This is a genomic window from Nucisporomicrobium flavum (assembly GCF_016464385.1).
Classification (GTDB): domain Bacteria; phylum Actinomycetota; class Actinomycetes; order Mycobacteriales; family Micromonosporaceae; genus Actinoplanes; species Actinoplanes flavus_A.
In genome coordinates, this window is the sequence record NZ_JADMLH010000016.1 from 170,830 (window position 1) to 217,532 (window position 46,703).

Annotated in this window: 46 protein-coding genes and 1 riboswitch (1 of these 47 running past the window's edge); of the genes, 23 read left to right on the plus strand and 23 right to left on the minus strand. The window is 72.2% G+C overall.

The genetic code is table 11. The annotated features are described in order from the left end of the window. The 3 genes from IT780_RS31180 to IT780_RS31190 form a co-directional block, all read right to left on the minus strand. Positions 1 to 2,124: the 5' portion of a lipopolysaccharide biosynthesis protein gene (locus tag IT780_RS31180; protein ID WP_199515396.1), read on the minus strand. It extends 471 nt beyond the left edge of the window; only the first 2,124 of its 2,595 coding nucleotides appear in the window; the start codon lies at positions 2,122 to 2,124; the stop codon falls past the left edge of the window. Between the two features lie 145 nt (positions 2,125 to 2,269). Then, the gene (locus IT780_RS31185) at positions 2,270 to 2,776 is read right to left on the minus strand and encodes a GrpB family protein (protein WP_199515397.1); all 507 of its coding nucleotides are present in this window, start codon (positions 2,774 to 2,776) and stop codon (positions 2,270 to 2,272) included. Beyond that, positions 2,773 to 3,879, minus strand: coding sequence for a magnesium and cobalt transport protein CorA (locus IT780_RS31190; RefSeq protein ID WP_199515398.1), 1,107 nt, complete (start codon positions 3,877 to 3,879; stop codon positions 2,773 to 2,775). Before IT780_RS31190 ends, IT780_RS31185 begins: the two co-directional genes overlap by 4 nt. 222 nt (positions 3,880 to 4,101) lie before the next feature. On the opposite strand from IT780_RS31190, the gene IT780_RS31195 reads away from it, so the two are divergent. Then, positions 4,102 to 5,130, plus strand: a complete 1,029-nt coding sequence (locus IT780_RS31195; protein ID WP_199515399.1) for a helix-turn-helix transcriptional regulator — start codon at positions 4,102 to 4,104, stop codon at positions 5,128 to 5,130. A 140-nt stretch (positions 5,131 to 5,270) separates the two neighbouring features. Continuing rightward, positions 5,271 to 5,837, plus strand: coding sequence for a riboflavin biosynthesis intermediates N-glycosidase (gene ybiA, locus IT780_RS31200; protein WP_504739628.1), 567 nt, complete (start codon positions 5,271 to 5,273; stop codon positions 5,835 to 5,837). A 21-nt stretch (positions 5,838 to 5,858) separates the two neighbouring features. Here the strand turns inward: ybiA and IT780_RS31205 are convergent, their stop codons facing one another. Continuing rightward, complete coding sequence (locus tag IT780_RS31205) at positions 5,859 to 6,650, minus strand: ATP-binding protein (protein WP_199515401.1); 792 nt, start codon at positions 6,648 to 6,650, stop codon at positions 5,859 to 5,861. Between the two features lie 134 nt (positions 6,651 to 6,784). Here IT780_RS31205 and IT780_RS31210 point away from each other — a divergent pair, with 134 nt between their 5' ends. The 3 genes from IT780_RS31210 (at position 6,785) to IT780_RS31220 (ending at position 8,940) form a co-directional block, all read left to right on the plus strand. Next, the gene (locus tag IT780_RS31210) at positions 6,785 to 7,540 is read left to right on the plus strand and encodes an ArsR/SmtB family transcription factor (protein ID WP_199515402.1); all 756 of its coding nucleotides are present in this window, start codon (positions 6,785 to 6,787) and stop codon (positions 7,538 to 7,540) included. Next, complete coding sequence (locus IT780_RS31215) at positions 7,537 to 8,379, plus strand: LLM class flavin-dependent oxidoreductase (protein WP_199515403.1); 843 nt, start codon at positions 7,537 to 7,539, stop codon at positions 8,377 to 8,379. The genes IT780_RS31210 and IT780_RS31215 overlap by 4 nt, the downstream gene beginning before the upstream one ends. 72 nt (positions 8,380 to 8,451) lie before the next feature. Further along, the gene (locus IT780_RS31220; protein WP_199515404.1) at positions 8,452 to 8,940 is read left to right on the plus strand and encodes an NUDIX hydrolase; all 489 of its coding nucleotides are present in this window, start codon (positions 8,452 to 8,454) and stop codon (positions 8,938 to 8,940) included. Positions 8,941 to 8,949: 9 nt separating this feature from the next. Here IT780_RS31220 and IT780_RS31225 read toward each other — a convergent pair whose 3' ends face one another. Further along, the gene (locus tag IT780_RS31225; protein ID WP_199515405.1) at positions 8,950 to 9,492 is read right to left on the minus strand and encodes a GNAT family N-acetyltransferase; all 543 of its coding nucleotides are present in this window, start codon (positions 9,490 to 9,492) and stop codon (positions 8,950 to 8,952) included. Positions 9,493 to 9,605: 113 nt separating this feature from the next. Here IT780_RS31225 and IT780_RS31230 point away from each other — a divergent pair, with 113 nt between their 5' ends. From IT780_RS31230 to IT780_RS31240, 3 genes are all read left to right on the plus strand, one after another. Continuing rightward, on the plus strand, positions 9,606 to 11,072 hold the full coding sequence (locus tag IT780_RS31230) for a beta-N-acetylhexosaminidase (RefSeq protein WP_199515406.1): 1,467 nt from the start codon (positions 9,606 to 9,608) through the stop codon (positions 11,070 to 11,072). A gap of 274 nt (positions 11,073 to 11,346) precedes the next feature. After that, positions 11,347 to 13,353 carry a M48 family metalloprotease gene (locus IT780_RS31235; protein WP_307831476.1) on the plus strand — a complete coding sequence of 669 codons (2,007 nt, stop codon included), beginning with the start codon at positions 11,347 to 11,349 and terminating at the stop codon, positions 13,351 to 13,353. Between the two features lie 200 nt (positions 13,354 to 13,553). Continuing rightward, positions 13,554 to 14,051 (plus strand): hypothetical protein, encoded by a 498-nt coding sequence (locus IT780_RS31240; RefSeq protein ID WP_199515407.1) that lies wholly within the window; start codon positions 13,554 to 13,556, stop codon positions 14,049 to 14,051. 9 nt (positions 14,052 to 14,060) lie between these two features. Here IT780_RS31240 and IT780_RS31245 read toward each other — a convergent pair whose 3' ends face one another. Genes IT780_RS31245 through IT780_RS31260 form a run of 4 tightly spaced genes read right to left on the minus strand, consistent with a single transcriptional unit; the run spans position 14,061 to position 17,307 of the window. Continuing rightward, positions 14,061 to 14,477: a nitroreductase/quinone reductase family protein gene (locus IT780_RS31245; RefSeq protein WP_199515408.1), complete on the minus strand. Its 417-nt coding sequence runs from the start codon at positions 14,475 to 14,477 to the stop codon at positions 14,061 to 14,063. A gap of 7 nt (positions 14,478 to 14,484) precedes the next feature. Continuing rightward, entirely contained in the window at positions 14,485 to 15,471 is a 987-nt protein-coding gene (locus tag IT780_RS31250) for a helix-turn-helix transcriptional regulator (RefSeq protein WP_199515409.1), read from the minus strand. Between the two features lie 28 nt (positions 15,472 to 15,499). Continuing rightward, positions 15,500 to 16,651 (minus strand): hypothetical protein, encoded by a 1,152-nt coding sequence (locus IT780_RS31255; RefSeq protein WP_199515450.1) that lies wholly within the window; start codon positions 16,649 to 16,651, stop codon positions 15,500 to 15,502. Positions 16,652 to 16,662: 11 nt separating this feature from the next. Next, the gene (locus IT780_RS31260) at positions 16,663 to 17,307 is read right to left on the minus strand and encodes a hypothetical protein (protein ID WP_199515410.1); all 645 of its coding nucleotides are present in this window, start codon (positions 17,305 to 17,307) and stop codon (positions 16,663 to 16,665) included. Positions 17,308 to 17,610: 303 nt separating this feature from the next. Here IT780_RS31260 and IT780_RS31265 point away from each other — a divergent pair, with 303 nt between their 5' ends. The 4 genes from IT780_RS31265 to IT780_RS31280 are packed head-to-tail and all read left to right on the plus strand — an operon-like array spanning position 17,611 to position 22,124. Then, positions 17,611 to 20,754 carry a sensor histidine kinase gene (locus IT780_RS31265; RefSeq protein WP_233413781.1) on the plus strand — a complete coding sequence of 1,048 codons (3,144 nt, stop codon included), beginning with the start codon at positions 17,611 to 17,613 and terminating at the stop codon, positions 20,752 to 20,754. Beyond that, entirely contained in the window at positions 20,755 to 21,171 is a 417-nt protein-coding gene (locus IT780_RS31270; RefSeq protein WP_199515411.1) for a roadblock/LC7 domain-containing protein, read from the plus strand. Between the two features lie 4 nt (positions 21,172 to 21,175). Continuing rightward, positions 21,176 to 21,547, plus strand: a complete 372-nt coding sequence (locus IT780_RS31275) for a DUF742 domain-containing protein (protein ID WP_199515412.1) — start codon at positions 21,176 to 21,178, stop codon at positions 21,545 to 21,547. Beyond that, positions 21,528 to 22,124, plus strand: coding sequence for a GTP-binding protein (locus tag IT780_RS31280; RefSeq protein ID WP_199515413.1), 597 nt, complete (start codon positions 21,528 to 21,530; stop codon positions 22,122 to 22,124). The genes IT780_RS31275 and IT780_RS31280 overlap by 20 nt, the downstream gene beginning before the upstream one ends. A 230-nt stretch (positions 22,125 to 22,354) precedes the next feature. On the opposite strand, the gene IT780_RS31285 is transcribed toward IT780_RS31280, so the two are convergent. After that, a complete protein-coding gene (locus tag IT780_RS31285; RefSeq protein WP_199515414.1) occupies positions 22,355 to 24,031 on the minus strand; it encodes an AfsR/SARP family transcriptional regulator in 1,677 nt (558 codons plus the stop codon). 147 nt (positions 24,032 to 24,178) lie between these two features. Here IT780_RS31285 and IT780_RS31290 point away from each other — a divergent pair, with 147 nt between their 5' ends. From IT780_RS31290 to IT780_RS31300, 3 genes are all read left to right on the plus strand, one after another. Further along, on the plus strand, positions 24,179 to 24,982 hold the full coding sequence (locus IT780_RS31290; RefSeq protein WP_199515415.1) for a hypothetical protein: 804 nt from the start codon (positions 24,179 to 24,181) through the stop codon (positions 24,980 to 24,982). A 91-nt stretch (positions 24,983 to 25,073) separates the two neighbouring features. Beyond that, the gene (locus IT780_RS31295) at positions 25,074 to 26,132 is read left to right on the plus strand and encodes a lactonase family protein (protein WP_199515416.1); all 1,059 of its coding nucleotides are present in this window, start codon (positions 25,074 to 25,076) and stop codon (positions 26,130 to 26,132) included. A gap of 250 nt (positions 26,133 to 26,382) precedes the next feature. Further along, the gene (locus IT780_RS31300) at positions 26,383 to 28,080 is read left to right on the plus strand and encodes a VWA domain-containing protein (protein WP_199515417.1); all 1,698 of its coding nucleotides are present in this window, start codon (positions 26,383 to 26,385) and stop codon (positions 28,078 to 28,080) included. Positions 28,081 to 28,153: 73 nt separating this feature from the next. On the opposite strand, the gene IT780_RS31305 is transcribed toward IT780_RS31300, so the two are convergent. Further along, a complete protein-coding gene (locus IT780_RS31305) occupies positions 28,154 to 29,284 on the minus strand; it encodes a PP2C family protein-serine/threonine phosphatase (RefSeq protein ID WP_199515418.1) in 1,131 nt (376 codons plus the stop codon). A gap of 50 nt (positions 29,285 to 29,334) precedes the next feature. Here IT780_RS31305 and IT780_RS31310 point away from each other — a divergent pair, with 50 nt between their 5' ends. After that, positions 29,335 to 29,805, plus strand: coding sequence for a MarR family winged helix-turn-helix transcriptional regulator (locus IT780_RS31310; RefSeq protein WP_199515419.1), 471 nt, complete (start codon positions 29,335 to 29,337; stop codon positions 29,803 to 29,805). Here the strand turns inward: IT780_RS31310 and IT780_RS31315 are convergent. Then, on the minus strand, positions 29,802 to 30,938 hold the full coding sequence (locus IT780_RS31315; RefSeq protein WP_199515448.1) for an ROK family protein: 1,137 nt from the start codon (positions 30,936 to 30,938) through the stop codon (positions 29,802 to 29,804). The genes IT780_RS31310 and IT780_RS31315 overlap by 4 nt on opposite strands. 89 nt (positions 30,939 to 31,027) lie before the next feature. Here IT780_RS31315 and xylA point away from each other — a divergent pair, with 89 nt between their 5' ends. From xylA to IT780_RS31330, 3 genes are read left to right on the plus strand one after another with little or no spacing between them, the layout of a single operon-like run. Further along, positions 31,028 to 32,215: a xylose isomerase gene (xylA, locus tag IT780_RS31320; protein ID WP_199515420.1), complete on the plus strand. Its 1,188-nt coding sequence runs from the start codon at positions 31,028 to 31,030 to the stop codon at positions 32,213 to 32,215. Positions 32,216 to 32,248: 33 nt separating this feature from the next. Then, complete coding sequence (xylB, locus tag IT780_RS31325; RefSeq protein WP_199515421.1) at positions 32,249 to 33,664, plus strand: xylulokinase; 1,416 nt, start codon at positions 32,249 to 32,251, stop codon at positions 33,662 to 33,664. Then, positions 33,633 to 35,081: an MFS transporter gene (locus tag IT780_RS31330; RefSeq protein WP_504739627.1), complete on the plus strand. Its 1,449-nt coding sequence runs from the start codon at positions 33,633 to 33,635 to the stop codon at positions 35,079 to 35,081. The genes xylB and IT780_RS31330 overlap by 32 nt, the downstream gene beginning before the upstream one ends. Here the strand turns inward: IT780_RS31330 and IT780_RS31335 are convergent. The 7 genes from IT780_RS31335 to IT780_RS31365 form a co-directional block, all read right to left on the minus strand. After that, complete coding sequence (locus tag IT780_RS31335; RefSeq protein WP_199515423.1) at positions 35,059 to 36,687, minus strand: glycoside hydrolase family 13 protein; 1,629 nt, start codon at positions 36,685 to 36,687, stop codon at positions 35,059 to 35,061. The two genes, IT780_RS31330 and IT780_RS31335, sit on opposite strands and share 23 nt — an antisense overlap. A 9-nt stretch (positions 36,688 to 36,696) precedes the next feature. After that, entirely contained in the window at positions 36,697 to 37,416 is a 720-nt protein-coding gene (locus IT780_RS31340) for an HD domain-containing protein (protein ID WP_199515424.1), read from the minus strand. A gap of 43 nt (positions 37,417 to 37,459) precedes the next feature. Then, positions 37,460 to 38,371, minus strand: coding sequence for an MHYT domain-containing protein (locus IT780_RS31345; RefSeq protein WP_199515425.1), 912 nt, complete (start codon positions 38,369 to 38,371; stop codon positions 37,460 to 37,462). A gap of 196 nt (positions 38,372 to 38,567) precedes the next feature. After that, positions 38,568 to 38,714 carry a GPGG-motif small membrane protein gene (locus IT780_RS31350; protein WP_199515426.1) on the minus strand — a complete coding sequence of 49 codons (147 nt, stop codon included), beginning with the start codon at positions 38,712 to 38,714 and terminating at the stop codon, positions 38,568 to 38,570. Between the two features lie 135 nt (positions 38,715 to 38,849). Next, positions 38,850 to 39,593 carry a metallophosphoesterase family protein gene (locus tag IT780_RS31355; RefSeq protein ID WP_199515427.1) on the minus strand — a complete coding sequence of 248 codons (744 nt, stop codon included), beginning with the start codon at positions 39,591 to 39,593 and terminating at the stop codon, positions 38,850 to 38,852. Continuing rightward, complete coding sequence (locus IT780_RS31360; RefSeq protein ID WP_199515428.1) at positions 39,590 to 39,841, minus strand: hypothetical protein; 252 nt, start codon at positions 39,839 to 39,841, stop codon at positions 39,590 to 39,592. Before IT780_RS31360 ends, IT780_RS31355 begins: the two co-directional genes overlap by 4 nt. A gap of 1 nt (position 39,842) precedes the next feature. Continuing rightward, on the minus strand, positions 39,843 to 40,424 hold the full coding sequence (locus tag IT780_RS31365; RefSeq protein ID WP_199515429.1) for a nucleotidyltransferase: 582 nt from the start codon (positions 40,422 to 40,424) through the stop codon (positions 39,843 to 39,845). Positions 40,425 to 40,599: 175 nt separating this feature from the next. On the opposite strand from IT780_RS31365, the gene IT780_RS31370 reads away from it, so the two are divergent. Next, a complete protein-coding gene (locus IT780_RS31370) occupies positions 40,600 to 41,397 on the plus strand; it encodes a dTMP kinase (protein ID WP_199515430.1) in 798 nt (265 codons plus the stop codon). On the opposite strand, the gene IT780_RS31375 is transcribed toward IT780_RS31370, so the two are convergent. Continuing rightward, positions 41,394 to 42,080, minus strand: a complete 687-nt coding sequence (locus IT780_RS31375; protein WP_199515431.1) for an SDR family NAD(P)-dependent oxidoreductase — start codon at positions 42,078 to 42,080, stop codon at positions 41,394 to 41,396. The genes IT780_RS31370 and IT780_RS31375 overlap by 4 nt on opposite strands. Before the next feature lie 522 nt (positions 42,081 to 42,602). Between IT780_RS31375 and IT780_RS31380 the strand changes: the two genes are divergently transcribed. Further along, a complete protein-coding gene (locus IT780_RS31380) occupies positions 42,603 to 43,604 on the plus strand; it encodes a sigma-70 family RNA polymerase sigma factor (protein ID WP_199515432.1) in 1,002 nt (333 codons plus the stop codon). A 70-nt stretch (positions 43,605 to 43,674) separates the two neighbouring features. Here IT780_RS31380 and IT780_RS31385 read toward each other — a convergent pair whose 3' ends face one another. The 3 genes from IT780_RS31385 to IT780_RS31395 form a co-directional block, all read right to left on the minus strand. Beyond that, positions 43,675 to 44,601, minus strand: a complete 927-nt coding sequence (locus IT780_RS31385) for a C40 family peptidase (RefSeq protein ID WP_307831478.1) — start codon at positions 44,599 to 44,601, stop codon at positions 43,675 to 43,677. Positions 44,602 to 44,646: 45 nt separating this feature from the next. Then, positions 44,647 to 44,775, minus strand: a riboswitch (cyclic di-AMP (ydaO/yuaA leader). 213 nt (positions 44,776 to 44,988) lie between these two features. Further along, entirely contained in the window at positions 44,989 to 45,315 is a 327-nt protein-coding gene (locus IT780_RS31390; RefSeq protein ID WP_199515433.1) for a DUF3817 domain-containing protein, read from the minus strand. Positions 45,316 to 45,330: 15 nt separating this feature from the next. Continuing rightward, positions 45,331 to 45,750, minus strand: a complete 420-nt coding sequence (locus IT780_RS31395) for a hypothetical protein (RefSeq protein ID WP_199515434.1) — start codon at positions 45,748 to 45,750, stop codon at positions 45,331 to 45,333. Between the two features lie 79 nt (positions 45,751 to 45,829). Here IT780_RS31395 and IT780_RS31400 point away from each other — a divergent pair, with 79 nt between their 5' ends. Together IT780_RS31400 and IT780_RS31405 are read left to right on the plus strand one after the other, a co-directional pair. Continuing rightward, positions 45,830 to 46,075 (plus strand): DUF6158 family protein, encoded by a 246-nt coding sequence (locus tag IT780_RS31400; RefSeq protein ID WP_199515435.1) that lies wholly within the window; start codon positions 45,830 to 45,832, stop codon positions 46,073 to 46,075. 14 nt (positions 46,076 to 46,089) lie between these two features. Continuing rightward, positions 46,090 to 46,665, plus strand: coding sequence for a DUF1360 domain-containing protein (locus IT780_RS31405; RefSeq protein WP_199515436.1), 576 nt, complete (start codon positions 46,090 to 46,092; stop codon positions 46,663 to 46,665). The last annotated feature ends 38 nt before the right edge of the window (positions 46,666 to 46,703 follow it).

The window sequence follows — 46,703 nt, forward strand, 5'->3', positions numbered from 1 at the left end:
CTTGTCCAGGTAACGCCGCGCGTCCGCCAGGAACGTCCCGCCGCTCAGGTCCGGGTCCAGCCCCAGGTCGCGCAGCGCGACGGCGAACGCGGCGAAGGTGATCGCGGAGGTCGTCACGCCCGGGGCGTGCTCGTCGCGCCACACCCGCATCCGGCCCAGCACCTCGGCCGACCGGGCCGTCTCGACGGTCAGGTCCGCCGTCCACGGGCGCAGCTCCGACTCCTCCGGGTGCGGCGGCCGGGCGAAGCTCAGCCCCTGCTTCCAGCGCGCCGGCTTGGTGCCGAACTGCTTCCACCAGGCCTTCGGCAGCGCCCACCGGTGCCGCCGAGAGGGGGCGATCACCGCGGCGCGCTCCTCGCCGGCCGCGCGGACCAGCTCACGCAGGAGCGTGTTGACCGGGCCGGCGTCGCCGTACGCGTGCGCCACCTTCATCGCCACGTACCCACCGCCGGCCAGGATGCGGACCGGGTGGTGACCCCGCGGCTCCGCCTGCAGTTGCCGGGTCATCGCGTCGAAGTCGACCGGGCCGTCGCCCAGGTCGGTGACGGCCTCGCGGACGTACCCGGCGAACGCCTCGGCGTCCAGGTGCAGCCAGCGCGCCCCGCTGCGGTCCAGGCGCGACACCGCCCGGTGCGTCGGGTCGGCGGCGTGCAGGCCGATCAGCGCGGCCCGCAACCGCTCGGCGGTCACCCCGGTCAGCGGCCCGACGGTACGGATGTACTCGAGCGGCAGCCACGCCCGCTCGTGCAGCGTGAGGCTGGTGGTGGACACGACATCTCCTTCTTCGGCGGCAGCGGTACGGGCGAAGACCACCCGCAGGACGGTCGGCGCGACCAGCACGGTCTCCACCGCCATCACCACGGCGACCCAGGTGACCAGCTCGGTGAGGCTGCCGCGGCTGCCGCCGTACCAGGCCGCGAGCAGCTCGGCGACCCCGGCGAACACGGCGAAGATGCCCGCGCCGCGCACGGTGCCCTGCACCCGGGAGATCGCCAGGAAGAAATGGTGGAAGACGAACGGCACGTAGGTCAGCGCCAGGATGGTGAGCGCGGCGCCGGCGGACTTCGCGTACGCGGCGCCGAACAGCGACATGATCGGGTCGGCCGCGACGGCCACCACCAGGGAGACGGGCAGCCCGCCGCCGAGGCAGATGAGCAGGCCCATCCGTACCTTCGAGCGCAGCGCCGCCCGGTCGCCGCTGGCCACCGCGAACAGCGTCAGCGCCACGTTGCCGGGAACCATCGCCAGGAACGACAGCACCATGAAGGCGGTGTAGAAGGACGCGTTCGCCTCCGCCGACAGCACGGCGGTCACCACCAGCGGCAGCGCCGCCCGCGGCAGGTACGTCGCCAGGTTCAGCAGGTTGTGGTCGAACGTGGCCCGGCCGCGCCCGCGCAGCAGCGACGCTCTCGGGCGTACGGAATCGACCATGTTCTTGCGCCGCAGCGTGCGGCCCAGGACCGCGACCGACAGCACCATGCCGGCCACCCAGGTCAGCAGCAGCATGCCGCCGTCGAGGGTGAGCGGAAGCAGGGCGAGCACGCCGAGCAGCACCAGCTTGACGACGGAGAACCAGGCGTTGCGCATGAGTTGCAGGGGGCCCTGCAGGAGCCCGACCAGCGCCTCGTCCAGCACCAGCGTCATCGCGTTCAGCGCGATGCCGAAGACCAGCAGCACGGTCGCGGCGGTGCCGCCCAGCGCCTCCCGCAGGCCGGGCACCGCCCAGTGCGCGAGCCCCACGTAGATCAGGCCGCCGACCGTGGCGGCGCTGCCCGCGACGAGCAGGCAGGTCGAGATCAGCTCCCACTTGCGGCCCCGCAGCGACGGCAGGTCCGAGATCAGCATGGTGCCCATGCCGAACATCCCGATCGTGCCGATCAGCGTCATCGCGGACACCGCGGCGGAGGCCTGACCGACCGCCTCCGCCGGTGCGGTACGGGCGGCCAGCCACCAGTACGCGAACCCGAACAGCGAGGTGAGCGCCGTCGTGGCCATCAGCGAGCCGGCGTTCAGGAAAAGATCGAGGTGCCCGCGCAGGACGGTGACGAGCCCGCCGCGGCCCGGACCCTCGGGCCCGGGATCGAGGCTCTCCGGTACGGCTTCGGTAACCGAGGTCTGCTGCACAAGCAGCAACGGTAGTTACGGTCAGTGTTCGCCTGCCACGGCAAACCGGGGCACACCCGTTGTTCCGTCCGGACTGGAGACCGGGCGCTCCGGAGGAGGGGACCGGGACCGAACGGCCGAGGTTTGTGACGGGTGTGACCTGGAGTTATTCCTCCCAGACCGGAACCGGGGGCAGACCCCGCTCGGCGCGGGCGGCATCGGTCAGTTCCTGGATCAGCCGGGTCTTACCGCGCGTATACGCATCGCCCGGGCCGTACCGGTCCATCAGCTCCCGCTTGAGCGCGGCGTAACGGTCCCTCGCCTCCGGGTACGCCAGGAGGTGGTCGCGCAGCAGCCGCTCGTTGCGCGTCGGCCAGCTCTCGGCGGTCACCACGTGCAGGTGGTACGCCGTGCTGTCGTAGTCCTCGCGCCGGTAGAACAGCCGGGCCGGCATGTCGGTCGGCTGCAGCCGGTAACCGAGGCTCTGCAGCGCGGGATCGTTGACCTTCGCCAGCTCGTCCAGCGCGGCCATCAGATCGATGACCGGTTTCGCGGCCAGGCCGGGCACGGCGGTGCTGCCGACGTGCTCGACGGCGGTGAACAGGGGCGCGAGGGTCAGGCACGCCTGCCGGCCCAGCTCGGACCAGCGGTCGTCCGGCTCCGCGATGGTCACAACCAACCCACCTTCTTCAATCGGCGGTACAGCACGACCGCCGCCACGGCCATGAGCGCCAGCGCGCCGAAGTAGCCGTACCGCAGCCGCAGCTCGGGCATGACCTCGAAGTTCATCCCGTACACCCCGGCGATGGCCGTCTGCGCCGCGGCGATGGCCGCCCAGGACGCGATCTTGCGCATGTCGTTGTTCTGATCCACGGAAACCTGCGCGAGGCGGGCCTGCAGGATCGAGTTCAGCAGCTCGTCGAAGCCCGCGACCCGATCCACCGCCCGCGCGAGGCGACCCCGTACGTCCACAAGGTACGGATACAGGCCGTCCGGCACCACCCCGCGGTCGAGCAGCCGCTGCAACGGCTCCTGCAGCGGCAGCACCGCCCGCTTGAACTCCACCATCTCGCGCTTCAACTGGTAGATGTGGGCGACGTCCGGCGCCCTGTCCAGCGCGAACGTCGTCTCCTCCAGCGCCTCCAGGTCCCGTTCCACATGCCCGGCGACGTCCAGGTACAGCTCCACCATCCGGTCGCAGACGGCGTACGCGACGGCCCACGGCCCCTCGGCCAGCAGCGCCGGTCGCGCTTCAAGCTCCTCCCGTACGGCGGTCAGCGCACCCGCCGCCCCGTGCCGCACGGTGATCACGAACCGCGGGCCCAGCAGCACCGTGACGTCACCGGTGTCGACGACCTCGCTGGTGGCGGTCAACTCCTCGTGCTCGACGTAGCGAGCCGTACGCAGCACCAGCCGCGTCACGTCGCCCAGCGTCTCGGCAACCGGCCGGTGCCCCGCGGCCGCGGCCTGCACGGCGGTCAGCTCGTGCAGCCCGAACGTCTGCGCGATCGAGGCCATGGTCGCCTCGTCGGGCTCGTGCAGCCCCAGCCACACGAACGCGTCCCGCTGCCGGGCGGCGGCCTTGACGGCGTCGGCGTAATGCGACCGGCCGGGCCTGCGGCCGCCCGCCTGGTAGACGGCGCAGTCCACCACGGCATCGGGATTCGACCGGCGAACCTGCCGCGGCGTCTCCGGCTGCGACCGGCTGAGCCCTTCGATGAGCCGCCCTAGCGTCCGCGGAATGAGGTACGGCTCCCGCCTCCGCCATCCGAACATCCGCCCCGCTCCTCCGTTGGTTCTCGGCCGCTTCGTGCGTCGCTGTCGTTTTCTCCGCGTCGCATCCGCATCGCTTGTTGGTGTCGCGTCCGCGTCGTGTCGGCGCCGATGATCTCCGACCGACCGTAGCGGCTGGGCGCCCGCGCCGGACGGACAGGCGGGCTGTCCCGATAGGGTGTCGACCGGCCAGAATCTGACCTCAATCGGCGGGAGCCTGGACGCATGGCGAACACGAGCGCACGGATGCTCCGGCTTCTCTCCCTGCTGCAGACCCACCGCTACTGGCCGGGCGCCGAACTCGCCGAACGCCTCGACGTCAGCCCTCGCACCCTGCGCCGCGACGTCGACCGGCTCCGCGAGCTCGGCTACCCGGTCGACGCCGCACGGGGGGTCGCCGGCGGTTACCAGCTCCAGGCCGGAGCGGCGATGCCCCCGCTGCTCCTCGACGACGAGGAAGCGGTCGCCATCGCCATCGGCCTGCGAACGGCGGCCGCGGGGGCGGTCGCCGGCTTCGAGGAGACCTCGGTACGCGCCCTCGCCAAAGTCATCCAGCTCCTCCCACCCCGCCTGCGCCGCCGCATCGACGCGCTGCGCGCCATGACCACCCCGGGCGTGCTCGGCGGCGGCCCCACCCTCGACGCCACCGTGCTCACCACGCTGGCGATGGCCTGCCGCGGCGAGGAACGGCTGCGGTTCGCCTACGCGCCCCGCGACGGCGACCCGGCCGACCGCCACGTGGAACCCCACCGCCTCGTCCCGCTCGGCCGCCGCTGGTACCTGATGGCGTGGGATCTCGACCGAGGCGACTGGCGCAGCTTCCGGGTCGACCGGCTGAGCGAACCGGCGATGACGGGTGCCCGCTTCCGGCCCCGGGACATCCCGGGAGGGGACCCGGTGGCGTGGCTGCGGGGGCGGCTCGCCTCGGTGCCCAACCGGTACGACGTCTCGGTCGTCCTGCACAGGGACGCCGAGTCGGTACGCGCGATGGCCGGCCAGTGGGCGGCCGTGGAACCGCTGCCCGGCCCGGCCGAGGACGCGCCCCCGGCAGAGGACGCGCCCTCCGGCGCGGGGCCGAGCCCGAGCTCCGGCGCGCCGCGGTGCCGGTTGCGGATGAGCGTCGACGACCTGGGCTGGCCCGTCATGCTGCTCGGCGTGATCGGCGCCGACTTCCTCATCGAATCGCCTCCCGAACTGCGCGACCGCCTGCGCGACACGGCCGAGGTCCTCCTGCGCGGCGCCGGGACGCCGTGAGCTAGGGACGGATCGGCGCCCCCGTGGCGCCGATCCGCACTCATGAACCTAGCGGCACCCTCCGACATTTTTCCGGCCCCGGAACTCCACAGTGGCCGGCCGCCGAAACTCGGCCGACGATGTCGGTGGGTGGCGGCATACTGCGGGACGTGGAAGCCATGCCGCGTACCGTTCAGGACCTCGTCGCGCTCGGGCAGTCGGGCGAGCCGGTGAGCTATCTGTTCTTCTGGGGCCACCGTCCGCAGCGCGACGGCAGCATCGGGGCGGGTTGCCTGAGCCAGTGGTGGCCGTCCGTGTTCACCGTGGACGGCGTACGGTTCGGCTCGGCCGAGCACTACATGATGTGGCGCAAGGCCCTGCTCTTCGGCGACGAGGAGGTGGCCGCCCGCGTCGTCACCGCGAGCCATCCGCGGCAGGCGAAGATGCTGGGCCGGCGCGTCCGCGGGTTCGGCGAGGAGACGTGGGCCGCCCAGCGCTACGGCATCGTCGTCGAGGCGAGCCTGGCGAAGTTCGGGCAGCGCACCGAGCTGCGCGATTTCCTTGTGGGCACGGGCGATCGCGTCCTGGTGGAGGCGAGTCCGACCGACCGCGTCTGGGGCATCGGCCTCGCGGCCACCGACGAGCGTGCCGCCGACCCGGCCCGGTGGCGGGGCCTCAACCTGCTCGGCTTCGCCCTGATGGAGGCCCGCGCCCAGCTCAGCCGGTGACCCGGGGCATCGATCACCGGCTCACCAGCGGCGCGGGCGCCCCGCCCGGTCGCGTACGGTCGCCCACACCATCTTGCCGTCCGTGACCGGGATCGCGCCCCACGCCGTCGAATCCGCGTGCACCACCCGCAGCCCATGACCCCGTTCGTCGAGCGGCAGCCCCGGCTCGACCGGCGCCAGGTCGAGAACCCGGGGCAGCTGCCGGGTGCGGTCGCGGACGACGAGGTGGAGCGCGGTCCCGCGCCGGGAGACTGAGATGTCCATGTCCGTACGCGCGTGCTCGACGGCGTTGGCCACCAGCTCGGACATCACCGCCCGCCCGGGGTGCAGCACCGCCTGCAGGTCCCATTCGTGGCACGCGTCCCCGACCAGGTTGCGGGCCTCGCACGGCGCCTCGGGCGAGGGTGTCAGGCGCAGCCGGATGACCTCGGCAGGCGGGCAGTTCTCGGTCAGCGCCGCGCGGGCTTCCTCGGGCGTCTCCAGCACCGACTTGCAGTCGGCCGAGCGCAGCGCCGCGGCGAGCGCGGACTCCCGTGGAAGGCAGAGCGCGAGGCGTACGGCCGGAGTGGCCTCGGCTGCGGAGATCCAGGTCGGCACGCTCGCGCCCGCCGGATCGACAAGACCGTGCAGGTCGACCATGATGCCGGCCGGGCGTTCGGCCAGGCATTTGCGGAGCGTACGGGTAGCAGCGGTCTGCAGTGCGGCCGTCCAGTGCCCCGTCACGGTGATGTCGACGAAGGAGCCGTCCCGGTCCGCGGTGACCGACAGTGGTGATTCGCCGGGCTCGATCAGGTACGGAGGTTCTTCCCCCATGGCACGGCCTCCCGCCGTCGAGAACACCCGGAGTCTTCGTCCGCGGCCGCGGGAGGTCAACGGGTACGTCACTCCATCGGGGTAACCCGATCGGCGGGATTGACATGCAGGTATATGCCTGCATAACTTGGCGTATGGATCTGGTGTTCAAGGCCCTCGCCGACCCGACCCGTCGCCAGCTGCTCGACCTGCTGCGTGAGCGCAGCGGCCGGACGCTGGGCGAGCTGTGCGGCCACGTCGACATGACGCGGCAGTCGGCCACCCAGCACCTGGCCCTGCTGGAGGCGGCCAACCTGGTCAGCACGGTGCGCCGCGGGCGCGAGAAGGTCCACTACCTCAACCCGGTGCCGCTGCACGAGATGCAGGAGCGCTGGATCGACAGGTTCGAGCGCCCGCGGTTGCGGGCCCTCAGCGCCGTCAAACGCAGAGCGGAGAGCGCGATGAGCGACCGGCCCACGTACGTCTACGTCACCTACATCGAGAGCACCCCGGAGCAGGTCTGGCACGCGCTGACCGACGCCGACCTGACAGCGAGCTACTGGGGGCACGCCAACATCTCGGACTGGCAGCCCGGTTCCCGGTGGGAGCACCGTCGCACGGACGGCTCCGGCATCGCCGACGTCGTGGGCGCGGTCGTGGAGAGCCGGCCACCCGTACGCCTGGTCACGACCTGGTCCGACCCCGCCGACCCGAGCGAGTCGTCACAGGTCACCTTCGAGATCGAGGCGTTCCACGAGATCGTACGGCTGACCGTGACGCACGAGAACCTGGCCACCGAGCAGGAACACGCCGACGTGGCGAGCGGATGGCCCGCCGTCCTGTCGAATTTGAAGACGCTGCTCGAAACGGGGCGGATTTTGTCACAGGCACCGTGGACGATGGACCGGTGACTGATCTCGGTGCGATCTTCCTGCCCCAGAACCCTCCCGAGCGACTGCCCGATGCGGCCCGCGCGGCCGACGAAGCGGGCCTCGAGCAGCTGTGGCTGTGGGAGGACTCCTTCCTCGCCGGCGGCATCTCGGCGGCCTCCGCGGCGCTCGCCGTCACCACCCGGCTCAAAGTCGGCATCGGCATCCTCCCCGTGCCGTTCCGCAACGTCGCGGTGACGGCGATGGAGGTCGCGACGCTGCATCGCATGTTCGGCGACCGCCCCATCGTCGGCCTGGGCCACGGCGTCCAGGAGTGGATGGGTCAGGTCGGCGCGCGGGCGGCGTCGCCGATGACCCTGCTCCGCGAGTACACGACTGCCCTGAAGTCCCTGCTCAGCGGCGAGCCGGTGACCACGGAGGGCCGCTTCGTCCGCCTCGACGACGTCAAGCTGGACTGGCCGCCGGCCACGGCGCCCCGCGTGTTCATCGGGGGCACCGGCCCGAAGACCCTCCGTCTCGCCGGTGAGCTCGCCGACGGCACCATCCTGACCGGCAGCACCACGCCCGACACGCTCCGCGAGGCCCGCACCCACATCCAGCCGCCCGAGGGGCATGAGGTCGTGGTCTTCATGCCGGCAGCCACCGGCCCCGACGCCGTCGACCGCCTGGCCCGTGACCGCGAGAAGTACGGCGCTCCCTGGCTGGGTGCCCACGGTGACGCGGCCGACATCGCCGCGGTGGTCGAGCAGATGGCCGCGGCGGGTGCGGACACGGTCATCCTCCAGCCGACGCTGGACGAGCCGTCGCCCGAGGGCTTCATCCGCTTCGTCGCGGAGGAGGTGCGCCCCCTGGTGAAGTGACGCGCCGGGTCACCCTCGACACGGCATGCCGGTGCCCGGGCGTCCGCTCCGGCGGCGCCTATCTTTCCGGACATGCCCATTTCGCCGTACCTGCACAGCCTGCGGGAGGTCGTCGGTCACCGGCTGCTGCTCCTGCCCGGCGTCACCGCCGTCGTGTTCGACGACGAGCAGCGGCTCCTGCTCGGGCAGCGCGCCGACAACGGCCGGTGGTCGCTGATCGCGGGGGTCATGGACCCGGGGGAGCAGCCGGCCGAGACGGTCGTCCGCGAGGTGTACGAGGAGACGGCTGTCCACGTCGTCCCCGAACGGATCACCAGCGTCTTCACCCAGCCGCCGAACACCTACCCCAACGGCGACCGCACCGAGTACGTCGACATCACGTTCCGCTGCCGCGCGGCCGGCGGCGAGGCGCGGGTGAACGACGACGAGTCGCTGGCGGTGGGCTGGTTCCGGCTGGCGGACCTGCCCCCGATCGGCGACCTGACCCGCCGGCGCATCGAGTGCGCGCTCGAGCCCGGCACGGCGGCCTGGTTCGGCACCCCGGCCGACCGCCACCCCTGACCTGCGGGCTCAGAGGCGCCGGGCCCGTACGTGGTCGTCGTGCCACACCTCGCCGACCAGGAACCGCTTGGTGCCGACGATCTCGAACCCGTGCTTCGCGTAGAACTTCGCCGCCCGGGCGTTCCGCTGGTTGACCCCCAGCCAGCAGGTCGCCGCCCCCGTCCCCGCGGCCGCCGCCAGCGTCTCCGTCATCAGCGTCGAGGCGACCCCGGTGCCGTGGCTGTCCGCCGAGACATAGAACTTGCTGAGCTCGATGCTCACCCCGTCGCCCGCCGCCGCCACGGTCGCCGCCAGCTCCGGATCGGTGATCGCTCCGCCGATGAGCATCGCGTACCCGACAGCCTTGCCGTCCTCGTCCTCGGCGACGAGCAGGATCCTGGCCGGGTCGGCCAGGTATCGCTCGAAGCTGTCGGGGGACAGATGCTGGGAGACGAATGCCTCGATGTCGCTCTGCAGCGTCCCGGGCGGGGTCGCGAGGCCGAAGGTGCGGGCCGCGAGGTCGTGCAGCGCCGGCGCGTCGGCAGGGTCGGCGCGGCGGGTGGTGATCGCCATGCCGAGAAGAGTAACGGCGGCGTGACGCTGTTCATCGGGCCGCCCAGAAACTGGAAAGAGGGTTTAGAGTTTCCGGCGGGCCGGGGGACGGCCCCTACGAGAAGGGCGTAGTGGTGACCAGAGAACTGGGCGATGTGATTCCCGCTCCGGGCGAGGTGCGGCCCGATGCGGCCGCCTTCTTCACGCTCGACGCGGGTACGGCGATCAGCGCGGCCCCCGGCACGGAGCACGTGGCGGCGTACCTGGCCGACGTCCTGCGCCCGGCCACGGGGTTCGAGCTGCCCGTCGGCGACAACGGCGCGATAACGCTGAGTCTCGACGCCGGGCTGGCCGCGGAGGCGTACCGGCTGGAGATCGCGACCGGCGGGGTCCGGCTCACCGCGGGGGCGTCGGCCGGGCTGTTCAACGCCGTGCAGACTCTGCGCCAGTTGCTGCCGGCGGAGATCTACACCGGCACGCCGCAGCAGGCCGCGTGGACCCTGCCGGGCGGGACGATCGTGGACGCGCCCCGGTTCGGCTACCGCGGGGCGATGCTCGACGTGGCCCGGCACTTCTTCACCGTCGCCGAGGTCAAGGCGTTCATCGACGCGATCGTCCAGTTCAAGATCAATCACCTGCACCTGCACCTCACGGACGACCAGGGCTGGCGGATCGAGATCGACGCCTGGCCGAAGCTCACCGCGATCAGCGGCGGCGACGGTACCGGCGTGGACGGCGTCGGCCCCGGCTTCTACACCAAGGCCGACTACACCGAGATCGTCGAGTATGCCGCCGCGCGCTTCGTCACCATCGTCCCGGAGATCGACATGCCGGGGCACGTGAACGCCGCGCAGGTCGCGTACCCGGAACTCACCGCCGACGGGGTCGCGCCGCCGCAGCGTACGGACGTGGAGGTCGGCTACAGCTCGCTCGTGGCCGGCAAGGACGAGACGTACGCGTTCGTGGCCGACGTCCTGCGCGAGGTCGCGGCGCTGACCCCGGGCCCGTACGTGCACATCGGCGGCGACGAGGCGCAGGCCACCACGGCCGAGGACTACCGGACGTTCATCGAGCGGGTGCTGCCGCTCGTCACCGCGTACGGGAAGAGCCCGATCGGCTGGCACGAGATGGCCACGGTCGACCTGCCGCCGTCCGCGGTGACGCAGTACTGGCGCATCGAGGCCGCCGACGACGGCACCGCCCGCGCCGCCGCGACCGGGGGCAAGGTGCTGATGTCCCCGGCCGACCGCACGTACCTGGACATGAAGTACACCGAGGACAGCCCGTTGGGGCTGGACTGGGCGGGCGTGCTCGGCGTCGAGAAGGCGTACGGCTGGGACCCGGCCGAACGGCTGCCCGGGGTGGGGGAGGAGTCCCTGCTCGGCGTGGAGGCGCCGCTGTGGTCGGAGACCCTGCGCAGCCTCGACGACGTGCTCACCATGACGTTCCCGCGGCTCCCGGCGATCGCGGAGATCGGCTGGTCACCGCGGGAGACCCGGGACTGGGAGTCGTTCCGCCGCCGGCTGGCCGCCTTCGGCCCGCGCTGGCAGCACCAGAGCGTCGCCTACCACCCGTCCCCGGAGATCGCCTGGCCCACCTGACAGCCGGCGGCCCGGCGGGAGCGCGCTTCCAGACGGGCGCCGTCGCACCGACGTGCCGCGCAGCGCCATCGTCCTCCTCATGACGCGGCGGCGGTGACCCGTGCGCGGGTCACCGCCGCCGAATCCGCCGGCGGCCCGGCGAAAATCTTCCTTAAATATGTACGGCTTCCGCAGACGGGTTTGTGCACGTCAACCACGTGTTCAGCGGTACGCCGGCGTGGGTCGGGGCGATGCTGCCCGACGGACTGTCGCCGGGGCCCCCTAGGCTTTCCCGGTGCGGAACAGGGTGTGGGCCTCGACCGCCGCGCTGGCCGGTTTCCTGGCCGTGGCCGCGGCGCAGCTCGCGCTGGTCGTGGTGCCGGTGCTGCTGGTGCTCTCGATGCTGCCGGGTGCGGCGGCGCTGCGGATCGGGCTCCCGGTCTGCATGGCCACGGTCGGTGTCATGGCGTATGCGACCTGGCGCGCCCTGCACACCCGCCGCCCCCACCCGGTCGGCATCCCGGTCGCCCGCGACGACGCCCCGCTGCTGTGGGAGCTCGTCGACGGCGCTGCGGCGGCCGCGGGCACCCGCGCGCCCGACCGGGTGACGATCGTGGCCGACGCCGCCGCGAAGCTGATCGAGCGCACCCGCCTGCTCGGCCTGGCGGGCGGCCGCCGCGACCTCTACCTGGGCCTGCCGCTGCTGCAGGCGTGGGACACCCACCGCCTCAAGGCCGTCGTCGCCCACGAGCTCGGCCACTTCTCGCCCCGCTTCGGCCGCCTCGCCCCGGTCGCCTACCGCGGCCGCACCGTGGTGGCCCGCGTGGTGCCCCGCATCTCCCGCCGCAACCCGGCCGGCCCGCTGCTGAGGTCGTACGCGGGCTTCTACCGGCGCATCGACGCCCCGTTCAGCCGCGCCCAGGAGCTCCAGGCCGACCGCATCGCCGCCGAGTACGCAGGCCCCCGCACCGCCGCGGCCGTCCTGCAGGACCTGCCCGCGCTGGACGCGCTGCTCCGGGTGTTCCACGCCGAATACCTCGGCCCGGGCTGGCAGGCGGGCCGCGTCCCGGACGACATCTTCGGCGGCTTCCTGCGGGTGCTCGCGGCCCGGGCGGAGGAGATCGCGGTCCTGCGCACCCGTGAACCGGTCCCACCGTCCACCTGGGACACCCACCCGCCCGTCCAGGACCGCCTCGCCGCGCTCGCCACCTCGACCGCTCCCGCCCCGGCGACCGGTCCCGCCCCCGTGGCCGACCCCAGCAATGCGACCAGCTCCACCGACGCGACCAGCTCCCTCGACGCGCCCGGCCCAACCGATGCGCCCGGAAAAACCCATGAGCCCGGCACCACCGACGAGCCCGGCACAACCGACGCCGGCGGCGCGACCGACGAGGCCTCGGGCGGGGAGCAGGCCGAGCCGGAGCTGATTCCCGACCTGCCCGGCCTGGGGCGCGCGCTGCAGCACGTCGCGTTCCCGCCTCAGGGCCGAGCCACCGTCGGCTGGGACGACTTCTTCGGCGCCGCGCGGACCGTCGAGATGCAGCGGGAGGCCGACGCCGCCCTGACCACGGTCTCGCGGGCCGCCGGCAGCACCGTGTCCACCGCCGACGACGTGCTGGAGCTCGCCGGTGACGGCCGACTGCGCAAGATCGCCGAGTCGGTCTTCCCGGGGCTGCCCGCCGACGAGACCGCGTACCGGGTGATCGACCTGGTCACGCTCCTGCTCGCCCTCGCCGCGCTGCACAGCGGGGCGGCGCGCTGGCGGCACAGCTGGACGGGCACCGCCGAGCTGGTCGCGGCCGACGGCTCGCACCTGGACCTCGGCGGGCTCGCCGCGATGGCCGTGGACCCGGCGACCGTGGCGACCGCGCGGGAGAAGCTGGCCGGCCTCGGGATCGACGTCGCCGCCGCGCCCGCGGGTGACGGCGAGCAGGCCCGGCCGGAGGTCGTCGGCGGCGTGGTCAACCTCGTGGTGGACGGGTCGCGTACGGACGTGCTGGTGGTGGACACCGGGCTCTTCCTGCTCCCCGGGCTGCCGCGGTCGCAGAACGGCTCCGCGAAGCGGCGGCTTGCCGAGTTCGCCGCGGCGGACGGTGCCCAGCGGGAGGCCGCTGCCCCGGGAACCCGGTTCGTCCCGTACGCGGAGGTGGCCAACGCCACGCAGGTGCGCCGCCGGAGCTGGGACCTCGTCCTCCGCGACGGCTCGACGATCGGTGTACGAACCGCCCTCGACTCCGACGAGCTGCCGGGCGGCTGGGCGGCCCTCGACGACGCCGTCGCGTTCCTGTCCCGTACCCGATAGTCATCCGCCCAAGGTGAACCGATCGGCCGCGCCGGGCCGTGTAATCACAAGAGGGTCAAATCCCTGACGATCGCGTAGCGGAAGCATCACCGGCGGTCACACTGGAATCCGGTGTCGTTCGCTTACCGTTCGCGGAACTGGGTAGAAGTAGGCCACGCGGATCGGCGATGATCGCCACACAACAGGGGGGAGGGGCGCTGATGGAACGGGGACCCATGGCGCTCTTCGGGGCCATCGTCGCGGTGGGCCTCGGACCGGCGATGTGGCTGGGCGCGCAGTTCGGTGACGCGACGCTGACACCGGCGCGGCCGCCCGCCGTGACCGTGCAGCAGGACACCACCACCGAGCCCAAGGGCGGCTCGGGGGCGGGCGACGCGCCGACCGATCAGACGCAGATCATCCGTACCGAGCCGAAGGCCAAGACGGAGACCATCCGTACCGAGGGCCGGGTGAAGCCGCCGGCCGTGTCGCCGACGCCCTCGTCGTCGCCCTCCAAGGAGCCGGCGACCGACCCGGCCGAATCGACCCCGCCCGCGGACGACGACTCCGGGCCGAGTACGCCGCCGGTCGAGGAGTCGACGGAGACAGCCCCGCCGCCGGCCGACGACGAGTCCGAGCCGCCGGCCGAGCCCGACCCGCCCGCCACCGACGCCGATGCTGACGCCGGTGCCGGTTCCGGCAAGCTCGTCGGAGCCTGACCTCGCGGGTCAGTCCCGGTGGAGTTCCACGATCGGGATGCGGCGGTCACCCGCTCGCTGCTGGTGCTCGAGGAAGAACGCGTGCTGCCCGGTGATCCGGTCCCACTGCCGCTCGTAGTCCTCACCGGACAGCGGTGTCGCCCGCGCCGGGAAGGTCTCGCCCGGCAGCTCCACCGTGACGGCCGGGTCGGCCAGCAGGTTCCGGTACCACTGCGGGTCCTCGGCCGCCCCGGCGTTGGAGGCGACCACGAACAGCCGCCCGTCGGCGCGGACGTACATGATCGGACTCGTCCGGGGCTCGCCGCTGCGCCGTCCACGGGTGGTGAGCAGCAGCAACGGCCGGTCACCGATGGAGGCACCGGCGTCGGCGCGGAACGTCGCGATGAGCTGCCGGTTGTACGCGAGCACGTCGTCGGGCATTGTCATGCCCCGATCATGCCCCCTCGTCCGGGTGGTAGGTCGCCATCAGCCCGCGAGCCGTCGCCGCGAAACGCTCCCGCAGCTCCGGCGGGTCCAGCACCTCCGCGTCCGCCCCGAGCTTGAGCAGCTCCATGTGTCCATGCCGGACCGATTCGATGGGTACGCGCGTGGTCAGCCATCCGGCCTCGTCCGGCTCCGTCGCCTCCGCACGGGCCACGCGGGACATCTCGGGCGGGAAGATGTACGCCATGCGGGTCAGCGCTTCGGCGGTCATCCGTACGGTCGCCGTGGCCGTGTAGACACTGCTCTCGTACCGGTCCGTCCACTCCCGCCAGAACGCGGCGAGGTCGAAGCCCGCCGGCCGGGTCGCCGGTTCGTCGCGGAGGTGGGCGTCGAGGATGTTCACCACCCGGTAGGCCGTCACCCGCTCACCCGCCGCCGCGACCAGGTACCACCGTCCCGCCTTGAGGACCACGCCGAGCGGCGCGAGCGTACGGGTCACCTCCCGCGGCGCCTTCCACCGGCGGTAGCGAACCTCCAGCTGCCGTTCCTGCCACACCGCATCGGCCACGGTGGCCAGGAACGGCGTCGGCTCGTCGGCGCGGAACCAGCCCGGCGCGTCCAGGTGGAAGCGCTCGCGTACCCGATCCGCCCGGCCGGCCAGCTCGCCCGGCAGCGAGGCGCGCAGTTTCAGCTCCGCCGCGGCCAGCACCGATCCCAGACCGAGTTCCGCCGCGGGCCCCGGTACGCCGGCCAGGAACAGCGAACCCGCCTCGTCCCCGGTCATCCCGGTGAGGCGGGTGCGGTAGCCGTCGAGCAACTGGTAGCCGCCGGCCGGGCCACGATCGGCGTAGACCGGCACCCCGGAGGCGCCCAGGGACTCGACGTCGCGATACACCGTCCGTACGGAGACCTCCAGCTCGTCGGCGAGCTCCTGCGCGGTCATCCGGCCGCGCGTCTGCAGCAGAAGCAGCAGGGAGACCAGGCGGGAAGCACGCACCCGCCCAGTCTCCCAGTGCCGGCGTGCCTCAGAGGCCGAGGATCCGGTTCAGGATGTCGCGGTAGCCGCGCAGCTGGACGCGCAGCGCCTCGGTGTCGTCGCCGTCCCCGGCGATGCCCTCCTTGCGGGAGCGCAGGCTCGCGGTCAGCCGGTCGACGGCCTCCTCCACGAGCTTGGCGGCCTCGTCGGTGGCCTCCTTGGGGCTGTCGACGAAGCGCAGCTGCACGTCACGCCACCGCTCCTGGAAGCCCTGCGCGTCGGCGGCGGCGAAGAAGCCCTCTCCCGGCCCGGAGGCGGCAGGCGAAGCCGCGGCGGCCGGAGCAGCCGACGCCGGAGCCGAGGTGACGGCGGCCGCGGGGACCGCCGCCGCGACCACGGCCGGGCTGTCGTCGGCGGCGGAGGCAACGGGTGCGGCGGGTGCCGTGGTCGTGGCCGAGTCGTCGCTCGCGGACCGGTCCAGCGGCTCGTCCGTCACCGGGTCCACCGCCTTCGGGTCGTCGAAGCCGCCCTCGTCCTTCAGCGCCGGGTGGGCGTCCGTCGGGGCGGTCTGCGCGCCGGTGTCCGTCGTGGTCTCGGTGGCCCGGTCCTTGACCTGCGGGTCGTCCTTGACCTGCGGGTCGTCGAACGTGCCGTGGTCGTCCAGCGCCACGTCCACCACGTCGTCCTGGCCGGTGCCGGGTCCGGCCTGCGGCATGCCCGTCCCATCGTCGGTCGCGGTGCTGCTCGCGTACGTGCGGGTGTTGCTCTCGGAAGGCGACTCCACCGACCCGTCACCGGGGGCGACCATGCGGTCGTCGCCGACGCCGGAGTCGGCGGCCGAGACGCGGTCCGTCGAGTCCCACTGGTCGTTCAGGGGGTTGGCGACCGCGGACGCGGCGACGGCACCCCCGACGGTCGACGCGCCGAAGGCGGTCGGCTGCGGGCCCGGCTCGTGAAACTCGGGCTGGCTGCGGTCGTCCCGGTCGGTCCGGTCATCTCGGTCGGCGCGGTCATCTCGGTCGTCGCGGGCCGGCACGGTGCCGGTCGCGTCGCCGGCGTTCGCCTCGGCGGGCGCGTTGGACCAGGGCGACGGCGGGCGCTGGCCCGGCACTGCGACCGGGTCGGACTGCACGCGGTCGGGACGGTCCTCCTGGGCCTGCTCGTCGGCCGAGTCCCGGGAGTCGTTGGAGAAGAAACGCATCGTCGTACTCCTCAGCGGCTCGTGGCGTCGGGACGCGAGCCCGCGACGTCGCTGTCGTGGTCATTGATCTTCTGGGACGGCACCTTGGGGTCGGTGTCCGGGGTGGCCGCGCCCTCCGACTTGACCGGATTCTCCCCGAGCAGGTCGGCGAAGAGCGCACGGTAGTGCACGAGCGCCTGGCGCAGGTCCTCGGTGTCGGCCTCGCCGCTCTTGCTGCGCTCGCTGATCGCGTGAGCGTCACGGTAGTGCCCGAGCGTGCGCGCGTGCGCCACCGACAGGTTGGCGAGCTGGTCGTCGTAGTCGCCGGTGGGGTAGCCGCGCTCGGCGATCAGGCGGGTCACCAGCTCGTCGGCGGTGGAGACGGCCTGCTCCGGCGCGTCCACGAACTGGATCTGCACTTCCTCCCAGGCCACCGAGTACTTGGCCTTCGACTCCGCCGACAGCGGCCTGAGCTCGAGCTCGGCGTGCCGCTTCTGGCGCTCCAGCAGCTCCCGTTCGCCCTCGGCGCGGCTGTCCGCGTCGCCGACCACCCGGTCGTACTCGGGTCCGAACGTCTTCTGCAGCTTCTTGCGGCGGCCGGCGCGGACCCCGAACACGATGGCGGCGACCAGCAGCAGCACGAGGACGATGAGAATGATCACGATTGTGGGGGACATCGGTCTCCTCCTTCTTCCCTCGGAGGTATTCCCACGTCGGCGGGGTCGTCAACCGCAGATCGGGCAGCCGACGTGAAAACCGCTTCTGTCCGGTGCCGGACTCCCCGCGATCGGCTCCGGCGCATGCCAATCTCCCGTACAGAAAGGACATACAACCTTCTTACGGTACGGAGCGGAACTGGCCGCGATCGCCGCCATTCCGTATTCTTCCCGCCAGGCGCGCAGCTCATCGACGGTCGTTGACGTGTCAAGCATCTTCCAGGGCTGCGCGCGCTGTCCTGCGTACCCCTCGGGCGGAGGCTGATGAGAACCCGCAACTGGTCGATCCGGTCGAAGATCATCGCGCTCGTCGCGGTGCCCCTCGCCGCGCTCCTCGCGCTCTGGGCCTTCGCCACGACCATCACCGCCGGCCCGGCGCTGAACCTGCTGTCGGCGCAGACGCTGCTCGATACGGTCGGTACGCCCGGCGAGGTCCTCATGGGCGAGATCCAGCGGGAACGCCGCCTCTCGGTGGAGTTCCTCGCCGCCCCGGACGCCGCCGTCGACAAGCTCACCGCCCAGCGCGCCGCCACCGACCGCGCCGCGGCCGACTTCCGCCGCACCGCCGGCAGCCAGGACGCCCGGGACGCCGCCGGCGCCACCCTCGAGTCCCGCATCCGCCAGGTCTTCAGCGACCTCGACAGCCTGCCGACCGCGCGCGGCTACATCGACCGCCGGGAGATCGACGTCGTCGGCGCCCAGAACCTCTACAACGGCATCGTGGACTCCGGCTTCCAGATGTTCTCGGCCACCGCCACCTTCGGCGACGAGCGCGTCGACCGCGAGATCCGCGCCCTCACCACCGTGGGACGCGGCCAGGAATACCTCAGCAGGGTCGACTCGCTGCTCGCCGGCGCCCATGCGGGCGGCAAGCTCGGCGACGAGAGCCGCACCGAGATGCTGCAGGCGATCGGCACCTCCCGGTTCCTGTTCACCCAGGGCGTCAACGACCTGCCCGAGCGGGACCGCACCGCGTACCAGCGGCTCAGCCGGGGGGCCGCCTTCAACCGGCTGCAGGAGCTGCAGAACCAGCTCCTCTCCTCGAGCCAGGTCGGTGCGACCGCCCCGGTCAGCGCGGAGGCGTGGCAGCCGGCGTACGACACCACGGCGCAGCAGCTGCGCGCCTTCGAGATCAACGCCACCGACTCGCTCGCCGAGGACGCGAAACCCGTCGCGGTCGGCGTCCTCGTCCGCCTGGGCATCGCCGGCCTGCTCGGGCTGCTCGCGCTCGTCGCCACGATCCTCGTGTCCGTACGGGTCGGCCGCTCCATCGTCGGCCGCCTGATCCGGCTGCGCCGCGAGGCGCTGGAGATGGCCGGCGAGCGGCTGCCCACGGTGGTCAAGCGCCTGCAGCGTGGCGAGGCCGTCGACGTGGACGTGGAGACCCCGCCGCTGGAGTACGGCCGCGACGAGATCGGCCAGCTCGGCCGCGCCTTCAACGAGGTCCAGCGCACGGCGGTGCAGTCGGCGGTCGAGGAAGCCGCCGTCCGCCGCGGCATCAACGAGGTGTTCCTCAACATCGCCCGGCGCAGCCAGACGCTGCTGCACCGGCAGCTCGCCCTGCTCGACAAGATGGAGCGGCGCGAGACCGAGCCGCAGGAGCTGGAGGACCTCTACCGGGTCGACCACCTCGCCACCCGCATGCGCCGCCACGCCGAGGACCTCGTCATCCTCGCCGGCGCGGCGCCGGGCCGCGGCTGGCGCAACCCGGTGCCGCTGATCGACGTCGTCCGCGGCGCGATCAGCGAGGTCGAGGACTACAAGCGCATCGACATCGTCTCCGTCGAGTCCTCGGCCGTGCTCGGCCGCGCGGTCGGCGACGTCATCCACCTGCTCGCCGAGCTGCTGGAGAACGCGGCGTCGTTCTCACCCCCGCAGACCCGGGTCACGGTGGTGGGACAGATCCTGCCCAACGGGTACGCCGTCGAGATCGAGGACCGCGGCCTCGGCATGTCCGCCGACGCGATCGCCGAGGCCAACCGCAAGCTGCTCGAGCCGCCGGACTTCGACCCCGCGGACAGCGCCCGGCTCGGCCTCTTCGTGGTGGCCCAGCTGGCCGCCCGGCACGGCATCCGGGTGTCGCTGCGGGCCAGCGCGTACGCCGGCATCACCGCGATCGTGCTCGTCCCCGGCGAGCTCGTCACCGCGGCCCCGCCCGGCCCCGGCGCCCCGGCCGCCCTCACCGCGGGACCGGCCACCGCGGACGAGTCCTGGGACCGTCCCATCCTCGGCAGCGGCACCGACGACCCGTCCCGCAGCTCGCTCGCCGCGCTGCAGTGGCAGGGCACCGAGGAGCTGCAGTCCATCCCGGTCACCGGTCCCGCAGCAAAGATCAACGGCGTGGCCCTCGAGGGTACGGTCACCGCACCCGGAGACCACCTCCCGGGAGATTCCCGCGACCCCGCCGACCCGACCGGCCCGACACCCAGCGCGGTCGTCGACGGCCTCACCGCCGACGGCCTGGTCCAGCGCCGCCGCACGGTCCCCCGCCGCCGCAGGAACGCCCCGGCCGAGCCCCCCGCCCAGCTCCCACCCAACCTGACGGCCCCGACCGGCCTCGCCGGCATGCCGGGCGCCATCCCGCTCGGCCCAGCAGGCCCGGCGGGCCCGGCCATCCCGCTCGGCCCAGCAGGCCCAGCAGGCCCGGTCGAGGGCGGCGCCAACGGTCACCCCGGCAACGGCCGCGTCCTCGACGGCACGCCCGCCTCCGGCCTCGTGCACGGCGACGCGCCCACAGTCCTCCCGGGAAGCGGCGACCCGGGCCCGACCCCGCCGAACGGCCCGGCGCCGACCCGCATCCCGTCACCCCGCACCGCCCCGGACGCCGCGCCGCCCGCGACCCGGGCCGCGCCGGCTGCGCCCGCGACTCCGGCCGCGCCGCCCGCGACCGCGGCCGCGCCACCTGCGCCCGCGACCCCGGCCGCGCCGCCCGCGACCGCCAGCCCGGAGGGCGGCGCGCCGGCCGCCGCTGAGGCCGCGCCGAACTCCGCCGAGGCCCTGCTGCCGCGCCGGGTCCGGCAGGCCAGCCTGGCGCCGCAGCTCCGCGGCCCGGTGGCCGACCGTCCGGAGGCCGCGACGGTCCGCTCGCCGGACGAGGTCCGGAGCATGATGAGCGCCCTGCAGAGCGGCACGACCCGCGGCCGCCGGGAAGCTGCCGCGCTGGCCACCGGATCGACGCCGGTGCCCCTGAGTGAAGACATAACTGCTGGTAGTGAGCGGAATGGGGGAGAGGGGGAGCGGTCCGCGACCGAAACTGACAAACAGCAGACGGGAGGGGGGCCGACGTGGTCCGAGGCGGCTACCGTCACCTTCCCGGCTGTGCGGGATTCCGCGGCCGGCACCGACGGCAGCACGGATCCCGCGCCCGGCGACAAGCACCAGAACCACCGGCTGGAGAAGGACGCATAAGTGGCACAGACGACGAACCAGAGCGCCAACCTCACCTGGCTCCTCGACGACCTCGTCGAGCGGGTGCCGTCGGCGCAGCAGGCGGTGGTCCTCTCCGCCGACGGGCTCCTGCTCGGCGCGTCGGCCGGGATGACCCGGGAGGACGCCGAGCACCTCTCGGCCATGGCCGCCGGGTTCCAGAGCCTCGCCAAGGGCGCCAGCCGGCACTTCGGCGCCGGGCCCGTACGCCAGACCGTCGTCGAGATGGAGGAGGCGTTCCTCTTCGTGACGGCCGCCGGGCTGGGCGCGTGCCTCGCCGTGCTGGCCGAGAGCGACGCCGACCTGGGGCTCATCGCGTACGAGATGGCCATGCTCGTCACCCGGGTCGGCCAGACGATGGACGCCCCCGTTCGGCTCCCCGGGTCCGATGCCCGCTGACCCCATGCGTGCGCCGCACGACTGGCTGGACCACGAGGCGGGCCCGGTCGTCCGCCCGTACGCGATGACCCAGGGCCGGGTGGCACCCGCCGGCGGCGAGTTCGACCTGCTCGCGTTCGTGGTCGCGACGATGCCGGACGTGCCCCCGTCGCCCTCGCTGCAACCGGAGCATCACGCACTCGTCGGCGCGGCGTGGGAGCCCACGTCCGTTGTCGAACTAGCCTCCAAACTGGACCTCGCCATCGGGGTCGTCCGAGTTCTGCTGGGTGATCTACGCTCGGCGGGCCTCATTTCGCTCTACGAGCCACCAGCGGCCACCCAGCCGCATGACGTCGACGTACTCAAGGCGGTTGTCAATGGACTCCGTGCGCTCTGACCGTGACGGCGCGCGCTCGCGCATCCCGGTCGCGCTCAAGATCCTCATCGCCGGCGGGTTCGGTGCGGGCAAGACCACGATGGTCGGCTCGGTCAGCGAGATCCGGCCGTTGCAGACCGAGGAAGTGCTCACCGGCGCGGACGGCGCCGACGACACCTCCGGCGTGGAAAGCAAGCGGACCACGACGGTGACGATGGACTTCGGCCGCATCACCATCACCGAGGACCTGCAGCTCTACCTGTTCGGCACCCCCGGGCAGGACCGCTTCTGGTTCCTCTGGGACGAGCTGTCCCAGGGCGCCCTGGGTGCGGTGGTGCTCGCGGACACCCGCCGCCTCGCCGACTGCTTCCCGTCGATCGACTACTTCGAGCAGCGCGGCACCCCGTTCGTGGTGGCGGTCAACTGCTTCGACGAGCGCCGCTTCGGGGCGGAGGCGATCGCCCGGGCCCTCGACCTCGACCCGGAGGTCCCGGTCGTGGAGTTCGACGCCCGCCAGCCGGTGGCGGCCCGCAACGTGCTGATCGAGCTGGTCGAGTACGTCGCGCGCCGGCAGCTGGCGGCAGCCGGAGCCCGCTGACCCGCCGGCTCGCTGAAGCCGGCCGCGGGTGCCGGGAAGCCGGCCGCGGCTCGGAAGCCGGCCGCGGCTCGGGAAGCGGGCCGCGGCTCGGGAAGCCGGCCGCAGGGCCGGGGAGCCCGAGGAAGCCGGCCGCGGGCCCAGGTGTCAGGGGAAGCCGGCCGCAGGGCGCGGGCTCGGGACATCGGCTGCGGGACCGCGGGGCGACGGGTCGGGCGGGTCGGGCGGGTCGGTCAGTGTTGCTGGTAGTGCCCGCCCCAGGGCGTCGCGACCGGCCCGGGGGCCGGCGGGACGCAGATCAGCCGTGACCCGATCCGGTGCAGCGTCCGCGACGACAGCAGCCCTCGCACGATCAGCTCCTCCGGCTGCGCGTACGGCCGCTCGAACCGCGCGATGACGATCCGGTGGGCCAGGTCCGGGGTGACGCCGGGCAGCCGGGCGAGCTCGTGTCCCGGGGCATGGTTGAGGTCGATCAGCCCGCCGTCGTCGATGTGCCGGACCAGGTCGGGCCGGCCGACGCCGAGCTGCCGGGCCCGGGCCGGGTCGAAGGCGACGAACTGGCGGGCCTGTTCGCGTAGCACCCGGTTGCGCGGGGTGTCGCCGGGGTGCGCGGCGACGACGCCACCGTGGATGGCCGCTATCAGCGCGGTGGTCGCGAAGAGGCCGAAGCCGATGGTTTCGGCGGTGCTCAGGTTGGGGCTGTCGACGGGAGTGGGGTCGATCATGGCGATGGTGAACGAGGCGACGAAGAGCAGCGCGTAGCCGGCCGCGTACGCGAATTGGCGGTTGTCACGGCGCCGGAGGCCGGCGTACACGAAGTACATCCAGCTGCCGAACGAGCACACCAGGATCGGCAGCAGTGACGCAATGAGGACCTCGCCGATGGGGAAGCGTCGCTTGGGCGGCGGCGGAAGCGGCGGCACCGAATGCGGCGAGGACGGCTGAGCCGAGAAAGGCGACGAGGAGGACGAGTACGAGAAGGGCCCCGAGTACGGCGGCGGTGAGGACGGCGGCGGCTGGCCCCATGAGGGGGGCGGCGGCGTCGTCACGGTGACGTCCGGCGGCACGTACTGCTGGATGAAGGCCGACGGCGGTGGGGCCGGGATGTCGTCGCTGTCCGCCCACGGGTCGACCGGTTCGGCGTAGAACGCCTCGCCGCGCAGGATCCGCCGGTGGGTCTCCTGCATCTTCTCGCCGGGCTCAGCCCCGAACTCCTCCAGGAAGTACTCGCGCGCGTCGCGGAACGCGGCCAGCGCCTCGGCTTGCCGCCCGTCCTGGTGCAGGGCGATCATCAGTTGCGCGCGGAGGCCCTCGCGCAGCGGGAACTCCTCGACGAGGCGTACCAGATCGGGCATGACGCCGGTGTGGTTGCCGCGCGCGACCTCGATCTCGGCCCATTTCTCCCAGGCCGTCGCCTTGGCTTCGGTGAGCCGGGTGCGGGCGGCGTCGAAGACCGGGCCGCTCAGGCCGGCGAGCGCCTCGCCCCGCCAGAGCGCGAGCGACCGCCGCAGGGTCTCCGTCGCCTCGGCGAGCTGACCGGCCTTGCGCTGGGTGGACGCGGTGGCCAGCCCGGCCTGGAACCGGTCGGCGTCGATCGCTTCCGGCCCGGTGTGCAGCACGTACCCGCCGGTGGTGAGCGCGAGCAGGTCGCCCGGGGTGCGCGGCGACCTGTCCGGGTCGAGCACGCGGCGCAGGCCGGCCACGTACTTCTGCACGACGTTCGCCCCGTTCTCCGGCGGCTCGTCGCCCCACACCGCGTCGACGATCTGGTGGACCGGTACGGGCCGCCCGGCGTTGAGCAGCAGCACCGCCAGCACCGCGCGCTGTTTCGCCGGTCCGAGCTCCAGCGCCTCGTCGCCGCGCAGGGCGCGCAGCTCGCCGAGGAGCTGGTATTCCAGCGCGGGGCCCACCCGAGGCACCCCCTTTGACCTGCTAAGACGTGGAACGGCAGCGAAACGGCAGCCGGCAGCAGCATAGCGGCAGCGACACGGCAGCACTGTCCCTCAGTCTTCAGGGCGTCACCGCAGAAGACCCCTCATGCGCAAAGGACTAAGACAATGAACGTTCGTAAGGTGCGACTGGCCGGTTTCGGCGCGCTGCTGGCCCTCGGCGGCGTGGCCATGGGCGGGTGCGGTGTCGCCGACGCGGTGAAGGAAGCCGCCTCGCCTGCGCCGGCCACGCCGGAGGACACGTTGATGCACGCGCTGCCGGACTTCTCGACGGGCCCGTTCCACTTCACCGTGAAGGGCGGCACGCAGCCGATGACCGGGGTGCTGGACGCCAAGAAGAAGAGCTACCGGATCGATGTGAGCCAGAAGGACCCCGACCTGGGCTTCACCTTGACGATGAAGTTCCTGGTGGTCCGGGAGAAGTCCTGGATCAAGGTCGACTTCAAGGGTACGGAGGGCCTGACCGGTTTCCCGAAGCTGCCGAAGAAGTGGCTGCTCGTGGATCCCACCAAGGTCGAGGACACCGAGGACGCGCCGCTGTCGTACGACAACGAGACCGATCCCGGGGAGGCCGGGGCGGTCCTGCGGGCGATCGTGGACGTCAAGCAGACGGGCACGGGCACGTACGAGGGCACCACGGATCTCACGAAGCAGGGCGAGGCGGGGATCGTGGGGGACTCCACCCTCAAGGCGCTCGGCGACCGGGCGAAGGCGGTGCCGTTCGAGGCCACCGTCGACGCGCAGGGGCGGCTGACCCGTACCGTCGTCAAGATCCCCGCGGCCGGCAAGGTGAAGGCGGCCCGCTACGAGGTCGTCTACGACCAGTACGGCAGCGCCGGGTCGCCCACCGAGCCGGCCGCCGCCGAGCAGCAGAAGGCGCCGAAGGCCGCGTACGAGATGTTGAACGCCTGAAGCACGGCGGCGGTCGCGCGGGTGTACGGGGGTCCGCGCGCCCGCCGCCGATCTCGTCGCACGCCTGGAGCGGGTGTGGTGGGATCGTGGCATGGGCGCGAGCGACGAGTACGTATTCCTGGGCTGTTACACCGGTGAGAGCGGGGGCGAGGGGGAGGGCATCGTCCTGTTGCGGCGGGACGTCACCACCGGCTCGCTGACCCGGCTGGGGGTCGTCGCCCGTACCCCGTCGCCGTCCTTCCTGGCCCAGCACCCGACGCTGCCGGTGCTGTACGCGGTGAACGAGCTGACCGCCGGCACGGTGAGCGCCTTCGCGGTGGCGGACGACGCGTCCCTGACCCCGCTGGCCGTGCAGCCGACCGGCGGTTCGGCGCCCTGCCACCTCGCGGTCTCCCGGGACGGGCGGCATCTGCTGGTGGCCAACTATGTGAGCGGTGACGTGAGCGTGTTCCCGCTGGACGCCGACGGTGTTCCCGGTGAGCGCACGGATCTGCTGGGCCTCGACGGCAAAGGCCCGGTGGTGGACCGGCAGGAGGGCCCGCACGCGCACATGGTGGCGCCGGACCCGAACGGCTCGGAGGTGCTGATCAGCGACCTCGGGTCGGACCGGGTCTGGCGGGCGCGGCTGGATCCGGTGTCCGGGCGCCTGACCCTGGTGGGTCCGGCGGTGGTCGCGGAGCCGGGTACCGGCCCGCGGCACCTGCTGCGCACGTCGGACGGCGCGTTGGTGCTGGTCGGCGAGCTGACCGGCGATCTCAGCTGGTACCGGGCGGGCGCCGGCGGCGAGCTGGCACGCGACGGTGGCGTGGTGGTGAGCGCGACGCGGCCCAACCAGCCGTCGGAGGTGACGACGGGCCGCGACGGCCGTTTCGTCTATGTCGCCAACCGCGGCCCGGACACCGTCACGGTGCTCAGGTGGGAGCCGGAGGGTGGCACGGTGATCGCCGAGGTCGCCACCGGAGGCTCGTGGCCGCGGCACATCGCCCTGCTCGCGGATCACCTGTACGTAGCCAACGAACGTTCACACAACGTGACGATTTTCCGGGTGGATCCGGACACCGGGGTACCGACCGCCCAGGGGGAGCCGGTGGCCGAGAGCAGCCCGACCTGCATCCTGTCCTGGGTGCCGAAGCCGGGGCGGGCGGCGTGACCAGCGAAGCCGGACACCGTCGGAGAGTCGTGATCTTCAACGGGAAAACGACAAGGCGGGCAGCCGATCGGCCACTCACCGAGATGGCGCCATCACGTACGGTCAATTAGGTATGCGGAATTTCCAATCCGAGTAACTTTCGTCCGAACGTATATGGCATTCGGGTCTCGCGATGCGCAGTATGGAGCGCGTGTCAGGCCGCCATCGCAGAAACTTCAATCTCAGGGGAGCCGGCGTCGTCGCATCAGCGATGGCGATCGTGGTTGTCCTCGTCGGGTCCTGGCTCGGTTACCAGCAACTCGCCGACAACGACTGCTCCGGTCAGATCAGGCTCACCGTCGCCGCGGCGACGGAGATCGCCCCCGCTGTCGACCGGGCAGCTCAGCAATGGTCATCGAACGGTGCCGAGGTCAACGGCACCTGCGTCGCTGTCACCGTCACCGGGGTCAACCCGGCGGCGATGGCGTCCACCATCGCGCTCAAGCACGGCGTCACGCTGACCGGGCTCGGTGCTGCCAGCAAGTCGGGCATCATCCCGGACGTGTGGATCGCCGACTCGACCACCTGGCTGATGCGGCTGCGCTCGGAGGCGTCGGGCTTCGTGCCGACCGACGGCAAGTCGATCGCCACCAGCCCGGTCGTCGTCGCGATGCCCGAGCCGGTCGCGCAGAGCGTCGGCTGGCCCGACCGCAAGCTGGGCTGGGGTGACCTGCTCAAGCGCATGACCACCGGCAACTCCCTGCGTACCGGCATCGTCAACCCGACCCGCGACGCCGCGGGCCTGGCCGGCCTGCTCGCGCTCGGCAGCTCCGCCGGCGGCGGGGCGCAGGCCAAGGCTCAGCAGGTGGCCGCGCTGCGGGCGCTCGCCGCGGGCAGTTCCTCGCTGCGCGACGACCTGATGCAGAAGTTCCCGCGCTCCACCGACGCCGCCGACCTGGCAAGCGCGGTGAGTGCCGCGCCGCTGTCCGAGGAAGACGTGGTCGCGTACAACGCCGAGAAGCCGGTCGTGCCGCTCGCCGCGCTGTACCTGAACCCGCAGCCGCCGTCGCTGGACTACCCGTTCGCGGTCATGCCCGAGGTCGACCTGACCAAGTCGGCGGCCGCCACCGGCCTGCGCGAGGCGCTGCAGCAGCCGGGCTTCCGGGACGAGCTCGCCAAGGTGGGCCTGCGCGCCCCCGACGGCACGGTCGGTGTGGGCTTCGCCTCCCCGATCGGCGCGCCGAAGGCCACCCCGGCCGCCACCGGCGCCCCGAGCGGCACCGAGGGCACCGCCGCGGCGGGCCTCGACGCCGGCTCGATCAACCAGGCGCTCGGCAGCTGGGCGGCCATCACGCTGCCCGGCCGCGCGCTCGCCGTCTTCGACGTGTCCGGTTCGATGAAGACGAAGGTGCCCACCGCCGGCAACCTGAGCCGCGCGGAGGTGACCCGCCGCGCCGCCTCGCAGGGCCTCGCGCTCTTCGACGACCAGTGGGCCGTCGGCACGTGGATCTTCTCGACCGAGATGGACGGCAAGAAGCCGTACAAGCAGATCGTGCCGATCACGCCGCTGACCTCGGGTCGCAGCCAGCTGCAGGCCTCGATCGGCAGCATCGTGCCGAAGGACGGCGGCGACACGGGTCTCTACGACACGGCGCTGGCCGCGTACAGGTCCGTCCAGGACACGTGGCAGGCGGGCCGGGTCAACTCGGTGCTGCTTTTCACCGACGGCGTGAACGAGAACAAGGACGGCATCACCCGCCAGACGCTGATCAACGAGCTGAAGAAGGCGGCCGACCCGAAGCGCCCGGTCCGCATGGTGATCATCGGCATCGGCACCGGCGTCGACCGGAACGAGCTCGAGGCGATCACGAACGCCACCAACGCGGGCGGCGTGTTCATCGCCCCCGACCCGGCGAAGATCTCCGACATCTTCCTCGAGGCGATCTCGTCCCGCTCCGGAGCCCGCTGACCCGGGACCCCTCCAGCGCGAAGCCGCTCCGGCCCCCACGGGCCGGGGCGGCTTCTCGGATTGCGGCGGCGATTCAGCCTGCTGAGGCTGTCCAGTCCAGGCAGACCGCCACCGCGTCGTCCTCCAGGTCCGCGCTGACGAACGCCCGCAGATCACCGAGCAGCGACCGTACGGCCTGCAGCGGCGCCTGCCCCCCGGTGCGCCGGACGAACCGGTACAGGGCCGAGTCGCCGTACCGCCCGGCGTGCCCGAGCGCGTCGGACACCCCGTCGCTGACGATGACGAGCCGGTCGCCGGGCTGCAGCCGCAGCGTCTGCGTCTCGTAGTCGGAGGTCTCGAACATGCCGAGCGGGAACTGCGCCTCCAGCGGCTGCTCCACGACCTCCCCGGCGCGCAGCACCATCATCCGCGGCGAGCCGGCGTCGACGACCTGCACCTCGCCGGTCTCCAGGTTCAGCTCGAGCAGCAGCGCCTCCACATGGGAAGCGCCGCGGTGCTGGGCGAACACCGCCTGATCGGCGAGCGCCGCCTGGTCGGCGAGCCCCAGCCCGGCCCGGCGGGCGTTGCGCAGGGCGTGCACGGCCAGGGCGGTGAGCAGCGCCGCGGTCATGCCGTCGCCCATGCCGTTGAGCACGGTCACCGACACCCGGCCGTCGTGCTCGGCCCAGTCGAAGCCGTCGCCGCGGATCGCGTACGCCGGCTCGAGCTGTCCCGCGAGGCTGAAGCCGGACCCGACCCGGCTGCGGCCCGGCAGCAGCTCCCACTGCATCTCGGCGGCGAGCGTGAGCCGCTGGGCCCGCGCCGCCACCGTGTACCGGTCCGTGCCCGCGGCGGCCGCCTGCAGTTCATGGCCGAGCAGCGTGGCGACCTCGGCCAGCTCCGCGCGTTCCACCTCGGACGACGGGCGCGGGATGAACCGCAGCACACCCATCCGCTCCCCGCGCGCGGTGACCGGCAGGTACGTCACGTGTCCGGCGCCCACCTCCGTCTGGTGGTCGAAGCAGCGCCAGGCGGGATCACCCGGCCGGGTGACCGATGGCCCCGAGCGGAGCGGGATCAGCGCGGACAGCCGGTAGTCGACGAGGAGGACGTCCAGGTCGTCGACCCCGTACTCCTTGGTGAGCACCTCGGCCAGGCACTCCACCACGCGGTCGGCGGCCGCTTCGGCCAGGGCCCGGCGTACGGCGGTCAGCCGCTCCGACACCTTTGCACCCCCCTCGACACGTGCACCGTACGGGTAGTCTCTGCTGCACCATGGCCGAATACCATGGGCCGGATGGGCCACACCTCGCCGCGGCGGTCGACGACGCCGCGCCTGCCCTGCTGGCCGCCTGGGACGCCGCCCGGGAGCGGGCCACGCCCCGGGTCTCCTGGCCGCAGCTGAACGCCCTGCTCGTGGTGGAGCGCGAGGAGGGCATCAACCTGCGCGGGCTGGCCGGCCAGCTCAAGATGATCCTGTCCTCGGCGAGCCGGCTCTGCGACCGTCTCGTCGCCTCGGGCATGGTGGAGCGGGTGCCGGGCCGCGCCGACCGCCGGGAGATCGCGTTGTTCCTCACGCCGTCCTCGCGCCAGCTCCTGCACGACCTCCGCGCCACCCGGCGGGAGATCCTCTCCGAGGTGCTCGACCGGATGAGCCCGGCGGGCCGCGCCGCGCTGATCCGCGGGCTCGCCGAGTTCAGCGCCGCGGCCGGAGAGGCCGAGGACCCTCAGGCGCGCACGGCTTAGCTCCGCGCCAGCCAGGCGGCAGGGTCGTCGAGCACCGCGCGGATCACCGCTCCCGCCGCTCCGCGCATCGCCGCGTCGGGGCCGAGCGCAGCCGCCCGCAGCGTCACCGGTGACCAGTCGGCGGTGAGCACCCGTCGTTCGATCTCCACGGCGATGCCGTCGCGCAGCCGGGGGAGCAGCGGCGCGTAGATGCCGCCGAGGACGACCGTGTCGACGTCGAGCAGGTTCACGACGGTGGCGATCGCCGTGCCCAGGGCCCGCCCGGCCCGGGTCAGGTCCGCCTCGGCCAGCTCCGCCACGGTGGTGACCCCGGCGGCGCGCAGCATCGCCTCCTGGCCGGCGTACTGCTCGAGGCAGCCACGCGCGCCGCACCGGCAGGCGGGTCCGTCGGGGTCGATCGCGATGTGCCCGATCTCGCCGCTCCAGCCGCGTACGCCCCGGAAGAGCGTGCCGTCGAGGACGATGCCGGCTCCGATGCCGATCTCGCCGGAGATGTAGACGAAGCTCGGTGGCAGGCCGCCGGTACCCAGTTCGCTGAGGGCGGCCAGGTTGGCCTCGTTGTCGACCGTGACGGGCAGCCCGTCGAGGAGGTCGCCGACGGTGACGTCTTGCCATCCGAGGTTGGGGGCGACCCGGATGACGCCGTCGGCCGCGACGAGCCCGGGGACCGCGAGCGCGGCGCCGGCGAGGGTGAGCCCGTCCGCCTCGGCCAGGTCGCGAGCGCGGCGGGCCAGCCGGGCCAGCGCGGCGAGCGCGGCGACGGTGTCGACGGGACGCTGGTCGCCCGGTTCGACGAGGCGGTGCCGGACGGCGCCGGTGAGGTCGACGACGCACGCCGCCCGGTAGTCGACGTTGATCTCCAGCCCGAGGCCGGCCGGGCCGATCGCGGCGGTACGCAGCCCGGCCGCGGGCCGTCCGGCCCCGTTGCGCGGCGCCGGGTCGACCTCGATGAGCAGGGACCCGGCGATCAGGTCGTCGACCAGCGCGGACACCGTGGCGCGGGTGAGCCCGGTGGCCGCCGCGACGGACGCCCGGGATATCGGATCTGCGCTGTTTGCCACAGTTTGCAGGACCAGCGCGAGATTATGGGCCCGGACGCTCGCTTGCCGCACCGGGGCGCTGGAGGAAGTCATGAGCCGGGCCGCCACGCCCTTGACAATGCCACACCGGGCTCAAATAATTCAACCAATAAACAAATCCGTGCTGTTACGTGGAGGTAACCGTGTCGGTCCAACCCACGCGCGATGACAAGTTCTCCTTCGGCCTCTGGACCGTGGGCTGGACGGCCCGCGACCCGTTCGGCGACGCCACCCGCGACGCCCTCGACCCCATCGAGGCGGTGCACAAGCTCGCCGACCTGGGGGCGTACGGCATCACCTTCCACGACGACGACCTGGTGCCGTTCGGCTCCGACGCGCACACCCGCGACGGGATCATCGCCAACTTCAAGAAGGCGCTCGACGAGACCGGCCTCATCGTGCCGATGGTGACGCAGAACCTGTTCACCCACCCGGTGTTCAAGGACGGCGGCTTCACCAGCAACGACCGCACCGTCCGGCGCTACGCGCTGCGCAAGGTGCTGCGCAACATGGACCTCGCCGCCGAGCTGGGCGCCAAGACCCTGGTGTTCTGGGGCGGCCGCGAGGGCGCCGAGTACGACGTCGCCAAGGACGTCCAGGCCGCGCTCGACCGCTACCGCGAGGGCCTCAACCTGCTCGCGCAGTACTCCGAGGACAAGGGCTACGGCCTGCGCTTCGCCATCGAGCCCAAGCCCAACGAGCCGCGCGGCGACATCCTGCTGCCCACGGCCGGGCACGCGATCGCGTTCATCAACGAGCTCGAGCGCCCGGAGCTGTTCGGCATCAACCCCGAGGTCGGCCACGAGCAGATGTCGAACCTCAACTACACCCAGGGCATCGCCCAGGCGCTGTGGCACGGCAAGCTCTTCCACATCGACCTGAACGGCCAGCACGGCCCGAAGTTCGACCAGGACCTCGTGTTCGGCCACGGCGACCTGCTCAGCGCGTTCGCCACGGTCGACCTGCTGGAGAACGGCGCGCCCGGCGGCGGCCCCGGCTACGACGGCCCGCGGCACTTCGACTACAAGCCCTCGCGCACCGAGGACTACACGGGCGTGTGGGAGTCGGCCAAGGCCAACATGCGCATGTACCTGCTGCTCAAGGAGCGCGCGCAGGCGTTCCGCGCCGACCCCGAGGTGCAGGCGGCGCTGCAGGAGGCCAAGGTGCTGGAGCTGGCGAAGCCCACGCTGAACGAGGGCGAGACCTACCAGGACCTGCTCAACGACAAGAGCGCCTTCGAGGAGTACGACGTCGACGCGGCCGGTGCGCAGGGCTACCACTTCGTGAAGCTGCACCAGCTGGCCATCGACCACCTGCTCCACGCACGCTGATCACGACACCGACCACCGAGGAAGGATGAGGGCATGACTCTGGTAGCCGGGATCGACAGCTCCACGCAGTCCTGCAAGGTCGTCATCCGTGACGCCGAGACGGGAAAGCTGGTCCGGCAGGGCCGGGCGAGCCATCCCGACGGCACGGAGGTGCATCCCGACGCCTGGTGGTCGGCGCTGCAGGAGGCCATCGAGGAGGCCGGCGGGCTCGACGACGTCGCCGCCGCCTCGGTGGCCGGCCAGCAGCACGGCATGGTCGTTCTCGACGAGAACGGCGAGGTGGTCCGCCCGGCGCTGCTGTGGAACGACACCCGCAGCGCCGGCGCGGCCGCCGACCTGATCGAGGACCTCGGCGGCGGTGACGCCGGCCGGCGGGCCTGGGTCGACGCGGTCGGCATCGTGCCGGTCGCCAGCTTCACCCTCACCAAGCTGCGCTGGCTCGCCCGCACCGAGCCGGAGAACGCCGCCCGCGTGGCGGCGGTCTGCCTGCCGCACGACTGGCTGACCTGGAAGCTGTCGGGCGCCCGCGGCCTCGACACGCTGCGGACCGACCGCAGCGACGCCAGCGGCACCCTCTACTGGTCCGCGGCGACCAACGCCTACCGGCCGGACCTGCTCGAGCTCGGCTTCGGCCGGCGCATCATCGTCCCCGAGGTGCTCGGGCCCACCGGCATCGCCGGGCACCTGCCCAACGGCGCCCCGCTCGGGCCGGGCGCCGGGGACAACGCGGCCGCGGGGCTCGGCGCCGGCGCGCTGCCGGGAGACGTGGTGGTCTCCATCGGTACGTCCGGCACGGTCTTCGTCTCCTCCGACGTCGCGCCGGACGACCCGAGCGGGACGGTCGCCGGGTTCGCCGACACCACCGGGCGCTTCCTGCCCATCGTGGTGACCCTCAACGCCGCCCGGGTCCTCGACGCGGCCACCAAGCTGCTCGGCGTCGACCACGCGGAGCTGTCCCGGCTCGCGCTGTCCGCGCCCGCGGGGGCCGACGGGCTGGTGCTCATCCCGTACCTGGAGGGGGAGCGCACCCCGAACCGGCCGAACGCGACCGGGGCGATCCACGGCCTCACGCTGCGGACGTCCGACCCGGCGCACCTGGCCCGCGCGGCGGTCGAGGGCATGCTGTGCGCCCTCGCCGACGGGCTCGAGGCGCTGATCCAGCAGGGCGCCACAGCCAACCGCATCGTGCTCGTCGGTGGCGGGGCGCGCAGCGAGGCCGTCCGGCGCATCGCGCCCGCCCTGTTCGGGCTGCCGGTCCTGGTCCCGCCGCCCGGCGAGTACGTCGCCGACGGCGCCGCCCGGCAGGCCGCGTGGGTCCTCGCGGGCGGCGATCTCCCGCCGACGTGGTCCGCCGAGACCCCCGAGGTGTACGAGGACGACAGCGTGCCGCTGATCCGCGAGCAGTACGCTGCCGCCCGTGACAGGGTCGTCGACCGCACCGCCCGCTAACCTTTGGCGCGTGAGCAAGGGCGGTCCGGCGCACCGCGCCTACAGCGTGGTCGTCTTCGTCGTCCTCGCCTCGCTCGACAACGTCGCGATCGGCCTCGTCCCACCCCTGTACGGCAGCATCGGCGCCGACCTGGGGGTGGGCGAGGGCCACATCGCCCTGGCCACCACGGTGATGTTCCTGTTCAGCGCGGTGGCGGCGGTCGGGTTCGCGTACGCGGGCGACCGCACGGACCGCAAGCCGATCCTCCTGCTCGGCACCGTGATCTGGGTGGCCGGCACGGCCTGGTCCGGGCTGGCCGGCAGCTACCCGTCGTTCCTGCTGTCGCAGGTGCTCGCCTCGATCGGCCTGGGCGGGGTCGCCAGCGTCAGCTTCGCCGTGGTGAGCGACCTGATCTCGCCGCGGCGGCGGGGTCTTGCCATGAGCTTCTGGGGTCTCTCCCAGGGGGTCGGCACGCTGGCCGGCACGATGGTCGGCGGCCTGCTCGGCTCGGCCGACTGGCGGCGCCCGTTCCTGGTGGTCTCCGCCGCGGGCGTGGTCGCGGGCATCGCCTACCTGCTGACGTACGACGTCCCGCGCGGCGACAGCGAACCCGAGCTGGCCCAGGTCGACTACGACGAGCGCATCCACCACGACGACCTGCCGAAGATCCTCGCCCGCCGGACGAACGTCTGGCTGATCCTGCAGGGCTTCTCGGCGCAGGTCGCGTTCGGCTCGCTGGTGTGGCTGCCGGTGCTGTTCCGGGCGCGCGCGGAGGCCCAGGGCTATTCCGCGTCGACGGCGATCGTGGTCGGCAGCGTCTTCGCGACGCTGTTCCAGGCCGGCGGTGCCCTGTCGATCCTGGGCGGCCTGGCCGGTGACAGGCTGCAGCGGCGGACGCCCCGCGGCCGGGCCCTGGTGGCGGCTGTCGGCGTGCTCGCGGCCGTACCGTTCTACGTGGTGCTGTATTTCGTGCCGTTCCGCATCGACGTGCCGGACGGCGGCGGCACCGGGGCGGTGATCCGGGCGATCCTGGCCGACGTGGTGACCGAGCCGTCGGTGGGCCTCAGCCTCGCCACGGCGATCTTCGCGCTGGCGCTGACGTCGGCGAACTCACCGAACTGGTACGCCCTCATCGCCGACGTCAACCCGCCGGAGCACCGCGGCACCGTCTACAGCCTCGGCAATCTCGTCAACGGGGTGGGCCGGGCCGGCGGCAACGCGCTCGTGGGCGTGGCGTTCCGCGGCCTCTCCGGCGCCTTTCCGCCCCCGCTGAACTACGCGGTGGGGCTGGCCGCGTTCCAGTTCTTCTTCATCCCGACCGGGGTCATGTACTGGCTGGCCAGCAAGACGGTGGCCAGGGACATGGCGGACACCCATGCGGCCCTGGCCACCTACGCCGATCACGAGCAGGCGGCTATCCGCGCGCCCAGACCGTGACGTCCTGCGGCACCCGTCCGTCGCCGGTCAGCGGCTCGCTGGTCAGCAGCACCTCCGCGCCGGCCGGCAGGTCGGCCGGTGACTCGCCGAAGTTGGTCACCACCAGCACGCCGCCGTTGCGGAAGGCCAGCACGTCGGGCGCGGTCTCCAGCCACTCGAGCGAGCCGTCGCCGAGGCGGTGCTCGCGACGCAGGCGCAGCGCCGAGCGGTACAGCTCGTACGTCGAGCCCGGCACGTCCCGCTGGCGGTCGAGCGCGTACTCCGCCCACGACGAGGGCTGCGGCAGCCAGCTGGCGTCGGTGGGGCCGAAGCCGTACGAGGGCGCGTCCGCCTCCCACGGGATCGGCACCCGGCACCCGTCCCGGCCGCGCTCGGCGTGCCCGGAGCGCTCCCAGGCCGGGTCCTGCCGGTATTCGTCGGGCATCGTCGTGTGCTCGGGGAGCCCTAGATCCTCACCCTGATACAGGTACGCCGACCCCGGCAGCCCGAGCATCTGCAGGGAGGCGGCCCGCGCCCGGCGCAGCCCCAGCGGCGCGTCCGGCTGCGGGTCCTCGGCGCCGATGCCGGGCCGGCGGCGCTCGCCGACCGGGTAGCCGAGCCGGGTGGCGTGGCGCACGACGTCGTGGTTGGACAGCACCCAGGTCGTCGGGGCCCCGACGGCGGCGTTCGCGGCGGTGGTGGTGTCGATGACCTTCCGCAGCCGTTCGGCGATCCAGGGCGTGTCGAGGTACTCGAAGTTGAACGCCTGGTGCATCTCGTCCGGGCGCACGTACCGGGCGAGCCGGTCGGCCGGCTGAACCCAGGCCTCCGCGACGAGGATCCGGTCGCCCTCGTACGCGTCCAGCACCGCCCGCCACTCCCGGTACACCTCGTGCACGGCGTCCTGGTCCCACATCGGCGGGGGCGGGGCGCCCTCCGGTGCCATGCCGCCGAGGATCTCCCCGGCGTACTCGTAGTCGCTGAGGGTGGCCTCCTTGATGAGGCCGTGGGCCACGTCGACCCGGAAGCCGTCCACGCCGCGGTCGAGCCAGAACCGCAGGATGTCCTCGAACTCCGCGCGGACCTCCGGGTTGCCCCAGTTGAGGTCGGGCTGGGAGACGTCGAACAGGTGCAGGTACCACTGCCCGTCGGCCACCCGCTGCCACGCGGGGCCGCCGAAGACGCTCCGCCAGCCGTTCGGCGGCTCGCTGCCGTCGTCGCCGCGGCCGTCGCGGAAGACGTAGCGCTCCCGCTCCGGGCTGCCGGGTGCGGCCCGCAGCGCCGCCCGGAACCAGGCGTGCTCGTTCGACGTGTGGTTCGGCACGAGGTCGACGATCACCCGCAGCCCGAGCGTCCTCGCCTCGGCGATCATCTTGTCGGCGTCGCCGAGGTCGCCGAAGCGCGGGTCCACCGAGCGGTAGTCGGCCACGTCGTAGCCCGCGTCGTGCTGCGGCGAGGGGTAGAACGGGGACAGCCACACGGCGTCCACGCCCAGGTCACGCAGGCCGGCCAGCCGCGCGGTGATGCCGGGCAGGTCGCCCATGCCGTCGCCGTTGCTGTCGGCGAAGGAGCGCGGATAGATCTGGTAGATGACGGCGCTGCGCCACCAGTCAGTGGGGGATGGCATGCACCCAGGCTATCCGTCGAGGATCGCGGCGAAGCGCTCCTCGGCGAGGTCGAGCTGATCGAGGATGTGGTCCTTCGCGGCGACCGACAGCGGGGTGTCGGGGCGCCCGATCAGCTCCCGCAGCTTCGGCACCAGCGGGCGGTACTTGATCGCCGAGCTGCGCGCCTTGTCGTACGTGGTGTGGATGACGCCCACTCCGTTGTCGGTGAAGTCGCTCACTTTGATCACCCGTGCCCACGGATCCCGGTCGAGGCTCTCGGCCACGTGGGCGCGGTACTGCTCGTGCCGGTCGCGGTCCGGGTCGTACTCGGGGTTGGTGACCGAGCGGACCAGCTCGGCCACCCGCGGGTTGAACCGCCGGGCCAGCTCGGCGATCGCCGCGTCGGTCAGCTCCCGGTGGCCCAGCCCGGCGGGCAGGCCGGCCAGCTCGGCGGGATGATCTTCGACTGCGTCGTGCAGCAGGGCCGCGGTCAGCACGTCGACGTCCCGGATCCCGTAGTAGCGCAGGATCCGGATCGCCACCCGCAACAGATGGTTCAGGTACGGCTCGCGTACCCGCCGGTCGTCGGCGTGCAGCCGGGACGCGAGCTCCAGCGCCTCCTCGAGCTGGCGCCGGTCGTCGGGCGGGAGCGCCTGCAGTTCCAGCCCGAACCTGTCCCGCAGGCCCGCCTCGCCGTACACCTCGGTGATCGCGTGCAACGGCATCGACAGCAGCATCCTTGGCGCCATGCCGAACAGGTATACCGGACCGGGCGCCGGCGCGCGCCCGTGATCAGGAACGAGCGTCGATCAGTGGCTCATCCGTGACCACGGGCCGGGGCGGTACGGGCCGCGGCGACGGCCGGTTGCCGGGCGTACGCCGGACCCCGGCCAGCGAGGCCTGCTTCAGTGACCACGGGGTGTGGTTGTCGGCGTGCACGCCCCGCTTCCGGATGCCGGCGCCGTCGGTGAATTCCTCCTCGGTCATCGCCTGCAGGGCGCTCAGCGCGACGCCGAGGATGGTCGCAGCGCTGAGCAGCGTCAGCGGCACGATCATCAGCAGCGGCCGCAGGCCGCTGATCCCGGTGCGGACCGGGTCGCTGAGCTCGACGGTCATCGCCGCCATGCCGGTGTAGTGCATGCCGCAGACGGCGATACCCATGATGGCCGCGGCGCCCAGCATGGGAAGCAGGCCACGGACCGACACGGTGAACCACAGGGCGGCGGTCGACGCCACGACGGCGATCAGCCCGGAGGCGATGACCAGCGGAAGGTTGTAGTGGATGGTGCCGGAGAGGTGCATGCCGGCCATGCCGGTGTAGTGCATCGCCAGCACGCCGGCGCCGGTCAGCACACCGGCCACGATCACCCGGGGGAGGCTGCGCCGGCCGTGCCCGACGGCGATCAGCCCGGCGCCCACCGCGACCACGGCCAGTCCGAGGCTGATCATCGTCATGCCGGGGCTGTACCGCACCGGGCTCTGCGGGACGTCGAAGCCGAGCATCGCCGTGAAGTGCATGAGCCAGATCGCCGCGCCGCCGATCGAGAAGGCGCCGATGATGAGCCAGCGATTGCGGCGGCCGCGGGTCCGGGCAGCCCGGGCCCGCCCGGTGGAGAGCAGGCCGAGGAAGGAGCCGAGGACGGCGACCAGGTAGGCGGCGACGGGATTGAACGCACCGTAGGTGAAGTGATGGACCTCGGCCACAGCTAACCTCGCGAGGATCGGGGGGATCGATTCGCTGTGGATTCAGCCAGAAGTCCGATCTAGGACATCGCACGACGTGTGCGGGTCACTACAAAGAGAACCGGGGCCACCGTACTGCTGCCTGCGAGAGGTAGCGGTACGGCAGCCCCGGTGCGGTCGTAGGGGACCGGTCAGGCAACTGCCGGGGGGACGAGGGCTAGACGTTGAAGATGCTGACACCGCCGGGGCCCACGAGCAGGCCGACGACGATGAGCACGACGCCCCAGAGGATCTGCCGCCGGAACAGCGCAAGGATGCCGGCGACCACCAGTACGACTGCGAGAATCCAGAGCAAGAAAGCCATGACCAGCTCGTACCCGACCGCGCGAAATCGAAAACCTGTGATCGGGTCCACAGCGCCGGGCAATGTCCACGAACGAGCGAGACCCCGTCACGGCCGGGTAGCCGGTGACGGGGTCTCGCTCGAGGCGGTACGGATTCAGGCGTGGACGAGCCCGGCTCCGGTCTCCTCGGACAGCAGCTGGTACACGTTGTACGCCTGCTTGATGACGGGGTGGGCGACGTTGCGCACCGGCACGCCGCCGGGCGTACGCCCCCGCTCGGAACCGTGGTGCGCGTGCCCGTGCAGGGCCAGCGCGGTGGGTGCCGAGTCGATCGCCTGCCCCAGCAGGTACGACCCCAGGAACGGATAGATCTCCAGCGGTTCCCCGGTCAGCGTCTCCGGTACGGGCGCGTAGTGCGTGAGCGCCACCAGCGCGTCGCACTCCAGCCCACGCAGCGCCGCACCGAGCTTGTCCGCGATCGCCTCGGTGGTGCCGACGAAGTTCTTCATCTCGCGTTCGCCGAAGGAGCTCGCGCACGCCCCGGCGAACCCGCCACCGAAGCCCTTCGCGCCGGCGACCCCGAGCCGGTGCCCGTTGAGCGTGAGCACCGTCCCCTCGCCCTCCAGCACCGTCATCCCGGCGTCCCGCAGCACATCCATGACCTGCAGTTCCTGGTCGCTCTGGTGGTCGTGGTTGCCGAGCACGACGATCACCGGTACGCCCAGCCCGCCGAACTCCTGCGCCATGCACTGGGCCTCGTCGACCGTGCCGTGCCGGGTGAGGTCGCCGGCGATGAGCAGCACGTCGGCGACGTCGGGCAGCTGTTCCAGCGCGGGCCGGTAGCGGCCCAGCACGTCCTTGTCCACGTGGACGTCGCCCACGGCGGCGATCCGGATCATGAAATCTCCTCCACCTCGCTGGGCGCCGCGGCGCGCACGATGCCGATGTCGCAGGCGATCTCCACCTCGGGGAACCGGGTGGTGATCTGCCGGCAGATTTCGTCGCGGCGCTGCGCGCTCTCCACCTCGCCGCCGAGGACCAGCAGGTGGTCCCGGCGCTGCAGGGTGATGCCCTGCTCGGCGACCGCGCCGTTCTCGGTCAGGAGGCGCTGGATCTCCGCCTCCACGTACTCGTCGAGCTGTGCCATCTCATCCCCCCACGGTCAGGTGCGCGCCCGGCTCCGGGACCACCTCGAGGCGGTCCAGCAGCATCAGGAACGCCTCGGCGTACGGCGACCGCGCGGTCTCCTTGCGGACCCGGTCCCAGTCGATCTGCTCGCGCAGGGAACGGGCGACCGGCAGGCCGGTGGCGAAGTCGCAGTAGTGCTGGGTGTAGCTGAGCAGTTTGTGAATCATCAGCTGGGTCGCCGAGAGCACCGGCATGTTGATCGCCTCGACCGGGCGCATCACGGTGTCGCGGAGTGTCTCGTCGGTCACCGGCGACTCGACCGGGCGGTAGATGAGGTCGACCATCCGTCCCTCGTCGAAGACCTTGACCAGCCAGTCCTCCGGCGGCTGCTCGACCTCGAAGCCGACCGCCGACAGCTCGGCCAGGGCCCGTTCCCTGTCCTGCTCGCGGATCAGGAAGTCGACGTCGTGGTCGCTGGAGTGGCCGCCGTGGGCGTACACCGCGAAGCTGCCGCCGAGCGCGAAGGGGATCTCGGCCTGCTTCAGCACGGCGGCCACCCGCTTGAGCGTGTTGACCAGGCCCTCGTCCACCCGGTACGGCATGGCGTCTCCCTGCGTCGGTGTGATGTCCGTTTTCCCGTCGGAACGACTACCCCTCACGACAGCGCTTGTAACGCGGGGTGCTCCGGGCCCAGGGACAATAAGACCCATTTTGTACGGCCACAGCACCGCGGCGGGCCGGAACGGTCCGTGACAACTCCCGCTACCGTCGGTGGGTATGGTCCCCGGCCTCGCTCCGCGTCCCTCCTCCGCCCTCCGCCGCCGTCCCCGCACCATCGCGCTCGTCGGCATCGACGGCTCCGGCAAGACGACCCAGGCGCACCTGCTGGCCGAGGCCCTGGCGGAGCGTGGCCTGCCGGCCCGTTACCGCCGCAACGCCGGCGGCCGGCGCTGGTTCGGCCGGCTCGCGACCGCCCTCGGCCGCGGCGACGGCGAGCAGCTGCTGGGACGCCGGGCGATGCTGCTCGTCGAGTCGGTGCTGCGGTGGCTGGCGATCCTGCGCACGCTGCTGCGTCGCGGCTTCACCCGGGAGACCGCCGTCATGGACCGCTACGCGGTGTGCCAGTACGCGAGCATCCGCGCCCACGCCGAGAACCCGCGGCCGGAACGGATCAACCGGGCCGAACGCCGGGCCCGTCTCGCGTACCGGGTCTTCCCGCGGCCGGACGTGACGTTCCTGCTCGACGTCGACCCCGAGGTGGCGTACGACCGCATCGAGCGCCGCGGCTACGACCACGAGGAGATGTCCTACCTGCGAGCCGCCGCCGCGGCGTACCGGGCGCTCCCGGAGTACGCGGACTTCGTGGTGATCGACGCGAACGTCTCCCCCGAGCAGGTCCAGGCGGCCCTGCTCGCCCACCTGTGCGCGCCCGCGATCCCGGCACCGCGGCCGGCGGCCGAGTCCCGTGGCCCGGTCGCCGTCATGGCCACGCACGCCCGAGCCGTCGCCCTCGCCGTGGCCACGCTGGTCGCCGCGGCCACGGCGCTCACCCTGCAGTGGGTGGAGGTCTTCTAGGCGCGACCGTAGACGGGGATGCTCGCCCCGCTGGTCGGCGCCGACGCGTCGCTGACCAGGAACGAGATGACCTGGGCGATCTCCTCCGGCGTGACCCACCGGGAGTGGTCGGCGTCGGGCTGCTCGCGCCGGTTGAGCGGGGTGTCGATCACGCTGGGCAGCACCGTGTTGGCCCGTACGCCCTGCTTGCGGTATTCGACCGCGACCGCGTTGGCGAACGCGAGCACCGCCGCCTTCGCGGTTGCGTACCCGGCCGCGCCGGCGAACGGGGCGACCGCCGCCCGCGACGACACGCACACCACCGAGCCGCCGCCGGCCGAGACGAGGTGCGGCAACGCGGCGGCCGTCACCAGGTACGTCGGCCGCAGGTTCAGCCGGAGGATCGCCTCGAAGTCGGCCACGGGCGTCTCGTGCACCAGCCCGCCCATCGCGAACCCGCCCACGAGGTTCGCCACGGCCCTCAGCGGCGCGGCCGCGTCCTGGGCGGCGAGGTTCACGACCCGTTCGACGTCTTCCGCGGCAGTGACGTCCGCCTCCACGCCGACCGCGCCCTCGGGCAACCGCTCGAGGCTCCCACCCCGTACGGGCGCCACCACCCGCCACCCCTCGCCGAGCAGGTGCCGGACGACCGCTCCGCCCAGCCCGCCGGTTCCGCCGGTCACAATCACGCTTCTCTCCGCCATGCCGCCACCGTAGTGCTGTGTTTTGCGTCACTCATGGTGCGGCTCAGCGGATCATCCGAACCGCCGACAGTCACCCGTACGGGCTAGTGATCTGCGGCGCGATGTGCCGCATGGTGGCAGGGGTGTCCGGCGCCGTGCGTGTGCCGGATCTTTGGCGTGGCGTTTGTTTCAAGCCTGGCGGGAACCTGTCGATGCAGGGCGTGAACCCAAGTGGCTGCCCGGCCGTACTGGGTAGTGACGAGCATCGCACGGCTATCCGTGATGCCCGTCGCTGTGACGGATGAGGGGCTGATGGTGTCATGTAGCAGGCGACGGGTATGCGTCACATGACGCATCCACCGCCGGGTGTGGCTCCGAATGCCTACCCAGAGAGCCTCCTCAGAAAGTATCCACTCGGCTCTCAGGTGACGCTCAGGCATTCGTGACACTTTCGACCCACCAGCCGGAATCAGTGCAGGGCGCCACTTGTTGTGTAGGTGCAGCACCGCAATGCACGAACTGCGGACGTTACGGGAGGGCTTGATGGACGCAGGAATCACCCGTAACAGGTTTAGTGAAGGCAATGAGGGGACCGTGGGCAACGTGGAGAAGAACACCGTGATGCGGACGGACGAAGTCGCCGAGGAGCGCGACCTCGTCGGCGTCTACCTGCACGAGATCTCCCGCACGCCGCTGCTGGACGCCGCCAGGGAGGTCGACCTCTCCAAGGCAATCGAGGCCGGTCTCTATGCCGAGCACCTGCTCGAGGTGGGTGACGAGCGACGCGGCGTGAGCCGGGAGGAACTGGAGCGCCTGGTCGTCGAGGGCGAGCGGGCCAAGGACCTGTTCATCCGCGCCAACCTGCGCCTGGTCGTCTCGATCGCACGCCGGTACGTGCGCTCGGGCATGCCGATGCTCGACCTGATCCAGGAGGGCAACACCGGCCTGGTCCGCGCCGTGGAGAAGTTCGACTACGAGCGGGGCTACAAGTTCTCGACGTACGCGACGTGGTGGATCCGCCAGGCGATCAGCCGCGCGATCGCGCAGCAGGAGCGCACCGTGCGCCTGCCCGTACACCTCGTCGAGGACGTCAACCGGATGCGCAACGTCACCCGCCAGCTCGTCCGCGAGCTCGGTGCCGACCCGGAGCCGGAGCAGATCGCGAACGCGCTGGGTGTGACGGTGGAGCGCGTGAACGAGCTGACCCGCTGGGCCCAGGACACCGTGTCGCTGGACACCCCGGTGGGCGACGACGGCGACACCAACCTCGGCGACCTGGTCGCCGACAGCGACGCGCCGTCGCCCGAGGAGATCGTGCTGACCGCCCTGGAGCGCCAGCGCATCGAGGGCCTGCTGAACCACCTCGACGACCGGTCCGCGGGCATCATGCGCGCCCGCTACGGCCTCGAGGACGGCCGCGAGCACTCGCTGACCGAGGTGGCCTCGCGCTTCTCGCTCTCGCGGGAGCGCATCCGCCAGCTGGAGATCCAGGCGCTTGGCCGGCTCCGCGAACTGGCCCGTGCCGAGGGCCTGCAGGCCGCGTAAGCACCGTCAGAACACACGAAGAGGGCCGGTACCCGACGCGGGTACCGGCCCTCTTTCCGTGCGCTTCAGATCACGTCACGCGGCCGTAGCCGTACGGGGTCATGATGTCGATCGTGCGATGCTTCACCGGCTCACCGGCGCGCGAGGCGTCGATGATCTTGCCGTCGCCGACGTACAGGGCGACGTGGCCGAGACTGCGGTAGAAGACCAGGTCCCCGGGTTCGAGCTGGGAACGCGAGATCCGCTTGGTGGCGCTGTACTGGGCCGCCGCGTTGTGGGGCAGCGACTTGCCGGCCTGGCTCCAGGCGCGCGAGGTCAGGCCCGAGCAGTCGTACGTGGACAGGCCGTCGGCGCCGAACTCGTACATCTTGCCGACCTGGGCGAACGCGAACCGGACGACCACACCGGCCGAGCCGGAGACCGACGGGACGTTGCCTGTGTACCTCGAGCCGGTCTCGGTGGCGCGGCCGTACGCGGCGGTGCGCATCGCGTACAGCTTCTTGAGGTCCGCCTGGATCTTCTTCTTGCGGTCGCCGAGCTCCTTGACCTCGGCGGCCTGCTTGTCCTGCGTGACCTTGAGGGCGGCCTGACGCTCGGTGTAGTTCTGCGTCGTCGCCGTGTACGTGTCGATGTCGCGCTGCCGGCTGCGCGAGAGCTGCTCCAGGATGGACATGCGGTCCATCAGGTTGTTGCTGCCCTCGAGCACCACGTTGACGGCGCCGACCTTGCCGGTCTTGTACGCCGACTGGGCCAGCAGCTCCATCTGGCTGCCGGCGACCTTCAGCGCTTCCCGGGCGGGCCCGATCGACGCGGCGAGCTTCTTCTCGTCCGCCTTCGTCTTGTTCAGGCTGATCTTCATCTTGTTGTACGACTCGACGACGTCCTCGAGCTCGTCGGACGCCTTCTGGATCTTCTTGTTGAGGTCACTCGTCGAGGGGGCCGCGTGCGCGGCGGGCGCGACGGCGCCGGTGATCGCGATCGCGAGGACGGCGACCACCAGAGTGCGGAGCCTCGTGCGGGGGTGTCGCAACGGTACGTGGCCTTTCTTCCGCTGGGCCGCCTACCGGGTTAGCTGACGGATTCGGGCGGGAAGAACGCCCTACCGCTCGCGCGGATTCACCCCAGTGTGCTGTTTCGGTGGTTCCCCGGTTCGCCTCGGCGCCCGCGCCGGACCCGGGGGAGGGGCCCGCCGTGCGCGCCGCCGGCGATTCGGCGGCGTTGGCCGGTGCCACCTAGTCATGGCTGCCGACCGGACCAACCGCATCAACTTATCGGCGATCTCACCGAAAACAAGAGCCGGAAGAGTGACGTGGGCCAATTATCACATTTATTCCGATGATCCCGATAACGGAACGCTATTTATCGGGTGCTCCGCGTCACTCTATTACTTCGCCATCGCGGGCGGGGTGTCCATCGGCTGCGCCGCCCATTTGCGGGTGACGGTCCGTTCCGCCCAGAACGAGAGGAACGGAATGGTGCCGGCGAGCATCACCAGCAGCATCCGCCCCAGCGGCCACCGCGCCCGGCGGCTCAGGTCGTAGCTGGCCGCCAGGTACACCATGTAGAGGAAGCCGTGGAACGGGCCGACCGCGGCGACCACGCTGTCGTTGTCACCGGCGTACTTGAGCGGCATGCCCACCGCCACGAGCACGATGAGGACCACGCCGACGATCCAGGCGATGATCCGGTAGCGGGTGAGGGCTCCCTGCACGATGCACGTCCTTACTCAGTTGCTCTGCCGACCGGGGTAGTCGCCGGGCCGCGCTCCGGGGTGGGCGTTCAGCCAGGCCAGATAGTCGTTGTACGCGTCCAGTTCCGGGTCCTCGCCCGCGGGGGTGGCGGGCGTGGAGGCGGGCACCCGGACGGGGCGGCGTACGGTCACCGCGGCCGGGTCCTGGGCGGCCGGGGCCGGCTCCTCCGCCGGGGCGGGCTTCTCCGCCGTCTTGCGCTCCTGCTGGACCTCGCGGAACCAGATGAACGCCACGAAGAACGCGAAGACCGGCCATTCGAAGGTGTAGCCCCAGCTCAGCGTGTTGCCGCCGGTGGCCCGGCTGAACTGCCACCAGCCCAGTCCCAGGAAGCCGGCGATGAGGATCAGCGCGACCACGTGACGCGCGATCCACGCCGGGGTCCACAGCCCTTTCATGTCGTCGAGGGTACCGGCGCGGGTTTGACGTCCAGGTGCACGGGCAACCGTTGGCTGCAACGACGAGAAGGAGGAGACCATGAGCGACTCCGAGGTCGACGCCCCCGTCGGGACCGAGCAGGGAATCGACCCCGCAGGTCTCGCCGACGAGGACCTCATCCGCGAGCTCGGCAGCCTGCACCGTACGCGGCTGCAGACGCTGCGGCACGGCCCCGACGCGGCACTGGCCAACCACCTTCGGCGCACCGCCGAGCTGGAGACCGAGTACCTCGCCCGGCACCCCGGCCGCGAGGTCGACCCGCACCGGCTCACCCAGGACTTCTGAGAGGACCTTCGCGCATGACCTCCTCGGTACGCGGGCGGCTCGACCGGCTGCGACGGCAGTACGCGCCCCACGAGCACCGGCCGCTGGACGGCTACGCGGTGACGATGGGTGCCTTCGGCGTGCTCGCCGGTAGCCTCGCCGCAGTCGCCAAGGTCACCGGCCGTGAGGTGCCCGAGCGTCCGGCCGTCCAGGACGTGGTGCTGATCTCGCTGGCCACCCACAAGCTCAGCCGGCTGATCGCCAAGGACTCGATCACGAGCCCGCTGCGGGCACCCTTCACCCGCTACGCCGAGCCCGCGGGCAGCGGGGAGCTCAACGAGGAGGTACGCGACGACGGCAGCAGCATCCGCCACTCGATCGGCGAGCTGGTCAGCTGCCCGTTCTGCCTCGCGGTGTGGGTGGCGACCGGGCTCACGAGCGGCCTGGTGTTCGCGCCCCGGCTGACCCGGCTCGCGGCCACGGTGTTCACCGCGGTGGCGGCGTCGGACTTCCTGCAGATGGCGTACTCGATCTCCAAGGAGGCCGCCGAGGGTAGCCCGCAGGACGACGAGAAGCCCGCCATCAACGGGCGTGCGGTGGCGCAGGCCTGAGCGGAACGGCGGCGGCCCCGGCATCGAATGCCGGGGCC

Bases quoted from the DNA above. Each gene is read 5' to 3' on its own strand.
- IT780_RS31315 (WP_199515448.1), bottom strand. From the start codon at position 30,938: ATGACTTCCTCCAGCGCCCCGGTGCGGCAAGCGAGCGTCCGGGCCCAT.
- IT780_RS31245 (WP_199515408.1), bottom strand. From the start codon at position 14,477: ATGACAATGCCCGACGACGTGCTCGCGTACAACCGGCAGCTCATCGCG.
- xylB (WP_199515421.1), top strand. From the start codon at position 32,249: ATGACTCTGGTAGCCGGGATCGACAGCTCCACGCAGTCCTGCAAGGTC.
- IT780_RS31295 (WP_199515416.1), top strand. From the start codon at position 25,074: ATGGGCGCGAGCGACGAGTACGTATTCCTGGGCTGTTACACCGGTGAG.
- IT780_RS31405 (WP_199515436.1), top strand. From the start codon at position 46,090: ATGACCTCCTCGGTACGCGGGCGGCTCGACCGGCTGCGACGGCAGTAC.
- IT780_RS31380 (WP_199515432.1), top strand. From the start codon at position 42,603: ATGGACGCAGGAATCACCCGTAACAGGTTTAGTGAAGGCAATGAGGGG.
- IT780_RS31190 (WP_199515398.1), bottom strand. From the start codon at position 3,879: ATGTTCGGATGGCGGAGGCGGGAGCCGTACCTCATTCCGCGGACGCTA.
- IT780_RS31260 (WP_199515410.1), bottom strand. From the start codon at position 17,307: ATGTCCCCCACAATCGTGATCATTCTCATCGTCCTCGTGCTGCTGCTG.
- IT780_RS31240 (WP_199515407.1), top strand. From the start codon at position 13,554: ATGGAACGGGGACCCATGGCGCTCTTCGGGGCCATCGTCGCGGTGGGC.
- IT780_RS31370 (WP_199515430.1), top strand. From the start codon at position 40,600: ATGGTCCCCGGCCTCGCTCCGCGTCCCTCCTCCGCCCTCCGCCGCCGT.
- IT780_RS31265 (WP_233413781.1), top strand. From the start codon at position 17,611: ATGAGAACCCGCAACTGGTCGATCCGGTCGAAGATCATCGCGCTCGTC.
- IT780_RS31310 (WP_199515419.1), top strand. From the start codon at position 29,335: ATGGCCGAATACCATGGGCCGGATGGGCCACACCTCGCCGCGGCGGTC.
- IT780_RS31340 (WP_199515424.1), bottom strand. From the start codon at position 37,416: ATGGCGCCAAGGATGCTGCTGTCGATGCCGTTGCACGCGATCACCGAG.
- IT780_RS31275 (WP_199515412.1), top strand. From the start codon at position 21,176: ATGCGTGCGCCGCACGACTGGCTGGACCACGAGGCGGGCCCGGTCGTC.
- IT780_RS31400 (WP_199515435.1), top strand. From the start codon at position 45,830: ATGAGCGACTCCGAGGTCGACGCCCCCGTCGGGACCGAGCAGGGAATC.
- IT780_RS31350 (WP_199515426.1), bottom strand. From the start codon at position 38,714: ATGGCTTTCTTGCTCTGGATTCTCGCAGTCGTACTGGTGGTCGCCGGC.
- IT780_RS31205 (WP_199515401.1), bottom strand. From the start codon at position 6,650: ATGGGGGAAGAACCTCCGTACCTGATCGAGCCCGGCGAATCACCACTG.
- IT780_RS31210 (WP_199515402.1), top strand. From the start codon at position 6,785: ATGGATCTGGTGTTCAAGGCCCTCGCCGACCCGACCCGTCGCCAGCTG.
- IT780_RS31255 (WP_199515450.1), bottom strand. From the start codon at position 16,651: ATGCGTTTCTTCTCCAACGACTCCCGGGACTCGGCCGACGAGCAGGCC.
- IT780_RS31355 (WP_199515427.1), bottom strand. From the start codon at position 39,593: ATGATCCGGATCGCCGCCGTGGGCGACGTCCACGTGGACAAGGACGTG.
- IT780_RS31365 (WP_199515429.1), bottom strand. From the start codon at position 40,424: ATGCCGTACCGGGTGGACGAGGGCCTGGTCAACACGCTCAAGCGGGTG.
- IT780_RS31300 (WP_199515417.1), top strand. From the start codon at position 26,383: ATGGCGATCGTGGTTGTCCTCGTCGGGTCCTGGCTCGGTTACCAGCAA.
- IT780_RS31375 (WP_199515431.1), bottom strand. From the start codon at position 42,080: ATGGCGGAGAGAAGCGTGATTGTGACCGGCGGAACCGGCGGGCTGGGC.
- IT780_RS31290 (WP_199515415.1), top strand. From the start codon at position 24,179: ATGAACGTTCGTAAGGTGCGACTGGCCGGTTTCGGCGCGCTGCTGGCC.
- IT780_RS31335 (WP_199515423.1), bottom strand. From the start codon at position 36,687: ATGCCATCCCCCACTGACTGGTGGCGCAGCGCCGTCATCTACCAGATC.
- IT780_RS31195 (WP_199515399.1), top strand. From the start codon at position 4,102: ATGGCGAACACGAGCGCACGGATGCTCCGGCTTCTCTCCCTGCTGCAG.
- IT780_RS31395 (WP_199515434.1), bottom strand. From the start codon at position 45,750: ATGAAAGGGCTGTGGACCCCGGCGTGGATCGCGCGTCACGTGGTCGCG.
- IT780_RS31280 (WP_199515413.1), top strand. From the start codon at position 21,528: ATGGACTCCGTGCGCTCTGACCGTGACGGCGCGCGCTCGCGCATCCCG.
- IT780_RS31220 (WP_199515404.1), top strand. From the start codon at position 8,452: ATGCCCATTTCGCCGTACCTGCACAGCCTGCGGGAGGTCGTCGGTCAC.
- IT780_RS31360 (WP_199515428.1), bottom strand. From the start codon at position 39,841: ATGGCACAGCTCGACGAGTACGTGGAGGCGGAGATCCAGCGCCTCCTG.
- IT780_RS31225 (WP_199515405.1), bottom strand. From the start codon at position 9,492: ATGGCGATCACCACCCGCCGCGCCGACCCTGCCGACGCGCCGGCGCTG.